The organism is Pseudomonas sp. 5Vm1k, assembly GCF_056161485.1.
Window position 1 is genome coordinate 168,259 of record NZ_JBSPCZ010000012.1, and the last position, 51,574, is coordinate 219,832.

The following is a 51,574-nucleotide window of genomic DNA, read 5'->3' on the forward strand; positions in this document are numbered from 1 at the left end:
CCTTGATGTCCTTATTCGGTGCAGTTGGGGTAGACGGTACAGTCACGCCCATCAGGCATTTTGAAAGTTTTGAATTGCGGGGGGCTCACGCAGAGTTCCTCAATGTCCCGGCCCCAATTTCCTTTGCACGGTTTCCATCCGCTAGTTGATTTAATCCAATAACGACCAAAATAAGGCCGTTCTTCTTTTGCCTCCGTCAGCACCAACTTCACGGTTTTGCCTGCTAACTGATCGCGCTGTAACGCTGCGCCCGCCAGACTTTTTTGCACAACGCCATTCGCGTCGAGTGCCCGGCACTCGAGGATTTTCCTGATAAACCGTTTCGATCCCACCGTGCGAAACATCCACTGGCACTGTCCCTGAAATACCAGAGGTCCCGTGGCGGGAAAAGGGCGAACCGTTTCTGATGGTTCATCATGAATCGATAAACCGGCAGTCTGCAGACTCATGTCCAGCTCACGCTCGCCCCACTGTCCTTCGATATGCAGCACCACATTTGTCAAAACCATTGAACAACCCTTAGCTGTGTCCGTCAGCGGGAGCTTGAACTCCACCGGACGCACTCCCTTGGGTTGCTTGCTTTCGATAAGGTTATGCCCGGAACACGACTCGCCGGAGGCCGACTCGTAATACGCCATCGGACTAATGGTGAAGTTCTCCGGCATGTCGGCCTGGAAGGTAAAGCTCTCTGTCTGCGCCATTGAACAGCCCGACGCCGCCAACGCCATTACGCTGACAAACAAGGCCTGCAGAATGCGGGGAGTAAAGCGTCTTGCGTGCATCATGCAGAAAGTCCTCTCTGACATGGATTTATACGAATTCATCCGTTGATGTCCTTATTCGGTGCAGTTGGGGTAGACGGTGCAGTCTCGCCCATCAGGCATTTTGAAAGGTTTGAAGTCGGTGGTATTTCCGAAGCAGAAAGCATATCTATCATCCAGCCCTTTCCCCATGCAGCGCTTCCAACCAGCTGGAAACTTAACCCAATTGTCACCAACTGCTGGCCGTTCCTCTTTCGCCTCCGTCAGCACCAACTTCACGGTTTTGCCCGCTAACTGATCGCGCTGCAACGCTGCGCCCGCCAGGCTTTTTTGCACGACGCCATTCGCGTCGAGCGCCCGGCACTCCAGGATTTTGACGATGTAGCGATAGGGTCCCATCGTGCGAAACAACCACTGGCACTGGCCCTGAAAGACCATAGGGTCCGACATGGGTAAAGAAGGAGCCGCTTCTGAAGGCTCATCACGGATTGATAAACCGGCAGAGTCCGTATCCATGTCCAGCTCACGCTTGCCCCACTGTCCTTTGATATGCAGCACCACCTTTTCCAAAACCATTGAACAACCCTTCGTGGTGTCCGTCAGTGGCAGCTTGAACTCCACCGGACGCACTCCCTTGGGTGGCTCGCTTTGGATAAGGTAATGCCTGGAACATGACTCGCCGGAGGCCGATGCGTAATACGCCATCGGACTGATGGTGAAGTTTTCCGGTATGTCGGCCTGGAAGGTAAAGCGCTCAGTCTGCAACATTGAGCAGCCCGACGCTGTCACCGCCATTGCGCTGACAAACAAGGTTCGCAAGCGGGGAGTAAAGCACCTTGCGTGCCTCATGCCGGGTGGTCTCCTGACCAGAATTTCACCTCATTAAAAAGCCGTTCGTAGTGAATCTGCGGTGTTTCACCGGCATGAGGCAACCAGTTTTTTATGATGGGCGGCTCGGTTTCATTGAGTTTGTTCATGACCAGAAAATGCACTTGCTCAGGATCAGACCATCCCCATTGCTCAACTTGCGAGAGTTGTTCTGTGAGCCAGGTGCTTGGGTCTTGGCGCTGGCTGAGTCGCATCAGATCGTCGCTGTGTTCTTCCCACAGATAGCGGTAGACATTGGAATGAAGTATCTCCATCGATTGGCTCGCCGGTGCGGGGACGTTCAGCCAGGTCGGATCAGCAGGAAGCGGATGTTCACCGGGAGCAGGGTTATGAGTGACTTCCCAGTGCGAGCCCTGCCAATAACACACACTGATCGCGGGCCCGAGGTATTCAGGGCGGGCCTCTTCTGGGATATGCCCCAAGGCACGGGTCAGGACTCGATTGTCGTGGAAACGGTACAGCGCCTGGTTGGGCCGTTCGCCGATAATCAGGCGCTCACGCCAGTGTCGGATCAGCGCCGACAGCTCATCTTTGCGAATACTGGCAAGCCAGCCCCAATTACGCTCGGGTGCCTTGAGCAGTTTTTTGAGGTGCTCATCGTCAGGCTTGTCGATGAGGAATATGAAAGGCCCCGCATCCGCTAAATCGCTGACCTGAGTCTCGCTGTACACACTGCGATGCTGATCAGGATCACGGGTGTTTAACAAGGCCTGGCGGACGTCGAGTTCGCCTTCCGAGTCCAGAATCAGACACAGGACATGGTTGAGTTTCAGTTGATCGGTCATCCATTGCCGAGGGAGGGCAGCCGTCATGATGTCATTCCTTTGGGCAGGCAAAGACCGTTTTTACAGGCCTCGCAAAGCGGGCAGAAGTCAGCGCCTTTCACTTTGCTCGCTGCCATCAATGCGTGTTGTGTCGGGGCGATTACCGGTAGTGCAGCTGGAGTCGCCATGGCTGCCAATACACCCGGCAACAACGGATTGGCGGCAGTTCCGCCAGCAGGCGCGCCGCCGATTTGAATCTCGGTGCTACTGAAAATGCCACCGGGACCAATCACGATGTGTTGGCCACCGGCTTTCAAGGTAATGCTGGCGCCGGCATCAAGGATCAGATTGGCCCCAGCCTTGAGGTGCACTTGCTGGCCTGCCTCGACCACCAGTGTTTGACCGACGCGGGTATGGCTGCTGTTGGCGACCTGCAGGTAGTCGTTAGCCTTGAGCTGGACCTTGCGATCAGCGGTGACGGTGCGCTGGTCTTCCGCTTCCAGCACCGCAATGCTGTTGCCCTTAATGGTTTCCCGGCGCTCATTTCCGACTTCCAATCGGCTGTCATGCTCGACCTTCTGCTCCATATCACGCTGAGCACGCAGGTAGATCAGCTCTTGACCACTGCGGTCTTCAATCGACAGCTCGTTGTAACCGCCACTGGCGGGCGAGCTGTGGCTACGCAGGACCGTTTTGGTTTTGTTCGCGGGCAAAGGGTAGGGCACCGGCGTGACTTTGTTAGGCACGCAACCCGTAATCAATGGATTGTCGGGATTACCTTCCAGGTAGGTCACTACCACTTCCATGCCGATCCGCGGGATGGTCACCGAACCGAAACTATCTCCCGCCCAGCTGGAGGACACCCGTAGCCAGCAACTGCTCTTGTCACTGCCAAGTTCGGCACGATCCCAATGGAGCTCGACCTTGACGCGGCCGTACTCATCGCAAAAGATTTCTTCCCCTGCTGGACCGGTGACACGGGCCGTCTGGCTGACCAACACCGATTTACGCGTGACCAATGGTGGGCGGTAAAACACGTCCCAGGGAATCGCGCTGAAGCTGTTGCGATAACCTTGGGTAAACCCGTCTTCGGGTTTAACGTCGCTGGTGATTGATTCCTCCAGTGACTGAGGTTGCTTGCCCGAATGCGTCACGCTGAGCAGCAGCCACAACTCATTGCACTGTGCACGCGGGTGTTCGATCAGGTTAAAGAAGTGGCCGCTGCGCAGGATCGGCTGGTCGCTTTTACCCTCGGCTAACTGATAGTCGCTACGGTGTCGCTCCAGGGCTTGCAGGGCCAGCTGTTTGCCGAGCTTTTCATTTTCGATCAGCAACGGATAACGATAATCCTCCAACGCAGGAGTGGCCTCGACCGCCAGTTGGCTTTCCAGCAACAGGCTTGGGCGTTGTAAATCATAGTCTCGGCGCGTGGCGGTGCTGGTACGGGTACTGAAGCGCATGGAAAACTGGCTGACGACCGGGTGATCCGCCGCCAGGCCAGCACCTTGCTGATACGGCACGTCCCCCAGCTTTTGGAAATAGGTCTGGTCGTCGGTGAACACCAGTTGGTGGCCGTCCTGGCTGTGTTGGTGGTGCCACGAAATCCCATCCTCACTGCACAATCGATGGATGAACTCGAAGTCGCTTTCCCCATATTCGGTACAGTATTCGCGCTCTGGGCTGGTGCTCACATGAAAGGTATACGCATCGGCCTGAATGCCGTGTCCGTCGAGGACCTGGGCGATGATTTGGGGCACCGTCAGGTGCTGGAAAATCCGCTGGTTGTGGCTGAACTGCAAATAATGCAGCGCGGGCACCAAAGTCAGTTGATATCGAGTCAGGCGCTTACCGGCCTCACCCACAAAAACATCTTCGATACGCCCATGAATACCTTCGCCGTCCAGGCCGAATTGAAGGAAGGCGGGCTGACTGAGCAGACTTTCCAGATCGAAATCAGGGGACTCGCTGACGAGTTCAACCTGGATCGCGTACAGGGTGCTAATCGCTTCAGTGCCGTGAAAGGCCAGGACCTTGAAGTCGTTGCGAATAGAGGGGATCAGTAACGTGAAGTGCGCAGCATTAGCCGGCGCGAACATACGCTTATCCTTAAGCAGAGAGAGGAGACAAAACGCAAAGACCAAGCCATACCTGGCTTGAACAAGCTTGAATTTCACCGCAGGCTAACAAAGCGGCAAAGGAATTAATGTGGGATCCGTCCTGAAATCCATCCGAATTTTCAGTTGTTCAGAACGTTACTTCGGCGAACGAAAGGGACAGCGAAAATGAGGCTGAGTTCATTTCAGCAGGGCGCGCATCATACCTACTCCTCTGCGCAGACATACAGGATGTGTTTTGAGGGCATCGTTTCAATAATTTCCGGATAAAAAAACACCCCATCGAGAGGGGTGTTTAATGAGCTGCCCGGTTTTTCTTGAGCCCGTTATTCAGGCAGGTGTATTTCGCATGACCGTCAGTTCTTGTCCAGATCCACGTTCTTCGTCTCCCGCAAACAGATCAGCCCCACAATCAAACTCACACCGGTAATCACCACCGGGTACCACAGCCCATAAAAGATGTCCCCGGTGTACACCACCAACGCAAATGACACCGTCGGCAGGAACCCGCCGAACCAGCCGTTGCCGATGTGGTAGGGCAGGGACATCGAGGTGTAGCGGATGCGCGTCGGGAACAGTTCGACCATCAGTGCGGCCAGCGGGCCGTAGCACATGGCGGAAATGATGATCAGCGCCACAATCAGAGCGACGATCATCGGTTTGTTGATCAACTGGGTATCAGCTTGGGACGGATAACCCGCCAAAGTGATCGCGCCGCGAAGGGCCGCTTCGTCGTAACCATCGATTTTCACGTCACCGACGCTGACCTGCACACCGCTGCCGGCCGGGGCTGCGGCGCTGGTGTAAGGCAGGCCTTGCTTGACGAGGAAGGTCTTGACCTTGTCGCACGGGCTATCAAATTTCGCCTTGCCCACCGGGTCGAACTGGAAGGTGCACGTGGCCGGGTCGGCCAGTACGGTGATCGGCGCCTGTTGGCTGGCCTGATCCACGGCCGGGTTGGCGTAGTGAGCCAGGCTCTTGAAGATCGGGAAGTACAGCGCAGTGGCCAGTAGCAGGCCGATCATCAGCACCGGTTTGCGCCCGACCTTGTCCGACAGCCAGCCGAAAAAGATGAAGAACGGTGCACCAATAATCACGCTGACGATCAGCAAACTATTCGCCAGCGCCGGGTCCATTTTCAGGAATTGGGTGAGGAAGAACAGCACGTAAAACTGCGCGGCGTAGAAGGTCACCGCTTGCCCGGCATTGATGCTGAACAGGGCAATCAGTACGACTTTGAGGTTTTCCCATTTGCCGAAGGAGTCGCGCAGTGGCTGCTTGCAGAGCTTGCCTTCTTCTTTCATTTTCACGAAGGCTGGCGACTCGTGCAGGCTCAAGCGAATCCAGGTCGAGATGCCCAGCAGCACGATGGAAAACAGAAACGGAATGCGCCAGCCCCAGACTTCAAACTGATCACCGGTGAAGTAACGGCAACCGAGCACCACCAGCAACGAAAGCAGCAAGCCGAGGGTGGCGGTGGATTGAATCCAGCTGGTGTGGAAACCGCGTTTGCCCATTGGTGCGTGTTCTGCAACGTAAGTCGCAGCGCCGCCGTACTCGCCTCCGAGAGCCAGGCCCTGGAGCATGCGCAGCAGCACCAGGATGATCGGCGCGGCGATGCCGATGCTGGCGTAGGTCGGCAGCAACCCGACACAGAATGTCGCCAGGCCCATCAGGATGATGGTCGCGAGAAACGTGTACTTGCGCCCGATCATGTCCCCCAACCGACCGAACACCAGCGCACCGAACGGCCGCACGATGAAGCCCGCAGCGAACGCCATCAGCGCGAAGATAAACGCCGTGGTGTCGTTGACCCCGGCAAAAAACTGCTTGCTGATCACCGCCGCGAGGGCGCCATAAAGGAAAAAGTCATACCACTCGAACACCGTACCGAGTGACGAGGCGAAGATGACTTTTTTGGTGCCGCTGCTGACGCCCGCGCTGCGCGTGGCTTCCAGGGGCTGAACGTGTTCTGACATATCGGTATCCCTCACAGTGATTGTTTTTGTTGTTCCACTGTCGGCACCGGCCTTGTGGACGGGTGCCGCTACTGTCAATTCGACGCTACCTGCATCGATCTTTTGGTTATTCCCCTAACGCCTGCGGGGTTGCGTACAACCGCGATATTTCTACCGCACTCGTTATCTGTAGGAGCTGCCGAAGGCTGCGATCTTTTGATCCTGGCGTCGGTTCAGCCGCCGAAGAATCAAGATCAAAAGATCGCAGGCTTCGCCAGCTCCTACATTGACCGTGTACAGCTGTGATTTCAGGTGTGGGTGGCCAGTTCCTTTTGCTCGGTGAAGCTCCTTGTGCCGGGATTAAGAATCAACTGCGCTGCCTTCTCGGCAATCATCAGCGTAGGCGAACACGTGTTGCCCGAGGTAATACGCGGCATGATCGAGGCGTCGGCGATGCGCAGGCCAGGAATGCCATGCACGTTAAGCTGCGCATCCACCACCGCATCCGCATCATTGCCCATCCGGCAAGTGCCCACCGGATGGAAAATCGTCGTGCCAATCCGCGCAGCCGCTTCGTGCAATTCTTCTTCACTCTGCAAACTGTCACCCGGCAAATACTCCACCGGTTTGAACGCAGCCAGGGCCGGTGCGGCAACGATGCGCCGGGTCAGGCGAATGGCATCTGCCGCCACCCGCAAATCCTCGGGATGGCTCAAATAATTAGGCTGAATCAGCGGCGCTTCCTGCGGATCGGCACTGCGAATTTCAATCCGCCCACGGCTTTGCGGCCGCAGATCACACACCGACGCCGTGAACGCAGGGAAGGGGTGCAACGGCTCGCCAAACCGCTCCAGCGACAGGGGCTGAACGTGGTATTCAAGATTTGCCGAAGCCTGCTCCGGCCCCGAACGGGCAAACGCCCCCAACTGACTCGGCGCCATGGACAACGGCCCACTGCGGTCATACAGGTAACGCAGGCCCATGCCCATCTTGCCCCACACCGTGCCGGCGATTTGATTGAGGGTGCGGGCGTTTTCCAGCTTGTAGATCAGCCGCAATTGCAGGTGATCCTGCAGATTGCCGCCCACCCCCGGCAGCTCATGCACCACGCCTATCCCCAAGCGTTGCAGCAGTGGACGCGGGCCGATCCCGGAGCGTTGCAGGATGCTCGGTGAACCCACGGAACCGGCGCACAGCACGATTTCCTTGCGTGCCTTGAAGGTTTTCGCCTGGCCTTGCCAGCGAGTAAGGACCGCCGAAGCGCGACCGTTTTCCAGCAACACCCGGTCCACTTCAACATCAGTCAAAACCGTGAGATTGGCGCGATGACGGATTGGCTTGAGAAACGCCTTGGCCGCGTTCCAGCGAATCCCGGCCTTCTGATTGACCTGAAAGTAACCGCAACCTTCGTTGTCGCCTTGGTTGAAGTCATCAATGCTGGCGATGCCGCTTTGCTCGGCGGCGCTGCGAAACGCATCCAGAATCGGCCATGACAGCCGCTGGCGCTCGACGCGCCATTCCCCGGCGGCACCGTGAAATTCCGAGTCGCCGGCAAAATGGTTTTCGCTTTGTTTGAATAACGGAAACACGTCTTTCCAGGACCAGCCCGGATTGCCATCCGCCGCCCAGCCGTCGTAATCACCAGCCTGGCCGCGCATGTAGATCATGCCGTTGATCGAGGAACAGCCGCCGAGCACTTTGCCCCGTGGATAGCTTAGGGCGCGACCTTGCAGACCGGGTTGCGCTTCGGTCTTGAAGCACCAGTCGGTACGCGGGTTGCCGATGCAGAACAGGTAACCCACGGGAATATGTATCCACGGATAGTTATCGCGCCCGCCAGCTTCGAGCAGCAGCACCCGGTGTTGCGGGTTGGCCGACAATCGATTGGCCAGCAAACACCCGGCTGGCCCGGCGCCGACCACGATGTAATCGAATTCATCCTGGGAGGTCTGCATCCCTTACCTCGTATTGTTTTTGTTGTTGGGCTTCATCCTAGTTGTTAGCTTTCGTATAAAGAATGTTAGTTTTTGCGCAGCCGCTGTGCGTTTTCAGACAGCGTAGCCCTAAGGAAGCCAGATGTTCGATTGGAACGACCTGCGGTTTTTTCTCGAATTACAGCGCAGCGGCCGCCTGCTCACCGCCGCCCGCCGCTTGAACACCACCCACGCCACCGTGGCCCGGCACATCGAGGCCATCGAAAAGAGCCTCGGCACCGCGTTGTTTGTCCAGCACGCCCAGGGCTATCAACTGACCCCGGCCGGCGAGGCGCTGCTCAAGCACGCCGAAGCCATGGAAAACGTCGCGCTGCTGGCGCAGGAAGAAATCACCCAATCCACCGCGCCTCTGGGAAAAATCCGCGTCGGCGTCACCGAAGGCCTGGGCATCATGTTCCTCGCCAGCCGCATGAACGGCCTGTTCGAACGCTACCCCGGCCTCGAAGTGGAACTGGTCGCCGTGCCGCGCTTCGTCAGCATCCTCAACCGCGAAGCCGAAATCAGCATCCACCTCGAACGCCCGGCCGCCGACATGCTGGTCACCCGCAAACTCACCGACTATCGCCTGGCGCTTTACGCCAGTCAGGCCTACCTCGACAAAGCACCACCACTCAACAGCCGCGAAGACCTCGGCCGTCATGCGTGGATCGGCTACGTCGACGACTTGCTGTTCAGCCAGGAACTGATGTTCCTCAACAGCTTCTGCCGCAACCCCCAAGTCGTGTTCCACAGCACCAGCGTCATCGCCCAGCAACAAGCGGCGCGCTCGGGGCTGGGGATCGCGGTGTTGCCTTGTTATATGGCGAGCGCCGATCCGGAATTGGTGCCGTTGTTGCCGGATGAGAGTATTCAGCGCAGTTATTGGATCAGTACGCGGCGCGAGTTGCACAAGTCGGTGAGGTTGCGGGTGTTGTGGGATTACGTGGTGGAGTTGTGTGAGCGCGAGCAAGATTTGCTGCTAGGCCCCGATCCCCTGTAAACGCAAATCCCCCTGTGGGAGCGGGCTTGCTCGCGAAGGCGACGGCACAGCCGAAAACAATGTTGCCTGACACACCGCTTTCGCGAGCAGGCTTGCTCCCACATTTGTTCGGCACCGTTCGTGAATGTTGTGATCGGCACCGGGCGCTGGAGGAGCGAAGGCGTCAGGCCTGGTACACCGCGTTATCGTTCTTCGCGGGCAAGCCTCGCTCCTACAGGGCATAGCAGGGGATTTGCGGGAATAACACTTGGCGTCCACTCTATTTCATGCCGACAAGGAGCGTTATCCGACACTCCGTCGCGATAAAGGGAGCTTGCAGCATGACCGAAGAAACAAAAGTGAAAGGCCCTGCGTCGTACTTCCCGTCAATCGAGAAAAAGTACGGCCAGCCCATCTCCCACTGGCTGGGATTGCTCGAAACAGTGAGCGGCAAGAAGCATATGGAAATGGTGGCGTGGCTGAAAGATGAGCATGGGTTGGGGCATGGCCATGCGAATGCGCTGGTTGCGCATTATTTGGCAGGCACTAAAAAGTGAGTGATCAAGCACCGAAGCGCGATCCCCTGTAGGAGCGAAGCTTGCTCGCGAAGGCGTCAGGCCCGGCACACCGCGTTATCGTTCTTCGCGGGCAAGTCGGATCGCCGCCCACCTCGCTTCCATAAAGGTGGGCGTTTAATCGTACGTTTAAATGCTCTGGATGTTACTTCATAAGAATTCACTCCAATGCCCGGTGCCTTATATCGGGCGTTTTGTATTTCGATGGCTTGCCCATGAGTTGTCGGTCGATGGTAGAGGACGCTTCAACCATTACAGCGAGCGAAGCGGACAGAAAATAAACCCACTCTCTAGTGCTTCATTGATTAAACTCTGTTTCATAAATGAATCATCTTTGGGTGTTTCACGCTATTAAGTTTATCGTGAATTAATATATTCGCGTGTTTTCGTATGGCTACTATTAAAACGTTGGATCCATTGCGCTCATAGCAAAGGTGAAGGTTATGAATAAGGTAATTATCTACTCGTTAATCATGCTATTCATGGCGGGCTGCTCATCTTCCGGTCATCAAGCTGCAGCTGACGCTCACGCCGATGCTCCCGCGAACGCGAAACAACTAAGTGCAAGCGAGATTCACTCGACGGTGATAGGTCGCAAGCATTCTAGTGTGACGTCTACCGGTTATCCCTTTACTGAAACATTAAACCCTGACGGGTCTGCGGTGATCCAGATTTCCAGCGAGTCGATGCAAGCCGGGCAATGGATTATCACGGAGGACGTCATCTGTGTGACCTATCAGAAATATGGCAAGGAGTGCAATAAAGTACTCACTGATGGGGTGACAATCTGGTTTGTTGATAGTGTGAATAATAAAACCAATAACAAATTTACCGTTAAATAAAGGCTTGGGCTGTTGTCTTTGAGAAATAAATCATATTGGAGTGGCGATCAATAGAGGTGCGATATGAATATTGAACGTTGGAGTTGCATATTCCTGGCACTTGTCTTGTGTGGGTGCGCTTCGTCTGGTGGACATTCGGTGAAGCCAGTTTCAGCTTCAGCGGTCGCGCTTGATGATGAACAAGTCCGCAGTACCTTGGTTGGGAATAAACTCAATAATACCGGTACTTCAGGTTTGCCATATTCCTTAAGTTTCAACGCCGATGGGACCGAAATATTCAAAATGTCTGGCAATCAACCCGAGACTGAACATTGGACCGTCAAGGACGGGGTGATTTGTTTCACATCGGCCAAGATTCCCCATGAATGTTATCGACTGAAGAAAGACAAGGATGACTACTGGCTGGTAGATCCACAGACGGGAGCAGTCCATTACCATTACACACTGAGTCCGCAGTGATAGTGGCGTACTGCGGCGTCATTATGGGAACGGATTTATTAACCCAGGAAGCTATCCCCTGTAGGAGCGAAGCTTGCTCGCGAAGGCGTCAGGTCTGACACACCGCGTTATCGTTGTTCGCGGGCAAGTCGGAACGCCGCATCGCTCGCTCCAACAAAGGCGGGCGTTTAATGACGCGTTTAATGACACTCGGTGTTACGTCATAAGAGACTACAACGCCTTGCGCCGTTACCTACGCGTACGCCAGAATCCGCCGGCTTGTGCGACTTTGGGGCGGGCTATATCGTTTCCAGGTCACTGCAAAACAGTGATCGGGTTTGGTAGCCCGCCTCGTTATCAGCCGCATGGCGACACCTTATGGTGGTCATGCGTGGGGCTCCTTTGTGAGCGCCGGGTTTTCCTGATGCGACCGGTCTACCAACCCACGTATGGCCGCCACTCTTCGTTTGGTAGCGAGGGTGATGGCTCCTTGAAATTCGTATCAGGAGTTCCATCCATGTTCAAACCAACACCCAATCCCCCGAATACTGATCCAGTACCCTACGACGCCTCTTTTGATTTTGACCCCGAGAAAATGAAAGCGGCGGCCGATCGCGCACTCAACTTCTACCTCAACCCCGGGGCGACGAAAACGCAGATACCACCCCGCAAAACCAGCACCATCTTCACCATCGACGCAGCGGTGGATGACGAAACGTTGCTGGTCGACGCCAGCGAATCGTTGGCCTCAGCCCGCGAGATGGTCAACGACCTCGTTGACTTAACGGACGGCCCGCGACGCTATTCGATGCTGGTGCTGCAACGGGTGATCATGTTGGGTGAGTTAGCGGTCAATCGCGTACTGGATAACCACAAGCCCGGTTAGTCGCCAGGCACATCCCTTGTAGGAGCGAAGCTTGCTTGCGAAGGCGTCAGGCCTGACACACCGCGTCATCGTTCTTCGCGAGCAAGTCAGATCGCCGCATCGCTCGCTCCTACATTCGCGACTTACGCTGTCAACGTAGGAGCTGCCGAAGGCTGCGATCTTTTGACTTTGCCTTTTAAAAACAAGATCAAAAGATCGCAGCCTTCGGCAGCTCCTACGGGGGATTGTGTTTCAGGGGAGGATATTGAATGAGGTACTGGCGAGCCGTTCGCCATTCACCATGATGTGTACGGCGTGCGCGCCCGCGTAATGCCTACGCGTGGTCAGCTCTTTGATTTGCTGCCCACGGCTGACCATTTCAACAGCATGGCCGGGCAGGGTGAGGGCCTTCAGCTTGAACACCTTCGCGGAGGTGCTGCCATTGGCTTTGACGTAATCAATCGCGTAATCAATCACCAACCGCTGACTCGCCGGCACCGTGGATTTCACGGTAAACGAAAGCGTGATTTTCTCCCCCAACCGAATCACCGCCGGCTCAACCTTCACCCCGACAATCTCAACCTCGGGCTTCCCTCCAGCGCCAATCACCGCCAACGCCCGCTGATTGCCCTGCTTGATCAAACTGCGCAGCGCATGTTTGGCAATCCACGCGGTGTGTTTGTTCTCCAGCGACCAACCCTCAATCAAATCCAGCACCCACTCCGGATGATCCTTGGTGATGTCATTGAGGTGATTGGCGACAGACTTGCGCACATACAGGCTGTCATCAGCCTTGAGGTTATCGAGAATCGCCGCCGCCAACGTCGGGTCAGCCTGAATCGGTTCCAGCCGAAACGACCACGGCAAACGCGGGCGACTGCCTTCGCTGGCCAGCCTGCGCACATGTTCGTTTTCATCCAGCGTCCACACCTGCATCAGCGCCAATGAACGCTCAAGATCGCTACGCAGAAAATGTCGAATCGCGAATTCAGAGGAACCGAACGAGGTGAAAAACTTGAGCGCTTCCATCGACTGCTCAAAGTCATCCGCGCCATACATCGCCACATAATTCGGCAACGAGATGCTGACAAAGCCGCTATTCAGCCGAGGGGCGAGGGCGCGCAGCACTTCAAGGGACCCTTCGAAATCCAGCGGCAACACCGCATGCAGACACTCACTAACCCGCGCCATGCGCTGCATGATCGACAGGTCAGCCAGGCCGTCATTGGCCATTTTCAAAAAGGCCTTGGCATTGAACGCCGGGTAAACCGCCGTCATTTCGGTCGCGATGTGCTTGAGGCGCTCGGCGTTGAAGATTTCCTTCAGCGCCGGGGCAGGGGTTTCAGCGGCGGTCATGAGCGAATCCGTGAAGAAGGGCGGCTCAGGTTATCGGGGTAGCGATGAACGCCTCAAGCTTTTCCGCCTGCGCGGTGAACTCGGCGATCTGCGGGAAGCGTGTGGCATCAACCTGATCCGGCACCACGAGGTTGGTGAAGCTCCAGGCGACTGCAACGGTAATCCCGTCCTGGGCTATCCCGGAACCACCCAGCAAGGGTTGCTTCGAAATCTCCCGCTCCAGCGCCGAATAGGCGGCAGCGAGTTGCCCTTCAACCCGCTCAACCCACGGCTGATACTGAATATCCGCCGGCCGCAGATTACGTTCGTAGTAAAGCTGCACCGACTTCTCGCACGCCGCCAACGCCAACCCGATCACCCGCAACGCGCGCAGACGCTGCTTCAAGTCGCTTGGCATTAAGCTTTTAGAAGGCCCGGCAAGCGCTTCCAGGTAGTCGATGATCAGCGTCGAATCGACCAACACCTCACCATCATCCAGCACCAGCGTCGGCGCCTTGACCACCGGATTGATCTGCTGGAACTGCTCGAAATGCCGGAACACCGACACCGATTCGTGCTCAAGATCGATGCCTAAGTGCCTGGCAGAAATCGCTACGCGCCGCACGTAGGGTGAATCCAGCATGCCGATCAATTTCATCAACGTTCCCCTGTAGGAGCAAAGCTTGCTCGCGATGCAGCCAACCTTAGTCAGAGGTTCAGCGACCTGCAAACGCTGCCGCGCTAATCCTCAAACCCCACCTGCTCATGAATCTCATCCACCTTCAATTCCAACCGATACGCCACCGCAATAAACAACGCCTGACACAAACACAACGTCGCACTCAACGAGCGAAACGCAAACGAACTCCCTTCATTCACCAGCAACACCGTGCTCGCCCGCTTGGCCAGCGGCGAAAGGTTGCTGTCGGTGATGATCAGGGTTTTCGCCTGATGGTGCTGGGCGATGCGCAGGCAGTGCTGGGTTTCCTTGCCATAGGGCGTGAAGCTGATGGCGATCACCAGGTCATTGGCGCGCACGCTGCGCATCTGCTCGCGGTAGCTGCCGCCGAGGCCGGACACCAGGTGAATGCGCTTGTTGGTGTGTTGCAGGTTGTAGACCAGGTAATCGGCCACTGCGAACGAACGGCGCACGCCGACTACGTAGATGTTGTCGGCATTCACGACGAGGTCAACGGCCTTGTCGAAGGCCACATCGTCGAGCTCCATGCCCAGACGTTCGATGCCCGACAGCGTGGCGTCGATGCATTCGCGCGCAAGGTCGCCGCCGCTGGCCTTCTGCGACTTGTTGGCGATCATGCTGCGGATGCGCTGCTGGTAGTTCTGCACCGGGGTGGTTTTGTGCGTATACGCCTCGCGGAATAACGCCTGCATCTCGCTGAAACCGCTGAAACCAAAGCGCTGGGAGAAACGCACGATGGCTGAGGGGTGCACTTCGCATTCCCGGGCGATGTCGCTGATGCGGTCGACCATGATCCGGTCGCTCTGCTGGCTCATGTAGCTGGCGATGCGTTTGAGTTGGCGCGGCAGGCTTTCGTATTCGTTGGTGATCAGCTGCAGCAATCGCTCGGCATTGATCGGTGGGCTCTCAAGATCGCTCTCGGGCGTGCTCTCGGTCGTAGCCGGCTGATCGGTGCGGGACATAAAGAATCCTTCTGGCTTGTTCTTATAGGAATGACGAATCGGTCATCCCCTGACAATAGGTTGGCTGTGCGCAGTCTACAGGGTAGGCCGGAATAAAATCTTGAGCTTGCCGTCGGCAAGCGGCCTGCTGAAACGATGCACTGCCTCTGGAACGCTCGTACTGGAGTTTATTGGAAAAAATATTCCACGTAAAAAATATATAGAATAAATATTGATTGTTCGGTCCCGGTCGTTTTAGTCTGCATCCACCAAGAGTGTTCGGCACGTCCATCGTCCCGAACGCAGGCTGATAAAAATAACAGGAGCCAGCATGGGCCAGACTCGTTTTGCCAGTGGGCGTCAATTGGATCTGATTTGCCTGGGGCGCCTTGGCGTCGACCTCTATGCGCAGCAAGTCGGCGCGCGGTTGGAAGATGTTTCAAGCTTCGCCAAATACCTCGGTGGATCCTCCGCCAACATCGCCTTCGGCACCGCACGCCTGGGCCTCAAGTCGGCCATGCTGAGCCGGGTAGGCGACGACCACATGGGCCGCTTCCTCCTTGAATCCCTGGCCCGCGAAGGCTGTGATGTCAGCGGTATCAAGGTCGATCCGGAACGCCTGACCGCCATGGTCCTGCTGGGCCTCAAGGACCGCGAAACCTTTCCGTTGGTGTTCTACCGTGAAAACTGCGCCGACATGGCGCTGCGGGCCGAAGACATCAGCGAAGCCTTTATTGCCTCCAGCAAAGCCTTGCTGATCACCGGCACTCATTTCTCCACCGACGGCGTGTACAAGGCGAGCATCCAGGCCCTGGATTACGCCGAGAAGCACAACGTCAAACGTATTCTGGACATCGACTACCGTCCGGTGCTCTGGGGCCTGGCCGGTAAGGCCGACGGCGAAACCCGTTTTGTCGCCGATCAGAACGTCAGCCAGCACGTGCAGAAAATCCTCCCGCGTTTTGACCTGATCGTCGGCACCGAAGAAGAGTTTTTGATTGCCGGCGGTTCCGAGGATTTGCTCACGGCGCTGCGCAATGTTCGGCGCTTGAGTGACGCGACCTTGGTGGTCAAGCTCGGCCCGCAGGGTTGCACGGTGATTCACGGGGTGATCCCGGTGCGTCTCGAAGACGGCGCGATTTACCCCGGCGTGCGCGTCGAAGTACTCAACGTGCTGGGCGCCGGCGATGCCTTTATGTCGGGCTTCCTCGCCGGTTGGCTGGAAGACGCCAGCGACGAGCGTTGCTGCCAGTTGGCCAATGCCTGCGGCGGGCTGGTGGTGTCGCGCCACGCCTGCGCTCCGGCGATGCCGACCCGCGCCGAACTCGACTATCTGTTCAACAGCCCGGTGCCGATCACCCGGCCGGATCAGGACGTCACGCTGCAACGCCTGCATCAAGTCAGCGTGCCGCGCAAACAGTGGAAGCAACTGTTCATCTTCGCCTTCGACCATCGCGGACAACTGGTGGAACTGGCGCAGAAGGGCGGTCGTGAGCTGAGTGCGATTTGCGAACTCAAGCAACTCTTTATTAAAGCCGTGGAACGAGTCGAAGCTGATTTAAAAAAGCAGGGCATCGAAGCCGATGTCGGGCTGCTGGCGGATCAACGTTTCGGCCAGGACTCGCTCAACGCCGCCACCGGTCGTGGCTGGTGGGTGGCGCGGCCGGTGGAAGTGCAAGGTTCGCGGCCGCTGGCTTTCGAGCACGGGCGCTCCATTGGCAGCAACCTGATTGCCTGGCCGCAAGAACAAATCATCAAGTGCCTGGTGCAATTCCACCCGGACGATGAGCCGCTGTTGCGCCTGGAACAGGAAGCGCAGATCAAGGGTTTGTATCAGGCGTCGCAGGTCAGCGGGCATGAACTGCTGCTGGAAATCATCCCGCCGAAGGATCATCCGTCGACCCATCCGGACGTGCTGTACCGCGCGCTGAAACGCCTCTACAACCTGGGTATTTACCCGGCGTGGTGGAAGATCGAAGCGCAGAGTGCCGAGGAATGGAAACAGCTTGATGAGTTGATTCAGGAGCGTGACCCGTATTGCCGTGGGGTCGTGCTGTTGGGCCTGAATGCCCCGGCGGCGGCGTTGGCCGAAGGCTTTCAACAGGCGAGTCAGAGCCAGACCTGCCGAGGGTTTGCCGTGGGACGCACGATTTTCCAGGAACCGAGCCGAGCGTGGATGGCGGGGGAAATCGACGATGAAACGTTGATCCGCCAGGTGCAGGGGACGTTTGTCGAACTGATCGACGCTTGGCGCACGGCCCGCGCCTGACCAAACACCGCAAAACCCAATGTGGGAGCGGGCTTGCTCGCGAAGAGGCCGGCACATTCAACCCATGTGTCGCCTGATACACCGCCTTCGCGAGCAAGCCCGCTCCCACAAGGGGTTCAGCGTCGGTCTTACAGATTTGTAAAAACAATAAAAGGTGCAGCCATGCCCGCTATCCGAATTGGCATCAACCCGATCTCCTGGAGCAACGACGATCTGCCGTCCCTCGGTGGCGAGACGCCGCTAAGCACTGCGTTGAGCGAAGGCAAGGAAATCGGCTACGAAGGTTTCGAACTCAACGGTAAATTTCCCAAGGATGCCAAAGGCGTCGGTGACGTGCTGCGGCCTTACGATCTGGCGCTGGTGTCCGGCTGGTATTCCAGCCGTTTGGCCCGTCGTTCGGTGGCCGAGGAAATCGACGCCATCGGCAGCCATGTCGAGCTGCTGGCCAAAAACGGCGCCACGGTGCTGGTCTACGGCGAAGTCGCTGACTCGATCCAGGGCCAGCGCATTCCACTGGTGGAACGTCCGCGTTTCCACACTGAGCAAGCCTGGCAGGAGTACGCCGACAAGCTCACCGAACTGGCGCGTTTCACCCTGTCCCAAGGCGTGCGCCTGGCGTATCACCACCACATGGGCGCCTACGTCGAATCCCCGGCGGACATCGACAAGTTGATGGCCCTGACCGGCAGCGAAGTCGGCCTGCTGTTCGATTCGGGCCACTGCTACATGGGCGGCGGCGAACCGCTGCAGGTGCTGCGCAAACACATCGAACGCATCTGCCACGTGCATTTCAAGGACGTGCGCAAACCGGTGGTGCAACTGGCGCGCAACCACTTGTGGAGTTTCCCGGACTGCATCATCAACGGCACCTTCACCGTGCCGGGGGACGGCGACATTGATTTCGGCGCGTTGCTCGATGTGTTGCTGGCCGCCGATTACCACGGCTGGCTGGTGGTCGAAGCCGAACAAGATCCGGCGGTAGCGCCGAGTTACGTCTACGCCAAGAAAGGCTTCGACACCTTGCGTGCACTGCTCGACGAGAGGATTAAGTGATGAGCCTGTTGGTTAAAAGCAATGCCCGTGGCCGGACCATGGTCGAGTTGGGCAAAGATGAACTGGAATACGTCGGCTTCGCTGCGTATCGCTTGAGCCTCGGCGAAACCTTGCCGGTGTCGGCGGGCGATAAAGAACTGTGCCTGGTGCTGCTCAGTGGTCGCGTCAGCATCAAGGGCGAAGCACCGGGGCAGGGCGCGTTCGACTGGGACAACCTCGGCGATCGCCAATCGGTGTTCGAGGACAAATCCCCGTTCGCCGCGTATTTGCCACCGGGCAGTCAGGCGCAAGTGGTGGCCCTCAGCGATGTGCAAATTGCTGTGTGCGCCGCGCCCGGCTCAACCGCCAACAACCTTGGCCCACGCTTGATCAAACCCGAAACCATGAAGCGCAGCGTGCGCGGCAAGGGCGCCAACACCCGTTACGTCTGCGACATCCTGCCAGACACCGAGCCCGCGCATTCGCTGCTGGTGGTGGAAGTGCGCACGCCGTCCGGGCACTCGTCGAGCTACCCGCCGCACAAGCACGACACCGACGACCTGCCGCACCAGAGCTTTCTCGAAGAAACCTATTACCACCAGATCAATCCGCCCCAGGGCTTCGTGTTCCAGCGGGTCTACACCGACGACCGCAGCATCGATCAAGCCATGGCCGTGGAAAACAGCGATCTGGTCGTGGTGCCCAAGGGTTACCACCCGGTCAGCGTGCCGTACGGCTACGAGTCGTACTACCTGAACGTGATGGCCGGGCCGAAACGCGTCTGGCAGTTCCATAACGATCCGCAGCACAGTTGGCTGCTTGATCTTTGAACTAAAAAGCCTGAATTCGACACTTTGCACGGAGAACAAGAACAATGAGCAACGCCCCGGTTTTAGGCCATTACATCAACGGCCAGGTGCAAGACAGCGGCAGCGAACGCTTCAGCAATGTATTCAACCCGGCCACCGGTGCGGTGCAGGCGCGGGTCGGTTTGGCGAGCGAGAAGACCGTGGACGAAGCCGTGGCCTCGGCCCTGCAAGCTTTTCCGGCATGGTCCGAGCAATCGTCGCTACGTCGCTCCCGGGTGATGTTCAAGTTCAAGGAACTGCTCGACCGCCACCACAACGAACTGGCCGAAATCATCAGCCGCGAACACGGCAAAGTCCTGTCGGACGCCAAGGGTGAAGTCACTCGCGGCATCGAAATCGTCGAATACGCCTGCGGTGCGCCGAACCTGCTGAAAACCGATTTCAGCGACAACATCGGCGGCGGCATCGACAACTGGAACCTGCGCCAGCCCCTGGGCGTTTGCGCCGGGGTCACGCCGTTCAACTTCCCGGTGATGGTGCCGCTGTGGATGATCCCGCTGGCGCTGGTCACCGGTAACTGCTTCATCCTCAAGCCGTCCGAACGTGACCCATCGGCCAGTTTGCTGATGGCGCGTTTGCTGACTGAAGCCGGGTTACCGGACGGTGTGTTCAACGTGGTCCAGGGCGATAAAGTCGCGGTGGATGCGTTGCTGCAACACCCGGACATCGAGGCGATTTCCTTTGTCGGTTCGACGCCGATTGCCGAATACATCCACCAGCAAGCCACGTCTCGCGGCAAACGCGTGCAGGCGCTGGGCGGCGCGAAGAACCACATGATCGTCATGCCCGACGCGGATCTGGATCAAGCCGCTGATGCCTTGATCGGCGCGGCATACGGCTCGGCTGGCGAGCGCTGCATGGCGATCTCGATTGCCGTGGCAGTGGGCGATGTCGGCGACCAGTTGATTGCCAAGTTGCTGCCACGCATTGATCAGCTCAAGGTCGGCAACGGCATGCAGGGCGACAGCGACATGGGGCCGCTGGTCACCGCCGAGCACAAGGCCAAGGTCGAGGGCTTTATCGGCGAAGGCGTGGCCCAGGGCGCGCAATTGATCGTCGATGGTCGCCACTTCAAGGTGCCGGGCGCCGAGAACGGTTTCTTCGTTGGCGCGACGCTGTTCGATAACGTCACGACCGAGATGAGCATCTACCAGCAAGAAATTTTCGGCCCGGTGCTGGGCATCGTTCGCGTACCGGATTTCGCCAGTGCCGTGGCGTTGATCAACGCCCACGAATTCGGCAACGGCGTGTCTTGTTTCACTAGTGATGGCGGCATTGCCCGCGCGTTTGCCCGCACCATCAAGGTCGGCATGGTCGGCATCAACGTGCCGATCCCGGTGCCGATGGCCTGGCACTCGTTCGGCGGCTGGAAGCGCTCGCTGTTCGGCGACCACCACGCGTATGGCGAAGAAGGCATCCGTTTCTACAGTCGCTACAAAAGCGTGATGCAACGTTGGCCTGACAGCATCGCCAAAGGCCCAGAATTCAGCATGCCAACCGCCAAATAATTCACCTGCGGAGAACAACAATAATGAGCAAGCCCCTGCGTTTCGCCCTGAACCGTATGGTCGCCCCCCGTTTGTCCCTGCCAGCGTTCATCGACCTGGCGGTGACCCTCAAGGCCGACGCCATCGAGATCCGCAACGACCTCAAAGGCATCGAGATCGAAGACGGCACAGCGCCCGAAACGGTGCGTGAACTGTGCGCGGCCAAAGGCATCACGGTGCTGTCGATAAACGCGCTGTACCCGTTTGATGTGTGGAATGACGAGCGTCGTGCCCAGGCGTTGAAGCTGGCTGCGTATGCCCGGGATTGCGGGGCGCAGGGGCTGGTGATGTGCCCGTTGAATGATCGCGCCGATAAGCGCAATGAAGCCGAACGCGCTTCGGGTTTGCGTACGGCGTTGACGGAACTGGCGCCGATCCTGCGCGACCACGGGATACTCGGGTTCATCGAGCCCTTGGGGTTTGAAGAGTGTTCGTTGCGGCGCAAACGGCCGGCGGTGGATGCGATCAAGGCGATTGGCGGGCTGGATGTGTTCCGGCTGGTTCATGACACCTTTCACCATCACCTCGCCAGTGAGCAGGAGTTTTTCCCTGCGCTGACCGGGTTGGTGCATATCTCTGGCGTCGAGGATGCCGAAGCGCCGCTGAGCAGTATTCGCGATGGCCATCGGGTGCTGGTGGGCGAGGGCGACATTCTTGGTAATGCCACGCAGATCGAAACTTTGCTGGGCAGCGGTTACAGCGGCTACCTGTCGTTTGAACCGTTCGCCGACAGCGTGCATGGCCTGGCGGATATCGAACAGGCAATCGGCGCAAGCATGAACCACCTGCAAAACTCTCAAGGCTAATGAAGATTCCCTGTGGGAGCGGGCTTGCTCGCGAATGCGGAGTGTCAGGCGACATCAATGTTGGATGTGCCGCCGCTTTCGCGAGCAAGCCCGCTCCCACATGGGTTTCTTCGTGTATTGAAGGATCGGACATGACCACTACAAGACTGACCATGGCCCAGGCCCTGGTGAAATTCCTCGATAACCAGTACATCGAAGTCGATGGTGTCCAGAGCAAATTCGTCGCCGGGGTTTTTACCATTTTCGGCCACGGCAACGTGCTCGGCCTGGGCCAGGCCCTGGAGCAGGACAGCGGCGATTTGATCGTGCATCAGGGCCGCAACGAGCAAGGCATGGCCCACGCCGCCATCGGTTTCGCCAAGCAACACCTGCGGCGCAAGATCTACGCTTGCTCTTCATCGGTCGGCCCCGGCGCGGCCAATATGTTGACCGCTGCCGCCACGGCCACGGCTAACCGCATTCCATTATTGCTGCTGCCTGGCGATGTCTACGCTTGTCGCCAACCGGACCCGGTGCTGCAACAGATCGAACAGTTCCACGACCTGAGCATCAGCACCAACGATGCCTTCAAAGCCGTGAGCAAATACTGGGACCGCATCAACCGTCCCGAGCAACTGATGACCGCGGCGATCCACGCCATGCGTGTGCTCACCGACCCCGCCGAAACCGGTGCCGTGACCCTGGCTTTGCCGCAAGACGTGCAAGCCGAAGCCTACGACTACCCGGATTACTTCCTGCAAAAGCGCGTGCACCGCATCGAGCGGCGCCCGGCCACTGAAGCCATGCTCGGCGATGCACTGGCGCTGTTCAAAGGCAAACGCAAACCGCTGATTATTTGTGGTGGCGGGGTGCGTTATTCCGGGGCCAATGCGGCGTTGCAGGCGTTTGCCGAGCGCTTCGATATTCCGTTCGCTGAAACCCAGGCCGGCAAGAGCGCGGTGGTGTCGAGCCATCCGCTGAACGTTGGTGGCATTGGCGAAACCGGTTGTCTGGCGGCAAACCTGCTGGCGAAAGACGCCGACCTGATCATCGGCATCGGCACTCGCTACAGCGATTTCACCACGGCGTCGAAATCCCTGTTCCAACATCCCGAGGTGCAATTTCTCAACCTGAATATCAGCCCCTGCGATGCGCTGAAACTCGACGGCGTGCAACTGCTGGCCGACGCCAAAAGCGGTTTGCTGGCATTGGCCGATGCACTGGGCGATTACCGCTCGAGTTGGGGCGATCAACCGCGCCAGGCCAAGGCGCAACTGGATGAGGAAGTCGATCGGATCTATCAGGTCGAGTACCAAGCCAAGGATTTTGTCCCGGAAATCAACGACCACATGGACCCGGCCGTGCTACGGGAATTCATCGAGCTCACCGGTTCCTGCCTGACCCAGAGCCGCGTGCTCAGCGTGCTCAACGAAACCCTGGCTGACGACGCGGTGATTGTCGCCGCCGCCGGCAGCCTGCCCGGTGACTTGCAGCGCAGCTGGCGCAGCAAAGGCGTGAACACTTACCACGTCGAATACGGCTATTCGTGCATGGGCTACGAGGTCAATGCCGCGCTGGGGGTGAAGCTTGCCGAGCCGGATCGCGAGGTCTACGCATTGGTCGGTGACGGCTCTTACATGATGCTGCACTCGGAACTGGCGACCTCGATCCAGGAGCGGCGCAAGATCAACGTGGTGCTACTGGACAACATGACCTTCGGCTGCATCAACAACCTGCAAATGGAACACGGCATGGACAGCTTCGGCACCGAGTTTCGCTTCCGCAACCCGGAAACCGGCAAGCTCGATGGCGGCTTCGTACCGGTGGATTTCGCCATGAGCGCGGCGGCTTATGGCTGCAAGACTTACAAGGTGAATACCGTTGAAGAACTGCAAGCGGCGCTGGCGGATGCGCGGTTGCAGACGGTCTCGACCCTGATCGATATCAAAGTTCTGCCCAAGACGATGATTCACAAATACCTGTCGTGGTGGCGGGTCGGCGTGGCGCAAGTCTCCACCAGCGCCCGCACCGACGCGGTGGCCAAGACCCTGAACGAACGACTGGCCAAGGCCCGTCAGTACTGATTGCCCTGAACGAACAACTACAAACTCCAGGAGTCTCTACATGTCTTTAAAGATTGGCGTCATCGGCACCGGGGCCATCGGCCAGGACCATATCCGTCGTTGCAGCCAGACCTTGCTCAATAGCCAGGTGGTCGCGGTCACCGACATCAACTTGCAGCAAGCGGCGAAAGTCGTGTCCGACCTGAAACTGACGGCCGAGGTCTATCCCGACGGCCACGCGCTGATCAAGGCGCCAGAAGTCGAAGCGATCCTCGTCACCTCCTGGGGCCCGAGCCACGAAGAGTTCGTGCTGGCCGCCATTGCGGCGGGCAAACCGGTGTTCTGCGAAAAGCCTCTGGCCGTCACCGCCGAAGGCTGCCGCAAGATCGTCGAAGCCGAAGTGGCCCACGGCAAGCGCCTGGTGCAGGTCGGTTTTATGCGTCCGTACGATGAAGGTTATCGCGCCCTCAAAGCGGTGATCGACAGCGGCCAGATCGGCGAACCGCTGATGCTGCATTGCGCGCACCGCAACCCGACCGTGGGCGAAAACTACAAAACCGATATGGCGATCACCGACACGCTGATCCATGAACTGGATGTGCTGCGCTGGTTGCTCGATGACGACTACGTCTCGGTGCAAGTGGTGTTCCCGCGCAAGAGCAGCAAAGCACTCGCGCATTTAAAAGACCCGCAGATCGTCCTGCTGGAAACCGCCAAGGGCACGCGCATCGACGTCGAAGTGTTTGTTAACTGCCAGTACGGCTACGACATCCAGTGCGAAGTGGTGGGGGAGACCGGCATCGCGAAACTGCCGGAGCCGCAACAGGTGCAATTGCGCAGTGGTGCGAAACTGTCGAATGCGATTCTGATGGACTGGAAGGATCGGTTTATCGCGGCGTATGACGTTGAGCTTCAGGCCTTCATTGATGGCGTGCGTGCGGGCCAAGTCGGCGGCCCATCGGCATGGGATGGCTTTGCGGCGGCAGTGGCAGCAGACAAGTGCATCGAAGCGCAAAACAGCGGCCAGATCGTTAAAGTCGGCCTGCCAGAGCGCCCACATTTCTACGGCTAACCCCAGACCCAATGTGGGAGCGGGCTTGCTCGCGAAAGCGGTATCACATTCGACATCTTCGTTGACTGACACACCGCTTTCGCGAGCAAGCCCGCTCCCACAAGGGAAGTGGTGAAGGAGAATAAAATATGCGCATCGCACTAGACCCCTACATGTACCGCACCCTGTCCTTGGGCAAAATGGTCGATAAAGTCGCCGAGCTCGGTTACGAACACATCGAACTCTCGCCCCGCGAAGACTTCCTGCCGTTCTACAAAGCCCCACGGGTAGACAAGGCGCGGATCAAGGAATTTCGCAAAGCCCTGAGCGACACCGGGGTCAAACTCTCTTCTTTATTACCGATGTACCACTGGGCCGCTGCCGACGAAGGCCTGCGGGTTGCCGCCGTGCGCAACTGGAAACGCGCGATCCAGATCGCCGTGGAAATGGACTGCGAACTGGTCAACACCGAGTTCACCGGCCAATCAGACAACCCGCTGGTGTGCGAGAACCAGTTCATGCGCTCCATGGACGAACTGATGCCCGAATTTGAACGCGAAGGCATCAAGCTCGATATCCAGGCGCATCCGTATGACTTCTGCGAGCGCAACAACGAGTCGGTGGACATCATTCGCGGCCTCGACCGCGACTGGATCAACTACCTCTATGCCGCGCCGCACACGTTTTTCTATGACGACGGCGTCGGCGATATCGCCTCGATGCTGAAATACGCCGGCTCCAAGCTGAGCCACTTGATCATCGCCGACACCTACAACCACAAGGCGTCCTCCGGGTTGCGCTACATCGTCAACCCGCCGGGTGTGGTGGCCACGGTGCACCAGCATCTGGACATCGGCCAGGGCGAGGTCAATTGGGAGGCGTTCTTCAGCACGTTGCGCGAGATCCAGTTCGACGGCATCGCCACGGTGTCGGTGTTCGCCTGGGAAGACCGGCCGGATGAGTCCAACCGGATGATGCTGGAACGGGTCAAAAGCGAACTCTGCCGCTAAGCCCCACACAAAACCCTTGTGGGAGCGGGCTTGCTCGCGAAAGCGGTATCCCATCCAACATCTTCGTTGGCTGACACACCGCCTTCGCGAGCAAGCCCGCTCCCACAGGGATTAGGGGCATCCAGTGAGCGGCTCATATAACAATAAGAAGGAATACACACATGCGTATCGGACTTGTCGGTTACGGCCATGGCGGCCGGTTTTTCCATGCTCCGCTGCTCAGCAGCCTGCCGGGCGCCACGTTTGTTGGTGTGGTCACCCGTTCCCCGGAGCGCCGACAGTTGCTCGCCGCCGAACACCCCAACGTGCCGGCCTTCGACAGCATCGGCCAACTGGTGGAAGCCGGGATCGACGTGCTGGTGGTGTCGACGCCGCTCAAGGGTCGTCCGGCGCTGGTGCTCGACGGCATCGAGCACGGGGTGGCGGTGGTCAGCGACAAACCGTTCGCCGCCGATGCGCAACAGGCGCAAACCCTGATCACCATGGCCGAGCGCCAGGGCGTGCGGCTCAGCGTCTACCAGAACCGGCGCTGGGATTCGGATTTCCTCACTGTGCGCAAACTCATTGAGTCCGGCGCGCTGGGCCAAATCACCCGTTTCGAATCGCGGATCGAACGCTACTCACCGCAAGCGGTGAACAACGGCAGCGGCGGCGGTTTCTTGCGGGATTTGGGCAGCCATCTGGTGGATCAGGCGTTGCTGTTATTCGGCCCGGTCACGCAGGTGTACGCCGAACTGGACTACCTCGAAAAAGGCCAGACCTACGATAACGGCTTCTTCGTGTCGCTGACCCACGCAAACGGCGTCACTTCGCATCTGGGCGGCAGTTGCCTGCAAAACACCCCCGGACCACGCTTTCGGGTCACGGGCACCCAGGGCTGCTACAGCGTCGATGGGCTGGACGGGCAGGAGGCCTCGGCGCTGGCCGGGCTCTCGCCAAAATCCGAAGGCGAACGCTGGGGCGTCGAGGAACACCGGAACTGGGGCTGGTTTGAACAAGGCGAGGTACGCGAGCGCGTTCCCTCCGAGCGCGGCTGCTGGAACCAGTTCTATTTACAGCTACAAACCGCGTTACAGAGCGGTGGCCCACTGCCGGTCGAGGCCCGTGATGCACTGGCGACCACCCGTGTTCTGGACGCTGCGAGATTGAGTGCCGAGCGCCATCAAGTGGTGGAATTGGGCCAGTTCGACGCCCGTGGAATAAAATCAGAATAAAATTCTAAAATGAGTTGATGTAGAAATTATATTCCAATAGAGTCATTTCCAGCGACTGCCTCGCGATACGTTTTACGCTTTTGCTCCTGACTGAAATCGACACGCTTTATCCATAAAACCAACAAGAATGTGGAGAAAGACTTTTCATGAAGACCCCGATCCGTTTCACCGCGCTTGCCTTGTCCTTGATGTTCGCCAGCGGCGCTGCACTGGCTGATATGAAGATCGGCGTGAGCATGTCCCAGTTCGATGACACCTGGCTGACCTACCTGCGCGAATCCATGGACAAGAAAGCCAAGTCCTATCCCGATGGCGTGCAGTTGCAATTCGAAGACGCTCGCAGCGACGTGGTCAAGCAGTTGAGCCAGGTGGAAAGCTTCATCAGCCAGAAGGTCGATGCCATCGTGGTCAACCCGGTGGATACCGCCGCCACTCGCAAAATCACTGAAGCCGCCGTCAAGGCGGGTATCCCGCTGGTCTACGTCAACCGCCGCCCGGATGACCTGAAACTGCCCAAAGGCGTGGTTACCGTAGCGTCCAACGACCTGGAGGCCGGTGAAATGCAGATGCAATACCTGGCCGACAAAATGGGCGGCAAGGGCGACATCGTGATTCTGTTGGGCGACCTGGCGAACAACTCCACCACCAACCGCACCAAAGGCGTAAAAGAGGTGCTGGCGAAATACCCGAACATCAAGGTCGAGCAAGAGCAGACCGGCGTTTGGCTGCGGGATAAAGGCATGACCCTGGTCAACGACTGGCTGACCCAGGGCCGCAAGTTTGACGCGGTGGTGGCCAACAACGACGAAATGGCCATTGGCGCCGCGATGGCCCTGAGTCAGGCCGGCGTCGACAAGGGCACGGTGCTGATCGCAGGGGTCGACGGTACGCCGGACGGCTTGAACGCGATCAAGAAAGGCAACATGACGGTATCGGTGTTCCAGGACGCAAAAGGCCAGGCGGACGGTTCCATTGATACAGCCGTGAAAATGGCCAAGAACGAGCCGGTGGAACAGAACGTCTGGGTGCCGTATCGCCTGATCACCCCGCAAAACGTCGACACGTTCAAATAGTCCGTCCGTTCAATAACAACAATAAGCACGCAAGGTTGCCACCGCGACCTTGCTGATGGAGTACCTGATCATGTTCGCTTCAGCGACTGCTTCGAGCACCCCGTTGGTGGGTATCCAGCCAACCGCTACACCTGTCGATGAGCCGTACCTGCTGGAGATCATCAACGTCAGCAAGGGTTTTCCCGGTGTGGTGGCCTTGTCCGATGTGCAGCTTCGGGTGCGCCCCGGTTCCGTGCTGGCCCTGATGGGTGAGAACGGTGCGGGCAAATCGACCCTGATGAAAATCATCGCGGGCATCTACCAGCCGGACGCCGGTGAAATTCGCCTGCGGGGCAAACCGGTTGTCTTCGAAACACCGCTGTCGGCACTCCAGGCCGGGATCGCGATGATCCACCAGGAACTCAACCTGATGCCGCACATGAGCATCGCCGAAAACATCTGGATCGGTCGCGAGCAGCTCAACGGCTTTCACATGATTGATCATCGCGAAATGCATCGCTGCACTGCGAAACTGCTGGAGCGCCTGCGGATTAACCTCGACCCGGAAGAGCAGGTCGGTAACCTGAGCATCGCCGAGCGGCAGATGGTCGAGATCGCCAAAGCCGTGTCCTACGACTCCGACGTCCTGATCATGGACGAACCGACCTCGGCCATCACCGACAAGGAAGTGGCCCACCTGTTCTCGATCATTGCCGACCTCAAGAGTCAGGGCAAAGGCATCATCTACATCACTCACAAAATGAACGAAGTGTTCGCCATCGCCGATGAAGTGGCGGTGTTTCGCGACGGCGCCTATATCGGCCTGCAACGGGCCGACAGCATGGACGGCGACAGCCTGATTTCGATGATGGTCGGCCGCGAGTTGAGCCAGTTGTTCCCGGTGCGCGAGAAGCCGATTGGCGATTTGCTGCTGTCGGTGCGCGACCTCAAGCTCGACGGGATTTTCAAAGGTGTGTCCTTTGACCTGCATGCCGGGGAGATCCTCGGGCTTGCCGGGTTGATGGGCTCCGGGCGGACCAACGTCGCCGAAGCAATTTTCGGCATCACCCCCAGCGACGGCGGTGAGATTCGCCTCGACGGTCAGGTGGTGCGCATCAGCGATCCTCACATGGCGATCGAGAAGGGCTTCGCGCTGCTGACTGAGGATCGCAAGCTCAGTGGCCTGTTCCCGTGCCTGTCGGTGCTGGAAAACATGGAAATGGCCGTGCTGCCGCATTACGCCGGTCACGGCTTCATTCAGCAGAAAGCCCTGCGGGTGCTGTGCGAAGACATGTGCAAAAAGCTACGGGTCAAGACTCCGTCGCTGGAGCAGTGCATCGACACCTTGTCTGGCGGTAATCAGCAGAAAGCCCTGTTGGCGCGCTGGCTGATGACCAATCCACGAATCCTGATCCTCGACGAGCCGACTCGTGGCATCGACGTCGGTGCCAAGGCCGAGATCTACCGGCTGATCTCCTACCTCGCCAGCGAAGGCATGGCGGTGATCATGATTTCCTCGGAACTGCCGGAAGTGCTCGGCATGAGCGACCGGGTGATGGTCATGCACGAGGGCGACCTGATGGGCACCCTCGACCGCAGCGAAGCGACCCAGGAACGGGTGATGCAACTGGCCTCGGGCATGTCCGTACGCCATTGAATCAAGGGTGAGCCGGGATTCTGTGGCGAGGGAGCTTGCTCCCGCTGGGCTGCGTAGCAGTCCTGTTCTTTGGGGCCGCTTGGCTGCCCATCGGGAGCAAGCTCCCTCGCCACAGGTAATCACTGGTCGCAGGGTATGTATTTGATGCCGGATTTTTATTTGAAGGGTGGGTTATGAACGCGATACTGGAAAACAAGCCAGCAACGGCACCGACCAAGAGTCGTCGGCGCTTCCCGACCGAGTTGAGCATCTTCCTGGTGCTGATCGGTATCGGCCTGGTCTTTGAGGTGTTCGGCTGGATCGTGCGCGACCAGAGTTTCCTGATGAATTCCCAGCGCCTGGTGCTGATGATCCTGCAAGTGTCGATCATCGGCCTGCTGGCGATCGGCGTGACTCAGGTGATCATCACCACCGGTATTGACCTGTCCTCCGGCTCGGTGCTTGCGCTGTCGGCGATGATTGCCGCCAGCCTGGCCCAGACCTCGGACTTCGCCCGGGCGGTGTTTCCGTCGCTGACCGACTTGCCGGTGTGGATACCGGTGATAGCCGGGCTCGGGGTCGGACTGCTGGCGGGGGCGATCAACGGCAGCATCATTGCCGTCACCGGAATCCCGCCATTCATTGCCACCCTTGGCATGATGGTTTCTGCCCGTGGTCTGGCGCGGTATTACACCGAAGGCCAACCGGTGAGCATGTTGTCCGATTCCTACACCGCCATCGGCCACGGCGCGATGCCGGTGATTATCTTCCTGGTGGTGGCGGTAATCTTCCACATCGCCCTGCGCTACACCAAGTACGGCAAATACACCTACGCCATCGGCGGCAACATGCAGGCGGCGCGGACTTCCGGGATCAACGTCAAGCGGCATCTGGTGATCGTCTACAGCATCGCCGGGTTGCTCGCGGGCCTGGCTGGCGTCGTGGCCTCGGCCCGTGCCGCGACCGGGCAGGCCGGGATGGGCATGTCCTATGAACTGGATGCGATTGCCGCTGCGGTGATCGGTGGCACCAGCCTGGCTGGCGGCGTAGGGCGCATCACTGGGACCGTGATCGGTGCGTTGATTCTCGGGGTGATGGCCAGCGGCTTTACCTTTGTCGGGGTCGATGCGTATATTCAGGACATCATCAAGGGGCTGATCATTGTGGTGGCGGTGGTCATCGACCAGTACCGCAACAAGCGCAAACTCAAACGCTGAAACCGCAATAAACAGCAAAATGCGCCACGCCTGACCCGCGTGGCGTAGCCGTTTGTCTTCTATATAAAGCCGTTGGACTGAATTTCTTGCTATAAACGCACTCCGATAACCACCACAACGGCTGCCATAGCGCACTTTCCGGGTGTTGTCGGACAAATTCGCTGTCTTTTCAGTTGCTGAGGCCTCAAGTCGGCCTTAGACTGCCGCCCCTCGTAAATTGAGTGCCGGGTGGCGCTTGGAATAAACGGCGCCTTTCCGACGGCCGACGAGGTCCGACGGAACGCTCCCTAATTCGCCTTAATGCACGTTTTTTTATAGAGATATCAATGACAAAGGACAAGTTGCTGGCCATGCCGGCGGATGACTACATGAATGCCGAGCAACATGCTTTTTTCTATGAGCTGTTGCAGAACATGAAAGTTGAAACCCACGAGCGCATCGAGCAGAACCGCATCGCCATCGAAAGCCTGGACACCCCGGCTGACCCGGCCGATGCTGCTTCCGTAGAAGAAGAGCGCACCTGGCTGGTGAACGCGATCGATCGCGACCAGCGCATGCTGCCTCAGTTGGAACAGGCTCTGGAACGCATCAAAGAAGACAGCTTTGGCTGGTGCGACGACAGCGGCGAGGCCATTGGCCTTAAACGCCTGCTGATCAGCCCGACCACCAAGTACTGCATCGAAGCTCAAGAGCGTCACGAGCAGATCGACAAGCACCAGCGTCAGGCCTGATTCGGTAGCGCCCCCTTCGCGGGCAAGCCTCGCTCCTACACACCTCCTGTAGGAGCGAGGCTTGCCCGCGAAGCTTTTTGCCGTCTGAAAATCCCCCGCACTTCTGTTGACCTGCTGCAACATCCACTACTAACGGACCATAGATAATGGCCCATTAGTGGCGTTTAATGCAGTCACAACAAATAGAACACGCTTGGGGTGACGAAGATGACGAGAGACGGATCTCTGGTTGGGCCTGTGCCTGCACCAGTGCTTGCGCCAAAAAGCCTTTGGTTGACGCCGACGTTGCAAAGCATCGCCCTGGTGCTGTTGCTCTGCGGTATGACCTTGGGTGGGGCGTCGCTTTACATTGGCCTGCCCGTGGCCGTGCTGATCATCTGGCTACCGCGTCTGCGTTCGCGCGCGATCCCCGATTCAACCCCTGCTGATAACACCAGCGCCATCGCCGAGCTGACCCGCGATCTTTCCTACACCACCAGTCACAACGCGCTCTCCGCCGCTGGCGTAGCGTTTTCGGTCAAACAACTGGCCGAGAAGGTGCAGTCGCAACTCGATGCGGCCAAGCGGATTGTCAGCAATGCCGAAGTGATGATCTCCACCGAACAGGCGACCTCGACGCTCAGCCGAGAAGCCTTGAGCGCGGCCAGCGAAGCTCATCAGAGCAGTGCCGCCGGGCGCACCGAATTGATCGAATCGATCTCCCGCATGCATCAGCTCAGCCAGCGTGCCAGTGCCAGTCGAGAACTGATCGAAGCCCTGAGCCTGCGCAGTGATGACATTCAGCGGGTCACCCTGGTGATCCAGTCCATCGCCAGCCAGACCAACCTGCTGGCGCTCAACGCGGCTATCGAAGCCGCGCGGGCCGGGGAGCACGGTCGCGGTTTTGCCGTGGTGGCAGATGAAGTGCGTGGCCTGGCCGCACGTACCGCGACAGCCACCGGGGAAGTCGGGGAGATGGTCGCTGACATCCAGCAACGCACCGCGCAAGTGGTCGAGCAGATCCGTCAGCTCTCCAGCGACCTGGACGTCGGCGTCAAACAGGTGGAGCACACCGGCCAGCATCTGGAAAACATCGCGCGCCTGGCCGCCGGTGTGGAACACCAGGTCGGAGAAATCGCCCGGGGCGCCGACACCAACCGCGAACAGCTGGACAGTCTGTTCCATGCCATCGAACAGATGCGCAGCGATCTGGCGATCAGCGATCAACAGACCCAGCACCTGGCCAAGGCTGCGGTGCAGATGGAAGGGCAGGCCGAAACCATCAGCGAGCGCCTGGCCGAGGTTGGGCTGGATGACTATCACCAACGGATTTATGACCTGGCCCTTGAAGGCGCCAGTCAGATCGCTGCGCGCTTTGAAGCGGATATCGATCAGGGCCGTGTCAGCCTTGATGATCTGTTCGATCGCAATTACCAGGCGATTCCCAACACCAGCCCGGCCAAGTTCCAGACCCGTTTCGACCGTTACACCGATCAGGTGTTGCCGGCGATTCAGGAGCCGCTGCTACCGCGTCATGAGGGATTGGTGTTTGCCATCGCCTGCACGCAGCAGGGCTATGTGCCGACACATAACACGGTGTTCAGCCAGCCACTGACCGGTGATGCGCAGGTCGATGCCGTGCAGAACCGTACCAAACGCAAATTTGCCGACCGCACCGGCATCCGCTGTGGCAGTCATCAGCAACCGGTGCTGTTGCAGACCTATACCCGTGATACGGGCGAGTTGATGCACGATTTGTCGGTGCCGATCATGCTTAAGGGAAGGCATTGGGGTGGGTTGCGGTTGGGGTATAAACCGGAAAAACCACGCTAGGTGCGTGGTTCTTCAGACGGCTCATATTTGTGTCTTGGAGGGCTTTTGTGGCGAGGGGGCTTGCCCCCGCTGGGTCGCGAAGCGGCCACCTGCTTTTTTCAGACTTACCGAGTTGCCTGGGTTGGCGACTGCTTCGCAGTCGAACGGGGGCAAGCCCCCTCGCCACAGGGGTCTCTTTTGCTCAAGATTTTTTCAGGTGTGCAGCCTAGTGAACCTGATGCATCCGCAAATTCAGATCATCCACCACTCGCGCCCAGTCGGCGTCTTCACGCAGCTGTTCTTTCAGGAACCCGGCTTGTTGCGGGGTCCAGAACTCGGCATCGATCAGTTTCTTATCGTCGGGAAGCGGTGAGTGGCTGGCAATGAAATCGTCAATGGCCTTCTCGCTGGAGTCCAGGCCGAGCTGGTCGAACAAACCTTTCAAGTCGTGTGTCGGTGAATCCATGTTCATCTCCTTGCGGGTCGCGTCGAGTACGAGATCTGAGGGGCGGCTTCACTGCATCTGAGGGAGCCGCGCGTCAGGAGTTCGATTGCGATGGTCGAAAGCAGGAGAGAGCATAGACGGCAAAGCCGGATCAGGCTTTCAATGCACCGTCATCGACCGCCAGCTTCAGGGCCTTGGCGGCTTCCAGGGCGGCGATCAACGCGACGTCCGAGGTCTTGAACCAGCGATCTTTCTCGACCTGGTGATAGGTCACGGTGGTCAAGGGTGGTTTGGCACGCATCACAATGACAGCCTGGAATTCGCCGTCGACTTCTCTGGCTTCGCCCCGGATAAAAAATTCGCCGATATCAAATTCCGTCACGTAGCAGCCTTCCCTTGGAAAAGTTCTGTTGTATTGAAAGCCGTCCGCCGAGGGGCCGGAATTCATGGGGCGTGCAGTATGGCAGTAGTTGCCGGCCGACGGCTGAGTTAAGTCGTCGGCGTGACGAAACGTCATTAGGGATAAATGCGTCAGGTGCGCGCCGTCAGGGTATGGGCGAGGGCGCAAGCAGCATTATGGCTGGCGCGGAAACCTCTGACGCGACCAGTGGCAGTTTCCATGATGTGGAAGAAAGCCTTGCCTGCCGGCACGACTTGAAAACGCGGTATGGCAAGCACCTGAGGGGGCAGGGTATAGGCTTGAAACTTCACCGACTGCGGGGGCTGAGGGGTGTTTTCGTCAGGCGTTGAGTGCTTCGCAAAGTGGGTCATCGTGCACATAAGAAGTCCTTTTCGTGTTTTTACCGACGTGTGTTCGTCGTTTTGAGTAGTCTCGGCGAGCATCGCTGCTCTAGAATCGCCATCACTGGCTGGCGTTGGCGTCCATCTAAAGCAATTTTTTTCTGGCGATATGTCGGAAAAGTGCTTTTTTTAAAGAGTTTTTTCCCTAAAGTTAGTAGTACGTCTTTTCCGGCCGCGAGAATGGCCTTTTCCTTCAACGTCTGGCGAACGTCAGGGAGGACGGCGCGAGTGACAATCCAGTAATCTCATTTACCTCGCGATGGATGAGCGCACTGCTCAGTTCAGGATTTCAACCCGGCTCATTTGGCAACACATTCGCCATGGCCGCTTTTTTCTGCTGTGCGTTGTTCCTGCGTACGGCATCATTTTCAGATGTGGGGATGTTTCCTTGGCAGTAAGTAATCTTGATATGCACGCGTTGTTCGTCCTGGGTGATTTGCGTGCAAAGTTGGTTAAACAGTTTCAGTCCCGTTTTGTCTATGTCACCGAACAGAACGCGGAAGGCATCTACATAGCCGAAATCGATACCGAAGCAGCGCTGGTGGTGGACGATAAGCCCGGCCTCAAACTCAAGGTCGGCGATCATTTCAGCGCTTCGGTGTTGCCCAGTCGCGAAGGCGGCAAACTGGACATCAAGTTCCGGGAAATCAAACTGACGGTCTACGGCCTGGGCGATTACGCATTTGTCACCACCGCCGACGGTCACGGCATCGTGTTCAAGGAAGGCCATAGCGTGGTGATGGTGTTTGCCGCCCACCAGCAGTTGCAGGAAGGCCTGACCAAAACCCTGAAAGCCGTGACGGCCAAAGCCGCCAAGTGGCGCAAGGGTGAACTGGTGACCTTCAAGGCCAGCGAGTAATGCCGCTGACCCGCGCCGATTTCCACGTTCAGAATCTTGCCAGTGCACAGGTCGAGGCCCAGCGCCTGTTCGACCAGAAGGCGATTCTGCAAGGCGGCTGGCTGACCTGGGTGGCGTCACAGATCTACACCTTGCGCCCGGCGGAGTACGCCAGCATGGTGAGAAGGGAATTGGCCCGGTTGCAGCAACCTTCTGAAAAGTAATCCTCGCACCTCGTGACCCCTAAAAAGCGGGAACCTCTACTACAGTCAATGGACTGAGTATTCAGAGGCTTGCGGTCTTGTCTGTCAGGCCATCCTGCTATTGCTGTGAACAGCACGAGGTGCAAAAGCATGAAAGGACTTCGACGGTTGTTGGCCGCTACCCTGGCCACCTTTGGTTTGTTGGCCTCGCCGGTCCCGGTGTTCGCCGACCAGGCGCCGATCCACTTCGCCGACCTGAACTGGGAAAGCGGCAGCCTGATCACCGATATCCTGCGGATCATCGTCGAGAAGGGCTACGGCCTGCCGACCGACACGTTGCCGGGAACCACCATCACCCTGGAAACCGCCCTGGCCAACAATGACATCCAGGTTATTGGCGAAGAGTGGGCCGGGCGCAGCCCGGTGTGGGTCAAGGCGGAGGCCGAAGGCAAGGTCGCGAGCCTGGGCGATACGGTCAAGGGCGCCACCGAAGGCTGGTGGGTGCCGGAATACGTGATCAAGGGCGACCCGGCCAAGGGCATCAAGCCCCTGGCGCCGGACCTGCGCAGTGTCAGCGACCTGCCGCGTTACAAGGACGTGTTCAGCGACCCGGAAAGCCCGGGCAAGGGACGCTTCCTCAACAGCCCGATCGGCTGGACCTCGGAAGTGGTCAACAAGCAAAAGCTCACGGCCTATGGGTTGAACGACAGTTTTGTGAATTTCCGCAGCGGTTCCGGCGCCGCGCTGGACGCGGAGATCGCGTCGTCAATTCGCCGTGGCAAGCCGGTGTTGTTCTACTACTGGTCACCGACGCCGTTGCTCGGGCGCTACAAGCTGATTCAGCTGGAAGAACCGCCGTTTGACGCCGAAGCCTGGAAAACCCTGACCGACGCCGACAACCCGAATCCGAAACCGACCCGTTCGCTGGCCTCGAAACTGTCGATTGGGGTGTCCACGCCGTTCCAGAAGCAATATCCAGAGATCGCCCAGTTCTTCAGCAAGGTCGATTTGCCGATCGGGCCGTTGAATAAGGCTTTGGCGCAAATGAGTGAGAAACACACCGCACCGCGCCAGGCGGCCGAGGCGTTCATGAAGGCGCACCCTGAGGTGTGGCAGGCTTGGGTGCCGAAGGATGTGGCGGATAAGGTTAGCGCCAGTCTTCAGTGATGGGGTGGGGCTGATGACGCCTTCGCGAGCAAGCCCGCTCCCACATTGGATTTGGATGGACACAGAATGTGTGTTCACCCCCAATCCCCTGTGGGAGCGGGCTTGCTCGCGAAGCTTTTGCTTTTAGAACCTAGTTTGTACCGCCAACTCAAAGGTCCGCGGCGTCCCCAGGTAATACGCCGGCGACACATGCGCAAACTCGGCATACACCTCGTTGGTCAGGTTGCGCACCCGGCCCGTGACGGTGGTGTGCTGGTCGACCTTGTAGCTCAGGAAACTCCCGAACAACGTGTAGGACGGCACGGTCATGGTGTTGGCGCTGTCGGCAAACACCGACGCCACGTACCGCGCATCGACGCCGCCCTGCCATTGCGGCGCGAAGTCGTAGGTCAGCCACAGGTTGCCGACCCGATCCGGCACGTTGGTCGGTGTGTTGCCTTTACGTGAAACCACCACGCCCGCCGCGTTCTTCTCGGTGAACTCGTCGTATTGCGCATCGACCCAGGCGAAGTTGCCTTCGGCCAACAGCTTGTCGGTGATCCTGAAGGATGTGGCCAGTTCGATGCCTTTCGACGTTTGCTGACCCACCGGGATGCTTTGGGTCGGGTCCAGCGGATCCGTCACGGCGAAATCCTTGCGCTCGATCGTGTACGCCGCCACCGTTGCCGACCCGCGACCACCCAGATAATCGAACTTGCTGCCAACTTCCCACTGCTTGCCGGTGGACACGTCGAAATCCTGCGTGCCGTTGGGTTGTTCGGCAGCGGTGCTGTATTGCACGTAGACGTTGGCCGAGGGGATGAACTGGTAAGTCAGGCCGACCCGCCCGGTGACTGGCTCCCAACTGCGCTTGAGATGGCGGGGATTGCTGGCGGTCACCTCGCGGTGATTGGTCACGTCCAGGTCGATGTCGTCGTAGCGCAGGCCGGTGAGCAGCGCCAGTTTCTCGGTCAACGCCAAGCGGTTTTCAATGAACAGCGCCTTGGTGGTGACCTCGTTGGTCTTGTCGCTGATCAGCTTCGGATTGGTGCCCGGAATGTCATAGAAGTGCCCTGGCTGGAAGTTGTTCGGGTCAACGGTACTGGCGCCTTTGACGTTCAGCGGCGAATTGGTGGTCTGGTTGACCTTGTACTCGAAGCCGCCGGACCAGGTGGTGTCGAGGCCCAACAGGCTGGTGTCGTGACGCAGCTCGAACTGATTGCCGTTCTGCTCACCCTGATGCCGCACCTGATAGGCCGTGGAGCGGTTCACCGCGCTGTTGTCGGCGTTGTACTGGTAGGTTTCCAGGTTGCGGTAGTCGCGCTGACTATCGAGGTGATACAGGGTGTTGCGCAGGGTGGTGTTGTCGTTGATCCGGTAATCGATGATCGAACGCACCCAGATCGTGCGTTGCTCGTAGCGGCCGTCCTCGACGTTGTAGTTATTGAAACGGTTGTGTTTGTCGATCTTCAATTCGCCAGCCTTGGGATTGAGCACTGGCGTGCCCCAGTAAGGGCTGTCCTCGTGCTCGTCCTGATATTCCAGGGCCAGGGTGTGGGACAGGTTTGGCGTCAGGTCGCTGAGCAGCGAGAACGCCACGCTCCAGGCATCGCGCTCCTGGCGGTCGATGTAGCCGTTGCTGGTGTTGTGGCTGACGTCGAGTCGCGCGTAGTGCTTCACGTCCGCCCCGGCGTCGCTAAGGGCGTGGTTGAGGCCGAACGCGGTTTCGGTGGTGTCGTAGCTGCCATAACTGATTCGTCCTTCGGCGGCTTGCTCTTCACGGGTCGCCAGTTTGGTCACGTAGTTCAACGAACCGCCTACGGAACCAGCGCCATTGATCAATGACGAGGGGCCGCCCACCAGTTCGACCCGGTCATAAATCCACGCGTCCACCGGGCGGGCCAGACCGCTCGACACGTTGATGCCATTGAACATCTGGGTGATTTGGCTGCTGGTGAAACCGCGATAGGACACGAAACCGCCGAAACCCGGTGGCGCGCTGGCGTTCACGCCGGGCAAAGTGTTGGCGGCGTCCTGGAAGTTCTGCGCGCCGTGACGCTCGATGTCATTGCGGTTGGCGATGGCCACCGAGGCCGGTGTGTCCCGCACGCTCAGGCCCAGGCGCGAGGCCATGCCGCTGGATTGATCGAGGCTCAGGCCCGGTTCGGTGCCGTCCTCGCCATCAATGGTGATCGGCGCCAGATCGACGGTGGATTGCGCCCAGGTGTTAACGGACAGGCAGCCGAACAGGCTGGCCAAAAGAGGAAGATGTTTCATCGATGAATCCTGAATACTTGGCTAGGAAACAGCGCACAGGCAAACGCCACGCGTTAGCGAAGTGGGCTGATCAGTAATGGCGAAGTCGTTCAGGCGAAAGGCGGGGCGCGAGGGTTGGCCGACGGCCAGGTGTAGCGGGCAGGCAGGTCTATATCAGCAACGGCAGCCAACGGCGGGCTGTGTTGTTGCGGGAGGATCGCCAGGGTCAGGCTGGAACTGAGCGCCGGTCCCATGCCGCCGGTAGAGCAAAGCGGGCAACCAAACGCCTTGGACAGGGTCGGCAGCTTTTCTTCGGAGGTGTTTGAGGCGGCGGGCGCCTGGGTCGCCGGATCTACGCTGCAGAATTGGCCGCCGAGGCCGTTGAGCTGCATCCCGACCATTTGCCCGTGACCGATACTGCAGGCGAACACGTTGAACAGGACGCAGCAATAAAGCATCCAGGCCATCAATGTGCGATCAGTTCGGGCGAATTTCATGGAGCGGCACTTTACCACCGTCGATGACGAATACCCTTACAAAAAACTTCAATGAAGTTCATCCTGCTGCGACATTTCACGCTGGATGTCTGAATATGAGCCTAATGGTCGCGCAATGGATTGCTGCAATCTTCCTGTTGATCAGCCTGATTCATCTGTATTGGGCGGCAGGCGGCAAGTTGGGAAGTGAGGCGGCAGTGCCGCGAGTGCCCGGGGAGGGCGGCGCGGCATCGACGCCGGCGTTCAAGCCTTCGGGGTTTGCGACGTTGCTGATCGCGGTGGGTTTGCTGCTGATCGCGATGCTGGTGTGTTTGCGGGTCGGCCTGTACTTGCCGACGGTGCAGCACTGGTCGCTGCAATGGGTGATCAGCGCCATCGCGATGCTGATGTTCGCCCGGGCGATCGGGGACTCGAACCTGGTGGGGTTCTTCAAGCAGGTCAAGGATTCGAAATTCGCCCGGCTCGACACCTGGGCCTATTCGCCATTGTGCGTGGTGTTGGGGGCGGGGTTGTTGGCTGTCGCCTGGATTTGAAAAGCTTCGCGGGCAAGCCTCGCTCCTACAAGGTTCGCGTTGAATCACACATTCGTGAACAACCAAACCTGTAGGAGCGAGGCTTGCCCGCGAAGAGGCCCGCCCAAACACCACAAACCTCAGAACCTAACCCTCACTCTCAGTGTGCCGACTACTTACTTCGGCCGGCACATCATCCCCGGCCATGCGCTTGCGGAACAACGCTGCCCGCGCCAGCAGCAACGTGGTCACCGGCACCGTAATTGCCAACAGAATCGGAATCAGCCACGCATGCAGCACCGGCGCGGACTTGAGTGCCGAAAAGTAAATGATCGACGCCAATGCCACACACCATGCACCCAGGGTCGAGGCCAATGCTGGCGGGTGCATGCGCTGGAAGTAATCCTTCATCCGCAGCAACCCGACCGCACCGATCAGCGCAAACAGACTGCTGAGCACCAGCAGGATTGCCACCGCAATTTCGACCCACAACGACAGTTCGCCATTCATTCGATCACCTCGCCACGCAGCAGGAATTTGGCCAGGGCAAACGAGCCGACGAAGCCGAACAGGGCGATCAGCAGCGCCGCCTCAAAGTAGGTGTCACTGGCATAACGAATGCCCAGAGTCAGCATCATTAACATGGCGATGATGTACAGGTAATCCAGCGCCAGAACCCGGTCCTGGGCCGATGGCCCCTTGAACAACCGGATCAGCGTCAGGATCATCGCCAGGGAAAAGATGAACAGGCTTAGCAGGATCGCGTTCGACAGCAAGGCGCTCATTCGAAGATCTCCATCAAGGGGCGCTCGTAGGTCGTCTTGAAGTGCTCGATAAACGACGCTTCGTCATCCAGATCGAAGACGTGCAGCAACAAAATACTGCGGTCCAGCGCCAGTTCCGACCAGACCGTGCCGGGCACCACCGTGCAGATCATCGACAACGCCGCGAGGCCATTGGCGTCGCGCAAGTCCAGCGGCACTTTGATAAATGCCGAGCGCGGTGGACGGTGACCGGCGTTGAGCACGCCCCAGGCCACCGCGAGGTTGGACACCACTACATCGCGACCGACCAGTAGAAACAACCGCACAATCACGCCGGGCCGCCGAATGCGAATCGGCAACGGCCGCAACTTGCGCATCATCAACGGCGCGCAGAACCCGAGCAGTACACCCAGCAGCAGATTGCCGGGGCTCAGTGACAGGTTGAGCAGTAACCACAACAGCCACAGCGCCAGGGACAGCCAGGGTGCAGGGAACAGGCGCTTCATGGTTGCACCTCCGCCATCGCAGCCTTGGCTTCGGGACTTGGAACGGCACGGGTGCCGAGCACTGCCATCACGTATTGCTGCGGATTGTTTAAGGCATCCGCCGCAGCCTGGGTGTAGCGCAGCAGCGGCTCAGCCTTGAAGGTCAGCACGATGCTCAGCCCCAGCAGCGCGATAATCGGCACGCATTCAAAGCGTCGCAGCAGTGGCGATAGCCGTTCTTCCGGGGTCCAGAAACGCTGGATGCCGAGGCGCGAGAAAGCAATCAGCGAGGCCAGCCCGGACAGGATCAGCAATGCCAGCAAGCCCCACGCCGCGTTCGATACCGGCACTTCACCGATGTTGCCAATGCCCAATGGGTTGAGCAGGGCGCTGAGCAGGCCGAGCTTGCCGATGAAGCCGGAGAGCGGCGGCATGCCGATGATCAGCAGCGAGCAGGCAATGAAACTCAAGCCGAGGAACGCCATGGTCCAGGGGATCACCTGGCCGACCACGGCTTTCTGTTCGTCGTCGAGGTTGATGCCTTTGGGCGGCTGCAGGGATTCCATCGGCCGTGGCAGCAGGTCGCCGTCATCGTACAGCGGCATCTCATTGACCGAACGGGAGCGCTCGATCAACTCGGACAACAGGAACAGCGCGCTCAACGCCAGGGTTGAGCTGACCAGATAGAACAGCGCCGCGCCTATCAGGTTCGGCTGGGCGAAACCGATGGCCGACAGCAGAATCCCCGCCGACACCAGAATGCTCAGGCTGGCCAGGCGTTCCAGGCGTTGCGCGGCCAGAATCGCCACGCCAGCGCAGGCGATGGTCGCCATGCCGCCGTAGATCAGCCAGTCGCCGCCGAAGTAAGCGGACGCCCCGGCCTGGCCGGAGAACAGCAGCGTCCACAGCCGCAGCAAGGTGTAGACGCCGACCTTGGTCATGATCGCGAACATCGCCGCCACCGGCGCACTGGCTGCGGAATAGGCTGGTACCAGCCAGAAGTTCAGTGGCCACATCCCGGCCTTCGCCAAAAACGCCACCGCCAGAATTGCCGCGCCGGCATGCAGCAAGCCGCGATCGGCTTCCGGCACCAGCGGGATTTTCAGCGCCAGGTCGGCCATGTTCAGCGTGCCGGTGACGCCGTAGATCAGCGCCGCGCCAATCAGGAACAGCGACGAGGCCAGCAGGTTGATCGAGATGTAATGCAGCCCCGACGACACCCGGGCCCGGCCCGAGCCATGCAGCATCAGGCCATAAGACGCGGCCAGCAGCACTTCGAAGAACACGAACAGGTTGAACAGGTCCGCGGTCAGGAATGCGCCGTACAGGCCCATCATCTGAATCTGGAACAGCGCGTGGAAACTTGAACCGGCACCGTCCCAGCGGGCCATGGCAAACAGCAGGGCGCTGACGCCGATGATCCCGGTCAGGACCAGCATCAATGCAGAGAGGCGATCCACCACTAGCACCAGGCCGAACGGCACTTGCCAGTTGCCCGGCAGGTACACGCCGATGGAGCCCGGTACGCCAGTGGTTTGCGTCCATTGCAGCAACAACACGGAAACCCCCAGGCCCATCAGGCTGGAGAACAGATTGATCTTGGCTTTCAGCGGGCGATGTCTTTCGCCAAGCATCAGCATGATGGCGGCGGTCAGCAGCGGCAGCAGAATCGGTGCGGCGATCAGGTGCGTCATCGCATTCATTCTTTAGGCTCCCGGCCATCCACATGGTCGGTACCGGTCAGGCCCCGGGAGGCCAGCAACACCACCAGAAACAGCGCGGTCATGGCGAAGCTGATGACGATGGCGGTCAGTACGAGTGCTTGCGGCAGCGGGTCGGTGTAATGCAGCAAATCCTGCGGCACGCCGTCCTTGATAATCGGCTCCTTGCCGATGAACAGGCTGCCCATGCTGAAGATGAAAAGATTGACGCCGTAGGACAGCAGGCACAGGCCCATGACCACCTGGAACGTCCGTGGCCGCAGGATCAGCCAGACGCCGGAAGCGGCGAGGACGCCGATGGCGATTGCGATGACTTCTTCCATCAGACGGCTCCTTTGGCGGCAACGGATTTGGGCAGTGCCGCGGATTTAGGCTGCGCCGCAGTTTTGTGGCCCCGGACCGATTGGTGGGCGAGGGCGGTGAGGATCAATAGCGTCGAACCCACCACCACGGCGTACACACCGATGTCGAAGAACAGCGCGCTGGCGATGTGAATGTCGCCCAGCACCGGCAGCTCGAAATGCCAGGTGTGGGTAGTCAGGAATGGATACCCGACCGCCATCGCCCCAAGCCCGGTGACCGTGGCGAACAACAGCCCGGTGCCCATCCAGCGCAGCGGCCGCAGGCTCATTTGCGCCTCGACCCACTGTGTACCAGCGACCATGTATTGGAGGATGAAGGCGACTGACATCACCAGCCCGGCGACAAAACCGCCACCCGGTTGGTTGTGGCCGCGCATGAACAGATAGAACGACACCACCATGGCAATCGGCAGCAACAGGCGCACCAGCACCGCCGGCACCATCATGAAACCGAGGGCGGTGTCGCTGGCCTGGCGCGGGTTGACCAGGTCGGTGACCACGTCGGGCGCGAGCAAACGCTGCTGGGCCGGTAATTGCAGGCTTTCTTTCGGTGGGCGGAAGCGGCGCAGCAGGGCGAACACAGTCAGGGCCACGGCCACCAGCACGGTGATTTCCCCGAGGGTGTCGAAGCCACGGAAGTCCACCAGCATCACGTTGACCACGTTGCTGCCGCCGCCTTCAGGTAGTGCGCGGCTGAGGTAGAACGAAGAAATGTCGTTTGGCGTCTGGCGGGTCAGCATTGCGTAGGCCAGTAACGCCATGCCGCCACCGACCAGGGCCGACAGCAGCAAGTCGCGGATACGACGGATGCGCGCCTTGCGCAGGGTGCTTGGCAGTGGCGACACCTCTTCGATCCGCCGTGGCAGCCAGCGCAGGCCCAGCAGGATCAGCACTGTGGTCACCACTTCGACCACCAGTTGCGTCAAGGCCAGGTCTGGCGCAGAGAACCAGACGAAGGTCACGCAGGTCATCAGCCCACAAACGCTGACCATGGTCAGGGCGGCGAGACGGTGATATTTGGCCTGCCACGCGGCGCCGAGGGCACAGGCAATCGCCAGCAGCCAGAGAATCACGAACACAATCGAACCCGGAATCTTCGGCCGGTCGCCCCAGCTCAGGCTGCTGTGAAGCATCGGGATCAACCCGGCCAGCACGGCAGCAAGGACCATCAGGAACAACTGGGTTTGCAGGCGTTTGGTGCTGATTCGTCGCTCCAGGCGACGGGCCAGACGCATCATGACCACCAGGCTGCGCTCGAACTGGCGCTTGCCGTTGAAGCGGCCAATCAACGGCGGGTACTTGAAGCGGCCACGCTTGAGCTGATTGCGCAGCAACAGATAGAGCACGATACCGCCGGACATGGCGATCAGGCTCATGATCATCGGTGCGTTCCAGCCGTGCCAGATCGCCAGGCTGTATTCAGGCAAGGTGCCGCCAACCACGGGCAGGGCCGCAGCCGCAAGCAACGGGCCGACCACTTGCGACGGGAAAATCCCGACGATCAGGCAGGTGAACACCAGCAACTCCACTGGTGCGCGCATCCAGCGTGGCGGTTCATGCGGGGTGTGCGGCAGGTCGGTGGCGGGCGGGCCGAAGAACACGTCGACGGTAAAGCGCAGGGAGTAGGCAACGCTGAAGGTGCCGGCGATGGTCGCAACGATTGGCAGGGTCATCTCGACCCAGGCTGTGGCGTTGATGAACACGGTTTCGGCGAAGAACATCTCTTTGGAGAGGAAACCGTTGAGCAGCGGCACGCCCGCCATCGAGGCGCTGGCGACCATCGCGAGTGTGGCGGTGAACGGGATCAGCTTGATCAGCCCGCTCAGCTTGCGGATGTCCCGGGTGCCACTTTCGTGGTCGATGATCCCGGCGGCCATGAACAGCGAAGCCTTGAAGGTGGCGTGGTTGAGAATATGGAACACGGCGGCCACCGCTGCCAGCGGACTGTTCAGGCCCAGCAGCAGGGTGATCAGGCCCAGGTGGCTGATGGTCGAGTACGCCAGCAGGCCCTTGAGGTCGTTCTGGAACATCGCGCAGTACGCGCCGAGCAGCAGGGTGCAGGCGCCGGCCCCGCCGACGATGTAGAACCATTCTTCACTGCCGGACAGCGACGGCCAGAGGCGCGCGAGCAGGAATACCCCGGCCTTGACCATGGTCGCCGAGTGCAGATAAGCCGAAACCGGGGTTGGCGCCGCCATCGCGTGGGGCAGCCAGAAGTGGAAGGGGAATTGCGCGCTTTTGCTCAACGCGCCGATCAGGATCAGGGGCAGCAGAATAGGGTAGAGGGCATGTGCGCGAATCAGATCGCCGGCGGCCAGGACCTTGTCCAGGTCATAGCTGCCGACCACATGGCCGAGCAGCATGACCCCCGCCAGCAGGCACAACCCCCCGGCGCCGGTGACCATCAGCGCCATGTAGGCGCCGCGTCGCGCATCGGCGCGGTGATGCCAGTAGCCGATCAACAGGAACGAAAAGAGGCTGGTCAGTTCCCAGAAAAACACGATCTGGATCAGGTTGCCGGAGATCACCAACCCGAGCATGGCGCCCATGAACGCCAGGAAAAACGCGAAGAACCGCGGCACCGGATCGTCCGGCGACATGTAGTAGCGGGCGTACAGCGACACCAGCGTGCCGATGCCCAGCACCAGCAGCGAGAACAGCCAGGCAAACCCGTCCATGCGCAGGACGAAGTTCAAACCGAGGCTCGGCAGCCAGAAAAACTCTTCGCGGATTACGCCGCCATGGGCGATTTGCGGGTACAGGAGGGCGACCTGGATGGTGCCAATCAAGGCAACCAGGCCAGCCAACAGCGATTCGGTGTTACGCGCGTTGTGTGGCAGCAAGGCTGCGACACAGCTGCCGATAAAAGGCAGAAGCAGTAGAACTATCAGGGACATAGGCTTCTAATCTGCGGAAGTTTGTGAAGCATCATACGTGCCAGCTCCCGGATCGCCAAACGCCAACCTGTGGCAGGATCCTACAAGGTAGGCGGGAAAGGTTGGTTTTTCATTGTTTAAAAGCACAAAGATCGCAGCCTTCGGCAGCTCCTACAGAGGTACGCATTCCAATGTAGGAGCTGCCGAAGGCTGCGATCTTTTGATCTTGCTTTTAACGTTCTCCTTCGCGCTCCAATGATCCGTCGACTGCAACCGCCTCTTTACCCTTGGTTTTCAACTCACTGACAATCACCGCCGCCACAATCAACCCCGCCCCGAGCAAGGCAATCGCCGGCAGGCGTTCCCCTGCCAGGCGCCCGGCGATCCCGGCCCACACCGGCTCACCGGCGTAGATCAGCGTCGCCCGGGTTGGCGAAACACTTTTCTGCGCCCAGTTCATCGCCACCTGAATCGCCGCACTGGCCGCGCCCAGCCCCAAAGCGCTGCACAGCAATAACCAGGAGAATTCTGGAATCACCTCGTTAGTCGGCACCACCATAAGAAACGACAGAACCGAGGTGACGCCCAATTGCACGACCGTCACCCGCCGCACATCGACCTGGCCGGCGTAAGTACTGATCAGAATGATCTCGGCGGCAATCGCGATGGCGCTGATCAACGTCGCAATTTCACCCGGGCTAAAATTCAGCGAGGCTCCGGAAGGCCCCGACAACAACATCAACCCGGTAAACGCCAGCATGATCCCGATGCTTGGCATCAATCCCGGACGGCGCCCCAGTACCAGCCATTGCAGCAACGGCACAAACGGCACGTACAACGCGGTAATAAACGCCGACTGACTGCTGGGAATCGTCTGCAAACCCACGGTCTGCAAGCCATACCCGAGCATGATCGCCACGCCGATAAAGGCCCCGGCCTTGAGTTCGAATAAGGTCAGTTCCCGCAGGTGGCGCCAGGAGAACAGGGCGACAATGCACGCCGCCGCGGCAAAGCGCAGGCCAACGAAAAACATCGGCCCGCTGACGGTCATTGCATGTTGCACCAGCAAAAAGGTCCCGCCCCAGACCATCGTGATCAGCACCAGCACGCACTCGGCCTTGCTGAGCCGCGAGAAACGGGAAGAAGCCTGGGGGGAGTTCACTGACGTCATGGCCTTGCGCGCTACCTGAGGCGGACGCACAATGCGCCCGAATGTTGCGCAGTATACTGCCCAACCCCACCGAGTGAGCAATATAGTGCACAAAGATTCTCCCCCTCGGGCTTCGGTCCTCCAGCACGTCAGCCAGAACGTTCGACGTCTGCGCCACGCCGCCGACATGAGCCAGACCGCGCTCGCGGAAAAGTCCGGGGTCAGCCGGCGGATGCTGGTGGCGATCGAGGCCGGCGAGAAAAACGTCAGCCTGACCACCCTCGACCGCGTGGCCGAAGCGCTGGACGTGGCGTTCAGCGATCTGATCCAGGCGCCAGATGTGCGCGATCCGAGCCGCATCAATGAACTGGCCTGGGCCGGGACGATTCCTGGCAGTAAAGCGGTGCTGTTGTCCAAAGCCACTGCCACTCGCGAGGTGGAACAGTGGGAATGGTGCCTGCAACCGGGCGAAATCTACCCGTCGGAACCGGATGCCGATGGCTGGAGCGAACAGATCTACGTGTTCGAAGGCTGCCTGACCCTGATGCTCGGCGACACCCCGCAAAGAATCTCCGCCGGTGAGTTCTTCATGTTCGCCAGTAACCAGCCGCATTCCTATCGCAATGAAGGGGACGTCGCAGCGCGGTTTGTGCGAAATGTGGTGATCTGACTGTTTGCAGGCCAACAGTAGATGAACATTTTGCTGTTTTTAAGCTGTAAGCGTTTCTCTAATGGTTTTGTAATCTACTGAAAAATAACGATTTATTATTCAGGCACGACTCCTGCAAAAGCTCCAGGGTATTCACCCGGAACCACGGAGTCGGCCCATGACAACTTCACCTCCCATTGCCCACGTAATTCGCTCGGACGCCGAGGCCATCGCCGTCGCGCACAAGCTCGCCGTACGCTTCGCCGTTGAGGCCAGCGTCCGTGATCGCGACCGACGCTTGCCGGTGACCGAGCTCGACGAGTTCTCCGCGAGTGGCCTCTGGGGCATCACCGTTCCCAAGGAATACGGTGGCGCCGGGGTGTCCTACGTGACCGTCGCCGAAGTGATCAAGATCATTTCCGCTGCCGATTCGTCCCTCGGCCAGATCCCGCAAAACCACCTCGGCGTGCTCGACATCCTGTTGCAAACCGCCACCGAAGAGCAGAAGCGTTACTACTTCGGCAAAGTCCTGCAGGGTTACCGTTTCGGCAATGCCTTCTCCGAATCCAAAAGCAAAAACGCCGGTGCCTTTGAAACCCGCATTCGCTTCGATCAGGACACCGCGCAAATCGACGGCGAGAAGTTCTACTGCACCGGCGCGTTGTTCGCGCACATCGTGCCGGCGGTGGCGGTCGATCAAGACAACAAGGCTTTTATCGCTTTCATCGAACGAGACAATCCCGGCCTGACAGTGATTGACAGCTGGGACGGTTTCGGCCAGCGCACCACGGCCAGCGGTGGCGTAACCCTCAACGCGGTGAAAGTGCCTTTGAGCGCGGTGATCCCGGCGCACAAGGCTTTTGACGAACCCACCGCCGACGGCCCGATTTCGCAAATCATCCAGGCCGCCGTGGACACCGGTATCGCCGTCGGCGCGCTGGAAGAAACCAAGCGCTACGCCCGCGAATCCCGCCCGTGGATCGACAGCGGTAACGATCACGGCTGGCAGGACCCGTTCAGCATCGCCGCGATTGGCGATCTCGAATGGCGCGTCCATGGCACCGAAGCGATCCTGAAGAAGGCCGGCCTGGCCATCGACGCGGCGTTGCTCAACCCCAATGAAGACACTGTCGCCCATGCCTCCGTGGTGGTGGCCCAGGCCAAAGTCCTGTCCGCCGACATCGCCTTGCTCGCCAGCAGCAAACTCTTCGAACTGGCCGGCACTCGCTCGGTGCTCGGCAAGTACAACCTCGATCGCCACTGGCGCAACGCCCGGACCCACACCTTGCACGACCCGGCGCGCTGGAAATACCACTTGATCGGCAACTACCTGCTCAACGGCGTGAAGCCCGCGCGCCACGCCTGGAACTGAGGAGCCCACCATGAATGCCTTGACCCAACCGATCAGCGCCGAGCAGCCCTTGGCCAAAAGTCAGCACGACTTGCACAACGCCCGCAGCCTGCTGGATGCGACCCTGCGGTTTGTCCGCCAACAGGCGCAAACCACGGCTGATCCTTACGTCATCAGCCGCTTCGGTGATTTGCACATCCGCATCGAAGTTGCTGCCGCGCTGCTGGAGCGTGCCGAAGCCTTCCTCAACAGCCACGAAGACGACACCGAAATCAGCGTCGCCATCGCCGAATCGCACCTGGCCAGCGCTGACGCCTTGAATGCCGTGAGCAACGCCGAATTCGAACTCACCGGCCAACGCACCCCGTTGCACGGTTCCCTGCACGACCCGCTGCGCTGGAAACTCCACCTCATCGGCAACTTCCGCCTCAACGGTATCCATCCCCCTAGCTTCCGCACACTGAAAAAGGGAGCCGTTTGATGGCCCGTGAAATTCGTCTTAATGCTTTCGACATGAACTGCGTCGGCCACCAGTCGCCGGGGTTGTGGGCACATCCACGGGATCGTTCCTGGCAGTACAAGGACCTCGAATACTGGACCGATCTGGCTAAAATCCTCGAGCGCGGCAAGTTCGACGGCTTGTTCATTGCCGACGTGCTTGGCATCTACGACGTCTACAACGGCAACGGTGACGCGGCGATCCGTCAGGCGGCGCAGGTGCCGGTCAACGATCCGCTGCAACTGATCCCGCCGATGGCGCTGGTCACCGAGCACTTGGGGTTTGGCCTGACCGCGTCGCTGTCCTTCGAGCATCCGTATCCATTCGCCCGGCGCCTGTCGACGCTCGATCACCTGACCAAGGGCCGCGCCGGCTGGAACATTGTCACCTCGTATCTGGAGAGCGGCGCAAAGAACCTCGGCCAGAAAAACCAGACCGAACACGACGCCCGTTACGACTTCGCCGAAGAGTATCTGGAGGTTTGCTACAAGCTTTGGGAAGGCAGCTGGGAAGAGGGCGCGATCCTGCGGGATCGTGAGCGGCGAATCTTTAGTGACCCAAGCAAAATCCATGAGATCCAGCACGTCGGCAAACACTTCCAGGTGCCGGGTATTCACCTCTGCGAGCCTTCGCCGCAACGTACGCCAGTGTTGTATCAGGCGGGTGCGTCGAGTCGCGGCAAGCAGTTCGCGGCTGAGCACGCGGAGTGTGTGTTTGTGGCGGCGCCGTCGAAAGTGCTGCTGAAGAAGACCGTTGCGGATATCCGCCGTCGTGCGGCGGAAGCGGGGCGCGATCCGAAGAAGATTCTTATTTTCAACCTGCAAACCGTGATCCTCGGCGAGACCGATGCCAAGGCCAAAGCCAAGTTTGAGGAATACAAAACCTGGGTCAGCTACGAGGGCGCGATGGCGCTGATTTCGGGCTGGACCGGGATTGATTTCAGTCAGTTCAAACCGGACGAACCGCTCAAGCACGTGCACACCAATGCGATTCAATCGGCGGTGGAAGCGTTCTCCACGGCGGACCCGAACAAGGTCTGGACCCCGAATGAATTGGCCGATTGGGTGGGGATTGGCGGATTTGGACCGTTGTTTGTCGGCAGCCCCGAAACCGTCGCGGATCTGTTGCAGGAATGGGTCGAGGAGACGGACGTGGACGGCTTCAACCTGGCGTATGCGCTGACCCACGAAACCTTTATCGACGCCGTGGAGTTGCTGGTGCCGGAGTTGCAGAAGCGCGGCGTGTACAAGACCGAATATGCGCCGGGGACGTTGCGCGAGAAGTTGTTTGGCGAAGGGCCGAGATTGCCCGAAATCCATCCGGGGGCGGGCTACCGGGATTTGGCGGGGTTGCGGCAGCAGGAGAAGAAAGTGGTGTCGGCGTAGACGCCTTCGCGAGCAAGCTCGCTCCCACAATTGGATCGTGGTCGTACGCAAATGCCCGATCCAACAAAGGCCCCTGTGGGAGCGGGCTTGCCCGCGAAGAGGCCGGCACATTCAACATCGATGTCGCCAGACAGACCGCTTTCGCGAGCAAGCCCGCTCCCACAAGGTGGCCGGGTAGTACGCAAATGCCCGATCCAACAAAGGCCCCCTGTGGGAGCGGGCTTGCTCGCGAAA

Annotated in this window: 47 protein-coding genes and 1 pseudogene; 27 read left to right on the forward strand and 21 right to left on the reverse strand. The window is 59.1% G+C overall.

Features of this window, described 5'->3' with window-relative positions; translation table 11 throughout:
* Window positions 1-11: 11 nt before the first annotated feature.
* The 6 genes from ACWIKB_RS22950 to ACWIKB_RS22975 all read right to left on the reverse strand — a co-directional run bounded on the left by ACWIKB_RS22950 (window position 12) and on the right by ACWIKB_RS22975 (window position 8,440).
* Window positions 12-824, reverse strand: coding sequence for a hypothetical protein (locus ACWIKB_RS22950; protein ID WP_475269558.1), 813 nt, complete (start codon window positions 822-824; stop codon window positions 12-14).
* A 12-nt stretch (window positions 825-836) separates the two neighbouring features.
* The gene (locus ACWIKB_RS22955) at window positions 837-1,529 is read right to left on the reverse strand and encodes a hypothetical protein (RefSeq protein WP_475269559.1); all 693 of its coding nucleotides are present in this window, start codon (window positions 1,527-1,529) and stop codon (window positions 837-839) included.
* A 77-nt stretch (window positions 1,530-1,606) separates the two neighbouring features.
* Window positions 1,607-2,461: a DUF4123 domain-containing protein gene (locus ACWIKB_RS22960; protein ID WP_475269560.1), complete on the reverse strand. Its 855-nt coding sequence runs from the start codon at window positions 2,459-2,461 to the stop codon at window positions 1,607-1,609.
* On the reverse strand, window positions 2,458-4,509 hold the full coding sequence (locus tag ACWIKB_RS22965) for a type VI secretion system Vgr family protein (protein WP_475269562.1): 2,052 nt from the start codon (window positions 4,507-4,509) through the stop codon (window positions 2,458-2,460). The genes ACWIKB_RS22960 and ACWIKB_RS22965 overlap by 4 nt, the downstream gene beginning before the upstream one ends.
* 374 nt (window positions 4,510-4,883) lie before the next feature.
* Window positions 4,884-6,506, reverse strand: coding sequence for an MFS transporter (locus ACWIKB_RS22970; protein WP_475269563.1), 1,623 nt, complete (start codon window positions 6,504-6,506; stop codon window positions 4,884-4,886).
* Window positions 6,507-6,793: 287 nt separating this feature from the next.
* Window positions 6,794-8,440 carry a GMC family oxidoreductase gene (locus ACWIKB_RS22975; RefSeq protein ID WP_475269565.1) on the reverse strand — a complete coding sequence of 549 codons (1,647 nt, stop codon included), beginning with the start codon at window positions 8,438-8,440 and terminating at the stop codon, window positions 6,794-6,796.
* Between the two features lie 121 nt (window positions 8,441-8,561).
* Between ACWIKB_RS22975 and ACWIKB_RS22980 the strand changes: the two genes are divergently transcribed.
* From ACWIKB_RS22980 to ACWIKB_RS23000, 5 genes are all read left to right on the forward strand, one after another.
* A complete protein-coding gene (locus tag ACWIKB_RS22980) occupies window positions 8,562-9,458 on the forward strand; it encodes a LysR family transcriptional regulator (RefSeq protein WP_475269566.1) in 897 nt (298 codons plus the stop codon).
* Window positions 9,459-9,778: 320 nt separating this feature from the next.
* A complete protein-coding gene (locus ACWIKB_RS22985; RefSeq protein WP_475269567.1) occupies window positions 9,779-9,994 on the forward strand; it encodes a DUF4287 domain-containing protein in 216 nt (71 codons plus the stop codon).
* Between the two features lie 461 nt (window positions 9,995-10,455).
* Complete coding sequence (locus ACWIKB_RS22990) at window positions 10,456-10,854, forward strand: hypothetical protein (RefSeq protein ID WP_475269568.1); 399 nt, start codon at window positions 10,456-10,458, stop codon at window positions 10,852-10,854.
* A 63-nt stretch (window positions 10,855-10,917) separates the two neighbouring features.
* Complete coding sequence (locus ACWIKB_RS22995) at window positions 10,918-11,313, forward strand: hypothetical protein (protein ID WP_475269569.1); 396 nt, start codon at window positions 10,918-10,920, stop codon at window positions 11,311-11,313.
* A gap of 496 nt (window positions 11,314-11,809) precedes the next feature.
* Window positions 11,810-12,178: a DUF6124 family protein gene (locus tag ACWIKB_RS23000; RefSeq protein ID WP_475269570.1), complete on the forward strand. Its 369-nt coding sequence runs from the start codon at window positions 11,810-11,812 to the stop codon at window positions 12,176-12,178.
* 231 nt (window positions 12,179-12,409) lie between these two features.
* Here the strand turns inward: ACWIKB_RS23000 and ACWIKB_RS23005 are convergent, their stop codons facing one another.
* From ACWIKB_RS23005 to ACWIKB_RS23015, 3 genes are all read right to left on the reverse strand, one after another.
* The gene (locus ACWIKB_RS23005; protein WP_475269571.1) at window positions 12,410-13,513 is read right to left on the reverse strand and encodes a DNA alkylation repair protein; all 1,104 of its coding nucleotides are present in this window, start codon (window positions 13,511-13,513) and stop codon (window positions 12,410-12,412) included.
* 25 nt (window positions 13,514-13,538) lie between these two features.
* Window positions 13,539-14,150, reverse strand: a complete 612-nt coding sequence (locus ACWIKB_RS23010; RefSeq protein ID WP_475269572.1) for a glutathione S-transferase — start codon at window positions 14,148-14,150, stop codon at window positions 13,539-13,541.
* Between the two features lie 83 nt (window positions 14,151-14,233).
* Window positions 14,234-15,154, reverse strand: a complete 921-nt coding sequence (locus tag ACWIKB_RS23015; protein WP_475269573.1) for a MurR/RpiR family transcriptional regulator — start codon at window positions 15,152-15,154, stop codon at window positions 14,234-14,236.
* 310 nt (window positions 15,155-15,464) lie between these two features.
* On the opposite strand from ACWIKB_RS23015, the gene ACWIKB_RS23020 reads away from it, so the two are divergent.
* The 14 genes from ACWIKB_RS23020 (at window position 15,465) to ACWIKB_RS23085 (ending at window position 33,421) form a co-directional block, all read left to right on the forward strand.
* Complete coding sequence (locus tag ACWIKB_RS23020; RefSeq protein ID WP_475269574.1) at window positions 15,465-17,402, forward strand: bifunctional 5-dehydro-2-deoxygluconokinase/5-dehydro-2-deoxyphosphogluconate aldolase; 1,938 nt, start codon at window positions 15,465-15,467, stop codon at window positions 17,400-17,402.
* A 162-nt stretch (window positions 17,403-17,564) separates the two neighbouring features.
* Window positions 17,565-18,455 carry a myo-inosose-2 dehydratase gene (gene iolE / locus ACWIKB_RS23025; RefSeq protein WP_475269575.1) on the forward strand — a complete coding sequence of 297 codons (891 nt, stop codon included), beginning with the start codon at window positions 17,565-17,567 and terminating at the stop codon, window positions 18,453-18,455.
* Complete coding sequence (gene iolB, locus ACWIKB_RS23030) at window positions 18,455-19,264, forward strand: 5-deoxy-glucuronate isomerase (RefSeq protein WP_475269576.1); 810 nt, start codon at window positions 18,455-18,457, stop codon at window positions 19,262-19,264. The genes iolE and iolB overlap by 1 nt, the downstream gene beginning before the upstream one ends.
* A 44-nt stretch (window positions 19,265-19,308) precedes the next feature.
* Window positions 19,309-20,811, forward strand: coding sequence for a CoA-acylating methylmalonate-semialdehyde dehydrogenase (locus ACWIKB_RS23035; RefSeq protein ID WP_475269577.1), 1,503 nt, complete (start codon window positions 19,309-19,311; stop codon window positions 20,809-20,811).
* Window positions 20,812-20,834: 23 nt separating this feature from the next.
* Window positions 20,835-21,656 (forward strand): TIM barrel protein, encoded by an 822-nt coding sequence (locus tag ACWIKB_RS23040; protein WP_475269578.1) that lies wholly within the window; start codon window positions 20,835-20,837, stop codon window positions 21,654-21,656.
* A 131-nt stretch (window positions 21,657-21,787) separates the two neighbouring features.
* Window positions 21,788-23,719, forward strand: coding sequence for a 3D-(3,5/4)-trihydroxycyclohexane-1,2-dione acylhydrolase (decyclizing) (gene iolD / locus ACWIKB_RS23045; protein ID WP_475269579.1), 1,932 nt, complete (start codon window positions 21,788-21,790; stop codon window positions 23,717-23,719).
* A 40-nt stretch (window positions 23,720-23,759) separates the two neighbouring features.
* On the forward strand, window positions 23,760-24,770 hold the full coding sequence (gene iolG / locus ACWIKB_RS23050) for a bifunctional inositol 2-dehydrogenase/D-chiro-inositol 1-dehydrogenase (RefSeq protein WP_475269581.1): 1,011 nt from the start codon (window positions 23,760-23,762) through the stop codon (window positions 24,768-24,770).
* Window positions 24,771-24,898: 128 nt separating this feature from the next.
* Window positions 24,899-25,759 carry a sugar phosphate isomerase/epimerase family protein gene (locus tag ACWIKB_RS23055; RefSeq protein WP_475269582.1) on the forward strand — a complete coding sequence of 287 codons (861 nt, stop codon included), beginning with the start codon at window positions 24,899-24,901 and terminating at the stop codon, window positions 25,757-25,759.
* A 161-nt stretch (window positions 25,760-25,920) separates the two neighbouring features.
* A complete protein-coding gene (locus ACWIKB_RS23060) occupies window positions 25,921-26,973 on the forward strand; it encodes a Gfo/Idh/MocA family protein (protein ID WP_475269583.1) in 1,053 nt (350 codons plus the stop codon).
* Between the two features lie 146 nt (window positions 26,974-27,119).
* A complete protein-coding gene (locus tag ACWIKB_RS23065) occupies window positions 27,120-28,046 on the forward strand; it encodes a sugar ABC transporter substrate-binding protein (RefSeq protein WP_475269584.1) in 927 nt (308 codons plus the stop codon).
* A gap of 70 nt (window positions 28,047-28,116) precedes the next feature.
* Complete coding sequence (locus ACWIKB_RS23070; protein WP_475269585.1) at window positions 28,117-29,682, forward strand: sugar ABC transporter ATP-binding protein; 1,566 nt, start codon at window positions 28,117-28,119, stop codon at window positions 29,680-29,682.
* 173 nt (window positions 29,683-29,855) lie between these two features.
* Window positions 29,856-30,878 (forward strand): ABC transporter permease, encoded by a 1,023-nt coding sequence (locus ACWIKB_RS23075; protein WP_054052830.1) that lies wholly within the window; start codon window positions 29,856-29,858, stop codon window positions 30,876-30,878.
* Window positions 30,879-31,204: 326 nt separating this feature from the next.
* Window positions 31,205-31,609, forward strand: a complete 405-nt coding sequence (locus tag ACWIKB_RS23080) for a TraR/DksA family transcriptional regulator (RefSeq protein ID WP_010459637.1) — start codon at window positions 31,205-31,207, stop codon at window positions 31,607-31,609.
* Between the two features lie 588 nt (window positions 31,610-32,197).
* Entirely contained in the window at window positions 32,198-33,421 is a 1,224-nt protein-coding gene (locus ACWIKB_RS23085; RefSeq protein WP_475269608.1) for a methyl-accepting chemotaxis protein, read from the forward strand.
* A gap of 205 nt (window positions 33,422-33,626) precedes the next feature.
* Here the strand turns inward: ACWIKB_RS23085 and ACWIKB_RS23090 are convergent, their stop codons facing one another.
* The 3 genes from ACWIKB_RS23090 to ACWIKB_RS23100 all read right to left on the reverse strand — a co-directional run bounded on the left by ACWIKB_RS23090 (window position 33,627) and on the right by ACWIKB_RS23100 (window position 34,688).
* On the reverse strand, window positions 33,627-33,866 hold the full coding sequence (locus ACWIKB_RS23090) for a DUF2789 domain-containing protein (protein WP_054052826.1): 240 nt from the start codon (window positions 33,864-33,866) through the stop codon (window positions 33,627-33,629).
* Window positions 33,867-33,996: 130 nt separating this feature from the next.
* Entirely contained in the window at window positions 33,997-34,227 is a 231-nt protein-coding gene (locus ACWIKB_RS23095) for a hypothetical protein (RefSeq protein ID WP_403018500.1), read from the reverse strand.
* 149 nt (window positions 34,228-34,376) lie between these two features.
* Window positions 34,377-34,688, reverse strand: a complete 312-nt coding sequence (locus tag ACWIKB_RS23100) for a hypothetical protein (RefSeq protein WP_475269587.1) — start codon at window positions 34,686-34,688, stop codon at window positions 34,377-34,379.
* A gap of 346 nt (window positions 34,689-35,034) precedes the next feature.
* On the opposite strand from ACWIKB_RS23100, the gene ACWIKB_RS23105 reads away from it, so the two are divergent.
* The 3 genes from ACWIKB_RS23105 (at window position 35,035) to ACWIKB_RS23115 (ending at window position 36,854) form a co-directional block, all read left to right on the forward strand.
* Window positions 35,035-35,505 (forward strand): hypothetical protein, encoded by a 471-nt coding sequence (locus ACWIKB_RS23105; RefSeq protein WP_123508817.1) that lies wholly within the window; start codon window positions 35,035-35,037, stop codon window positions 35,503-35,505.
* Window positions 35,505-35,708, forward strand: coding sequence for a hypothetical protein (locus ACWIKB_RS23110; RefSeq protein WP_149658377.1), 204 nt, complete (start codon window positions 35,505-35,507; stop codon window positions 35,706-35,708). Before ACWIKB_RS23105 ends, ACWIKB_RS23110 begins: the two co-directional genes overlap by 1 nt.
* Window positions 35,709-35,837: 129 nt before the next feature.
* Entirely contained in the window at window positions 35,838-36,854 is a 1,017-nt protein-coding gene (locus ACWIKB_RS23115) for an ABC transporter substrate-binding protein (protein ID WP_475269588.1), read from the forward strand.
* Between the two features lie 123 nt (window positions 36,855-36,977).
* Here ACWIKB_RS23115 and ACWIKB_RS23120 read toward each other — a convergent pair whose 3' ends face one another.
* Together ACWIKB_RS23120 and ACWIKB_RS23125 are read right to left on the reverse strand one after the other, a co-directional pair.
* Complete coding sequence (locus ACWIKB_RS23120; protein ID WP_475269589.1) at window positions 36,978-39,110, reverse strand: TonB-dependent receptor; 2,133 nt, start codon at window positions 39,108-39,110, stop codon at window positions 36,978-36,980.
* Window positions 39,111-39,199: 89 nt separating this feature from the next.
* Window positions 39,200-39,586 (reverse strand): DUF2946 domain-containing protein, encoded by a 387-nt coding sequence (locus ACWIKB_RS23125; RefSeq protein WP_475269590.1) that lies wholly within the window; start codon window positions 39,584-39,586, stop codon window positions 39,200-39,202.
* A gap of 95 nt (window positions 39,587-39,681) precedes the next feature.
* Between ACWIKB_RS23125 and ACWIKB_RS23130 the strand changes: the two genes are divergently transcribed.
* A complete protein-coding gene (locus tag ACWIKB_RS23130) occupies window positions 39,682-40,119 on the forward strand; it encodes a DUF3995 domain-containing protein (protein WP_475269591.1) in 438 nt (145 codons plus the stop codon).
* Between the two features lie 126 nt (window positions 40,120-40,245).
* Here ACWIKB_RS23130 and ACWIKB_RS23135 read toward each other — a convergent pair whose 3' ends face one another.
* The 7 genes and pseudogenes from ACWIKB_RS23135 to ACWIKB_RS23165 all read right to left on the reverse strand — a co-directional run bounded on the left by ACWIKB_RS23135 (window position 40,246) and on the right by ACWIKB_RS23165 (window position 47,568).
* Window positions 40,246-40,608 (reverse strand): Na+/H+ antiporter subunit G, encoded by a 363-nt coding sequence (locus ACWIKB_RS23135; protein WP_475269592.1) that lies wholly within the window; start codon window positions 40,606-40,608, stop codon window positions 40,246-40,248.
* On the reverse strand, window positions 40,605-40,883 hold the full coding sequence (locus ACWIKB_RS23140) for a K+/H+ antiporter subunit F (RefSeq protein WP_054052807.1): 279 nt from the start codon (window positions 40,881-40,883) through the stop codon (window positions 40,605-40,607). The genes ACWIKB_RS23135 and ACWIKB_RS23140 overlap by 4 nt, the downstream gene beginning before the upstream one ends.
* A complete protein-coding gene (locus ACWIKB_RS23145; RefSeq protein ID WP_475269593.1) occupies window positions 40,880-41,368 on the reverse strand; it encodes a Na+/H+ antiporter subunit E in 489 nt (162 codons plus the stop codon). Before ACWIKB_RS23145 ends, ACWIKB_RS23140 begins: the two co-directional genes overlap by 4 nt.
* Complete coding sequence (locus ACWIKB_RS23150) at window positions 41,365-43,050, reverse strand: monovalent cation/H+ antiporter subunit D (protein WP_475269595.1); 1,686 nt, start codon at window positions 43,048-43,050, stop codon at window positions 41,365-41,367. Before ACWIKB_RS23150 ends, ACWIKB_RS23145 begins: the two co-directional genes overlap by 4 nt.
* On the reverse strand, window positions 43,047-43,391 hold the full coding sequence (locus ACWIKB_RS23155; RefSeq protein ID WP_007986256.1) for a Na+/H+ antiporter subunit C: 345 nt from the start codon (window positions 43,389-43,391) through the stop codon (window positions 43,047-43,049). The genes ACWIKB_RS23150 and ACWIKB_RS23155 overlap by 4 nt, the downstream gene beginning before the upstream one ends.
* Complete coding sequence (locus tag ACWIKB_RS23160) at window positions 43,391-46,327, reverse strand: monovalent cation/H+ antiporter subunit A (protein ID WP_475269596.1); 2,937 nt, start codon at window positions 46,325-46,327, stop codon at window positions 43,391-43,393. The genes ACWIKB_RS23155 and ACWIKB_RS23160 overlap by 1 nt, the downstream gene beginning before the upstream one ends.
* 211 nt (window positions 46,328-46,538) lie before the next feature.
* Window positions 46,539-47,568 (reverse strand): annotated as a pseudogene (locus tag ACWIKB_RS23165) (DMT family transporter).
* On the opposite strand from ACWIKB_RS23165, the gene ACWIKB_RS23170 reads away from it, so the two are divergent.
* From ACWIKB_RS23170 to ACWIKB_RS23185, 4 genes are all read left to right on the forward strand, one after another.
* Complete coding sequence (locus tag ACWIKB_RS23170; RefSeq protein WP_475269597.1) at window positions 47,563-48,126, forward strand: helix-turn-helix domain-containing protein; 564 nt, start codon at window positions 47,563-47,565, stop codon at window positions 48,124-48,126. The pseudogene ACWIKB_RS23165 and the gene ACWIKB_RS23170 sit on opposite strands and share 6 nt — an antisense overlap.
* Window positions 48,127-48,283: 157 nt before the next feature.
* Window positions 48,284-49,477, forward strand: coding sequence for an SfnB family sulfur acquisition oxidoreductase (locus ACWIKB_RS23175; RefSeq protein ID WP_475269598.1), 1,194 nt, complete (start codon window positions 48,284-48,286; stop codon window positions 49,475-49,477).
* Window positions 49,478-49,487: 10 nt separating this feature from the next.
* Complete coding sequence (locus ACWIKB_RS23180) at window positions 49,488-49,937, forward strand: acyl-CoA dehydrogenase (RefSeq protein ID WP_475269599.1); 450 nt, start codon at window positions 49,488-49,490, stop codon at window positions 49,935-49,937.
* Entirely contained in the window at window positions 49,937-51,340 is a 1,404-nt protein-coding gene (locus ACWIKB_RS23185) for an LLM class flavin-dependent oxidoreductase (protein ID WP_054614411.1), read from the forward strand. The genes ACWIKB_RS23180 and ACWIKB_RS23185 overlap by 1 nt, the downstream gene beginning before the upstream one ends.
* Window positions 51,341-51,574: the final 234 nt, after the last annotated feature.

Excerpts from the sequence above, each read along its gene's own strand:
- ACWIKB_RS22950 (WP_475269558.1), bottom strand. The coding sequence starts at position 824 with ATGAATTCGTATAAATCCATGTCAGAGAGGACTTTCTGCATGATGCAC.
- ACWIKB_RS23065 (WP_475269584.1), top strand. The coding sequence starts at position 27,120 with ATGAAGACCCCGATCCGTTTCACCGCGCTTGCCTTGTCCTTGATGTTC.
- ACWIKB_RS22975 (WP_475269565.1), bottom strand. The coding sequence starts at position 8,440 with ATGCAGACCTCCCAGGATGAATTCGATTACATCGTGGTCGGCGCCGGG.
- ACWIKB_RS23070 (WP_475269585.1), top strand. The coding sequence starts at position 28,117 with ATGTTCGCTTCAGCGACTGCTTCGAGCACCCCGTTGGTGGGTATCCAG.
- ACWIKB_RS23145 (WP_475269593.1), bottom strand. The coding sequence starts at position 41,368 with ATGAAGCGCCTGTTCCCTGCACCCTGGCTGTCCCTGGCGCTGTGGCTG.
- iolG (WP_475269581.1), top strand. The coding sequence starts at position 23,760 with ATGTCTTTAAAGATTGGCGTCATCGGCACCGGGGCCATCGGCCAGGAC.
- ACWIKB_RS23160 (WP_475269596.1), bottom strand. The coding sequence starts at position 46,327 with ATGTCCCTGATAGTTCTACTGCTTCTGCCTTTTATCGGCAGCTGTGTC.
- ACWIKB_RS23180 (WP_475269599.1), top strand. The coding sequence starts at position 49,488 with ATGAATGCCTTGACCCAACCGATCAGCGCCGAGCAGCCCTTGGCCAAA.
- ACWIKB_RS22960 (WP_475269560.1), bottom strand. The coding sequence starts at position 2,461 with ATGACGGCTGCCCTCCCTCGGCAATGGATGACCGATCAACTGAAACTC.
- ACWIKB_RS22955 (WP_475269559.1), bottom strand. The coding sequence starts at position 1,529 with ATGTTGCAGACTGAGCGCTTTACCTTCCAGGCCGACATACCGGAAAAC.
- ACWIKB_RS23075 (WP_054052830.1), top strand. The coding sequence starts at position 29,856 with ATGAACGCGATACTGGAAAACAAGCCAGCAACGGCACCGACCAAGAGT.
- ACWIKB_RS22965 (WP_475269562.1), bottom strand. The coding sequence starts at position 4,509 with ATGTTCGCGCCGGCTAATGCTGCGCACTTCACGTTACTGATCCCCTCT.
- ACWIKB_RS22970 (WP_475269563.1), bottom strand. The coding sequence starts at position 6,506 with ATGTCAGAACACGTTCAGCCCCTGGAAGCCACGCGCAGCGCGGGCGTC.
- ACWIKB_RS23000 (WP_475269570.1), top strand. The coding sequence starts at position 11,810 with ATGTTCAAACCAACACCCAATCCCCCGAATACTGATCCAGTACCCTAC.
- ACWIKB_RS23060 (WP_475269583.1), top strand. The coding sequence starts at position 25,921 with ATGCGTATCGGACTTGTCGGTTACGGCCATGGCGGCCGGTTTTTCCAT.
- ACWIKB_RS23085 (WP_475269608.1), top strand. The coding sequence starts at position 32,198 with ATGATCTCCACCGAACAGGCGACCTCGACGCTCAGCCGAGAAGCCTTG.
- ACWIKB_RS23150 (WP_475269595.1), bottom strand. The coding sequence starts at position 43,050 with ATGAATGCGATGACGCACCTGATCGCCGCACCGATTCTGCTGCCGCTG.
- ACWIKB_RS23115 (WP_475269588.1), top strand. The coding sequence starts at position 35,838 with ATGAAAGGACTTCGACGGTTGTTGGCCGCTACCCTGGCCACCTTTGGT.
- ACWIKB_RS23090 (WP_054052826.1), bottom strand. The coding sequence starts at position 33,866 with ATGGATTCACCGACACACGACTTGAAAGGTTTGTTCGACCAGCTCGGC.
- ACWIKB_RS23185 (WP_054614411.1), top strand. The coding sequence starts at position 49,937 with ATGGCCCGTGAAATTCGTCTTAATGCTTTCGACATGAACTGCGTCGGC.
- ACWIKB_RS23010 (WP_475269572.1), bottom strand. The coding sequence starts at position 14,150 with ATGAAATTGATCGGCATGCTGGATTCACCCTACGTGCGGCGCGTAGCG.
- ACWIKB_RS23005 (WP_475269571.1), bottom strand. The coding sequence starts at position 13,513 with ATGACCGCCGCTGAAACCCCTGCCCCGGCGCTGAAGGAAATCTTCAAC.
- ACWIKB_RS23130 (WP_475269591.1), top strand. The coding sequence starts at position 39,682 with ATGAGCCTAATGGTCGCGCAATGGATTGCTGCAATCTTCCTGTTGATC.
- ACWIKB_RS23080 (WP_010459637.1), top strand. The coding sequence starts at position 31,205 with ATGACAAAGGACAAGTTGCTGGCCATGCCGGCGGATGACTACATGAAT.
- ACWIKB_RS23110 (WP_149658377.1), top strand. The coding sequence starts at position 35,505 with ATGCCGCTGACCCGCGCCGATTTCCACGTTCAGAATCTTGCCAGTGCA.
- ACWIKB_RS23055 (WP_475269582.1), top strand. The coding sequence starts at position 24,899 with ATGCGCATCGCACTAGACCCCTACATGTACCGCACCCTGTCCTTGGGC.
- ACWIKB_RS22980 (WP_475269566.1), top strand. The coding sequence starts at position 8,562 with ATGTTCGATTGGAACGACCTGCGGTTTTTTCTCGAATTACAGCGCAGC.
- ACWIKB_RS22985 (WP_475269567.1), top strand. The coding sequence starts at position 9,779 with ATGACCGAAGAAACAAAAGTGAAAGGCCCTGCGTCGTACTTCCCGTCA.
- iolB (WP_475269576.1), top strand. The coding sequence starts at position 18,455 with ATGAGCCTGTTGGTTAAAAGCAATGCCCGTGGCCGGACCATGGTCGAG.
- ACWIKB_RS23155 (WP_007986256.1), bottom strand. The coding sequence starts at position 43,391 with ATGGAAGAAGTCATCGCAATCGCCATCGGCGTCCTCGCCGCTTCCGGC.
- ACWIKB_RS23135 (WP_475269592.1), bottom strand. The coding sequence starts at position 40,608 with ATGAATGGCGAACTGTCGTTGTGGGTCGAAATTGCGGTGGCAATCCTG.
- ACWIKB_RS22990 (WP_475269568.1), top strand. The coding sequence starts at position 10,456 with ATGAATAAGGTAATTATCTACTCGTTAATCATGCTATTCATGGCGGGC.
- iolD (WP_475269579.1), top strand. The coding sequence starts at position 21,788 with ATGACCACTACAAGACTGACCATGGCCCAGGCCCTGGTGAAATTCCTC.
- ACWIKB_RS23125 (WP_475269590.1), bottom strand. The coding sequence starts at position 39,586 with ATGAAATTCGCCCGAACTGATCGCACATTGATGGCCTGGATGCTTTAT.
- ACWIKB_RS22995 (WP_475269569.1), top strand. The coding sequence starts at position 10,918 with ATGAATATTGAACGTTGGAGTTGCATATTCCTGGCACTTGTCTTGTGT.
- ACWIKB_RS23015 (WP_475269573.1), bottom strand. The coding sequence starts at position 15,154 with ATGTCCCGCACCGATCAGCCGGCTACGACCGAGAGCACGCCCGAGAGC.
- ACWIKB_RS23035 (WP_475269577.1), top strand. The coding sequence starts at position 19,309 with ATGAGCAACGCCCCGGTTTTAGGCCATTACATCAACGGCCAGGTGCAA.
- ACWIKB_RS23120 (WP_475269589.1), bottom strand. The coding sequence starts at position 39,110 with ATGAAACATCTTCCTCTTTTGGCCAGCCTGTTCGGCTGCCTGTCCGTT.
- iolE (WP_475269575.1), top strand. The coding sequence starts at position 17,565 with ATGCCCGCTATCCGAATTGGCATCAACCCGATCTCCTGGAGCAACGAC.
- ACWIKB_RS23040 (WP_475269578.1), top strand. The coding sequence starts at position 20,835 with ATGAGCAAGCCCCTGCGTTTCGCCCTGAACCGTATGGTCGCCCCCCGT.
- ACWIKB_RS23100 (WP_475269587.1), bottom strand. The coding sequence starts at position 34,688 with ATGCTCGCCGAGACTACTCAAAACGACGAACACACGTCGGTAAAAACA.
- ACWIKB_RS23175 (WP_475269598.1), top strand. The coding sequence starts at position 48,284 with ATGACAACTTCACCTCCCATTGCCCACGTAATTCGCTCGGACGCCGAG.
- ACWIKB_RS23020 (WP_475269574.1), top strand. The coding sequence starts at position 15,465 with ATGGGCCAGACTCGTTTTGCCAGTGGGCGTCAATTGGATCTGATTTGC.
- ACWIKB_RS23140 (WP_054052807.1), bottom strand. The coding sequence starts at position 40,883 with ATGAGCGCCTTGCTGTCGAACGCGATCCTGCTAAGCCTGTTCATCTTT.